A 55,221-nucleotide genomic window follows, 5' to 3' on the forward strand; every position below is an offset into this window, starting at 1 on the left:
GATAACTTACAGGAATATGTTTTTTGAGGTATACGGCGTACCGATTATATATTTACCGTATTTTGCACATCCTACTCCTTCGGCTCCGGCCAGTTCCGGTATATTAATTCCTAGTATAAAAAATGAAGGTTTAGGTATACCTCTATATTATCGAGCAAAGCCTAATATGGATTTTACTTTAACTCCTAGAATTTTCCAAAAATATCAAATTTTTGAACTTGAGGGGCGTTATCGTTTTAATAGTACGGATTCTATAATTTTTGAAGGTAATTACGGTAACTTACCGTATTTTTTAGAAAAAAACAGTCAAAAAATAAAAAATGAAAAAGTTAACGGCTATCATTATGTAACAAGCGGTAATTTTATTAATAAAGAATATGCTTACGGATTTAAATTAGAGCGCACTTCTGATAAAGCATATTTAAAGAACTATTATGATAATTATAGTTCTTATTTAACTTCTAAAGTATTTTTAAATAAAATTCACGATGCTAATTATTTAGTGGTCGAAGCTATAGACCTTCAAGGACTCGGTGCTAATGATAGTAGTGCTACCGATCCTTTAATTCTTCCTAAAATTATTACAAAAAACGTTATTAACTTAAACGATAATGAGACTAGCTATTTTGTTATCGAAAATAATACTTTACTATACAAGGAAAGAATAGGCAAACAGCTTGCTAGGACTTCGTTGCAATTATCTTTTGTCCATAATTTATTAACCCCTTCCGGACAGATTTTTAGTTTTGCTCTGAAAGATAGAGAGGATTTTTATTTTATTCGACATGAGTATCTAAATAAAATTAGAGATCAAAAAACTCTGGCTAGAAACATACCGGAATTTCAAACCGTCTGGCGTTATCCGTTAGCGGGAGTTATTGCTAATAATATTACTTTACTTACCGAACCCATAGCCTCTTTTACGGTGGGGCGAAAATTGCAACGCCGAGATAATCAATTTATTATCATTGATCCTAATAAATATGAATTGTCGGAGAAGAATATATTCTATTCAAATCGTTATAGCGGGATTGATTGTCATGAATTCGGTAATAGATTGAATTATGGACTTAATACTACTATATCTAAATATGAAAATTATTTAGGTTTATTTTTAGGGCAGTCGAAAAATACTAAATATAGTATTGATCAATCCGTTCATAATACCGAAAATGTCGGGAAAATTTCAGCAAGATTTTTAGAGCAATTTGAATTATTTTATAGTTTTAGGAAAGACGAGAATCTGAAACCTATTCGCGATGAAATAGGCAGTAATTTTCAAAATAATAAAATTAATATTGCCGGCAGCTTTATTCAGCTTACAAATCTTAAAAAATATTATAGTATAGAAAATAGAGAACTCTCTAATAATAGAGTAAGGCAATTTTACGGCGATTTAGGGTATCGGTTAACGGAAAATTGGTTAGTCGGTTTCGGCGGACGCGTCGATATATCGACAAAAAAACCGCAATTACTTTCAAGAACTATTAAAGTGACATATTTTAAAGATTGTGTTAGAATTGCTGCAAAAATTTCTTCCGATTATATGGTGGATGCAAGTCGTGGGATAAAAAAAACTACTTCCTCTTGGAGTGTTTCTATCGGTTTAAAAATATTAAATATGTGAGTTTAAAAATATGAAAAAATTATTGTTTATAATTACTGTTTTTTTAACTTTAAATATAGCAAAGGCAGAATTACCGAATATAGTTGCGCTAGTGAATAACGAGCCGATTACTTTAAACGAGTTTCGTGCGCGTAAGAAAATGATTATGGCATTAAATAACGTTGAAAGCGTGAATGCTGCGCAAGATAAGCAGCTTAGCAATTTGGCAATCAAAAGCCTAATTGATGAGGCGCTACTTTTTCAATATACTAAAGATAAAACTATTCCTGAGGAAGAAGTAGAGAATGCTATAAGAACCATTGAAGAGCGTAATAAAATGCCGAAAGGCTACCTTCTGCAATATCTTAAAAGTAGATCGGTCGACACCAATAGTTTTATCTCACAAATTAAAGGCGAATTGGTTAAGATGAATATTTTATCCGGCTTATCGAGATCGATAAATATTAGTAGCAAGGAAATAGACGCGACAATCTTATCGAGTAATATGAAAGATGCCGAAATTTCAATGCAAATTTTTACCGCAAAGGGTAAGGATAATAAAACACTTACGAAAATGTATAATTTAAAAAAGCGTTTAAAAAGATGTGCCGACGTCAAGAAATCTATGTATGAGAATTTTGCTATTATGGAGCCGTTTGACGGAAAACTGAATAGTTTAGACGGAATTTTGCAAACCATTACTAAAGATTTAAATATAGATCAGGCAAGTAGTGTTTTTGAAAGGAACGATAAATTTCAAATAATATTAATATGTAATAAAAAAATCTTAAATGTCAGTGAAGATGAAAATAATTACGTAGTAAATTTTTTAACAAATAAAAAAGTATCACAAAAAGCTCAGAAGTTTTTTGATAATTTACATAAAAAAGCTTACATAAAAATAATGCTACCGTCGTAGACTATGTTACCTTCAATATCCAAACATGCTGCAGCTCATAATATTATCGCTCTTAAAAGATACGGACAAAATTTTATTTTTGATAGCAGCTTGTGTGATAAGATCGTCCGCGTATCCGGTTTTGAAGAAAATGCCTATATTTTAGAAATCGGTCCGGGTACGGCAGGTTTGACTAGATCGATATTGCAGAAAAATCCTAAATCCTTAACCGTCATTGAAACCGATAATAGATGTATCCCGTTACTAGAAGAGATTAGAAAAAGTTACCCTGCTTTGAATATTATCCAAGGGGATGCGCTTAAAATTAATTTAGCTGATTTGTTTATAATCAAATCAGCCTTATCGCAGGGTAACAAAATAACTATTATATCTAATTTACCGTATAATATAGGTACTGAATTAGTTATTAGATGGCTAAAACAGGCGGAATTAATAAATAGCATGACCCTTATGCTGCAAAAAGAAGTCGTAGAAAGGATTTGCGCTTTGCCGAGTACAAAAGCCTACGGCAGATTATCAGTTATCTGTCAATTAATTGCTAAGGCAGAAAAATGTTTTGATGTGGCTCCTGCAGCTTTCTATCCGCCGCCTAAAATATATTCGGGCGTAGTTAAGCTGATGCCTTTGAAAATTTTACTGCCTCTTGATTTAATAAATAAAGTGGAATTAATAACGAGATTAGCATTTTCCGGAAGGCGTAAAATGATTAAGTCGTCTTTGAAGAATCTTACTCCTAAAATTAACGAATTACTTTTAGAATTAAAAATTGACGGTAATTATCGAGCCGAAAATCTCTCACCGCAAAATTATTTAGCTTTAGCGAAATCGGTTTAGTAACGTCAATTTGGAATAAATTTAAGTTTTTGATGTGTATCTGTGTGGATCAGAAATTACCGCAAAAAACTCGTCATTGCGAGACGGCTTTAGCGTTGTTGCGTGGCTATCAGAATCGTCATTGCAACAATGCTTGCAGCGGCTCGCTGACGTTTTATGTATCCACGCGAGCAATGCCTCCTCGCAATGACGATTAGCTACCTAATAATACCTCCCTCCCCAAGTGTGCCAAGAATGCAGAATCAGAAGAAGAGGATGCAATGCTGTATTTGACATGGTGGAAGGTCCACCGGAATCGAGCTGGTATGAGCAGATTCCAAACAACCTTAAGCTGCTGTATTCTAAGGAATATGGTAGTGAGCGTTAAGGAAAAGGCCCGCAAGGGTCATGTGAGATTTATGTAGGTAAACGAAAGTGAATTGCTGTAATTAAGTGTCGAAAGAGGGTTAAGTTCTCTGTCAAAACCTTTGGCTTTTGGGGGCTGAAGGGATAAGTTAGCTAACTGTCATACAATAGTTGAGCTATCGGCGAGCGGCACAGGAGGCAGTACGAACATAAATTAGGGTCAGATATGGAACTTGGGAATCAATAGCACTTTCCAGCTATTGAGGCAGATGCAGTTGTAGTAGTGAAGAAGCTTCTGTAATGGGAGTGGAGCGAAGGGCTGCATGTGGAGCGACATAAAAAAAAAATTAACAACTAAGCTAATTAAAGAAGGATTAATTAATATTATGTCAAAGAGGTACAACATTGCCTCAAATCCACAAAGAGCCGTATGAGGCGAGAGTCTCACGTACGGTTCTGTGAGCACCTCTGGTCAATACAGGGGTGACTCGATCTATTTTACTTCTTCTATTTGCTCGATAGCGTCACTTACTTCAACCTCGATAATTTCCGATTTTGAGGAAACAATTTGATAACGCTCTAGCGCTTGTGGGAGAGTTTTATTGCCGCCTTCAATACCGAGTTTCTGAATATTTTTTACACGCGAAATAAAATTACGATTAAATGAACCGGCAAATTTATCGTAATTAGTAACCATATTTTGTAAATTATTACCGATCTTTTGGGAATAATCAGCTATAGTAGCTATTGAACCTAATAACTTCCTGACTTCTTCTATAATAACCTTATAGTTTTCTGAACGACGATGATCGGTAATTTGAAATCTTGCAAATGATAGCATATTCATAATCCCGCTAGGGCCTACCGGAAATATATTATTTGTCCAAGCTTTTTGTAAGAAATCGGGATCGGCGGCAAGGATTTTCTCTACGGCTTGTTCGGTAGGTAAAAACATTAAAGTTATAATATTATTATAATTTTCTTCTTTACTATGTAGGCTGGCTAAAATATTTTCGGCATAATCTTTATTAGCAAGAGATTTCAAATGGTAATTCATAGTCTTGCTAAGATTTGCCGGATTTTGCTCATCTACTAGAAATTTAGAGGCTTTAGCGTCAATAACCATTAAATTACCGGAAGGAAGGAAAATCAACGCGTCAGGTCTGAGTCGTGCGTTATCTTGCGTTGTTAAGCCGTATTGAATAATGAAATCTAAGTTAGGGCGTAAGCCCGATGATTTCAAAATATTCTCTAATGTAATCTCGGCAAGTAGCCCTGCGCCGATAGGAGAAAGTAGCGACTGTTTAATTAAATCAACAGTTCCTTTTGACTGCTCGATATCTTTATTTAGCGCTCCTACCATCGTAATTAACCGCTCAAACTCGCTATTAAATTTTCCTGAAGCAGTAGCAATATTTTTCTCCGAAAGCTCTCTTGCTGCCGTATTTTCCATTTTATGTATTTCGATTAATTGCTTAGATAAATCTTTACCAAGGTCGAACAAGGCAGCTTTGGCGGATGAAAATGATTCGCTTCTTATTCTCTCAGAATCCTTAATAGTCTGCTCTTGATACTCTATTCTGCAGTTAAGCTGTTCTATCCTCTGCAAATGAGCTATTTTTTCCTGATTCAGTAATTGATTATTATTGTTAATTTCTAGATTTTGATCAGTTAAGAATTGTAGCTGCACTTTCAAGGTTTTAATTTTTATATAAAACAAAATAAATAAACCGAAAAAAGTAAAATAACTAATTATTAAGAGTAATAAGAGATAATGCATATTTTTTTATTTAGTGTTTTATATTAAAAGGGTAAAAATCATTGTCATACCGTGGCTATGACGGTGTTGTTGCATGGCTCTAAAAAAGTGCCGTATGTCATTCCCGCGCAGGCGGGAATCCAGGCTTTACTTTGTCATGCTGAACAAGTTTTGCGCATCTCTTGTAGTAGATCCTGAAATAAATTCAGGATGACTTAAAAGTATTTTTCTGGATTGCCGCGTCGGCATAAATGCCTCCTCGCAATGACGATTCCGGTAGCCATGCAACAACGCCTAGTTTTCACGGGAATGACATAGTACTTCCCTACCAATCTACCCTATCCTCTAGAGGACCCGAAGGCATAGCGGGTTTTAATAATTCAGGGGTTAATATAAATTTTGTTCTTTTGTCGATATTGGTTAAAAAAGAAAGATGATTACTATGAGGTTGTTGTATAACTACATATTTATCCCACTCCGGATATTGCCTATCCAAATTCTCTTGAGGATTTTGGGGACCGTAAACCTCTATGCTACCGAATTGATATTTTTTTAGCGGGAATAATTCATTATCATAGAAGAAATCAAATGGAAATTTATTACGCATATTCCTGTTAGTATATATAAATTTATTATCTTCTTGGTGAAATATAAAAATATCTAAGCAGCTTTTTTTACATATACTGTAAATTTTATTATACTCAATATTATATCCGAGTTTTTCAAACTCCGGTAATATTTTTTGCAGCCTTATTTCATCATCATGCATTATGCCGATATCTAAATCATCATCAAACGGGATTATACCTTGATGCCTTACCGCTCCGAGTAAAGTACCGCTTTCAATCCAATATTCTATTTGATATTTAGTAAGTATTTCATGAGTGTCTTTCATTAATTGGTAAAGATTAAGCGCTGTGGATTCACTAATCGCATAACTTTTTACCTGTTTATCCGTAGGTATGACGTATCGCCAATTATGTTCCCTTACGTAAGTATAATAAGCCCAAAAAGCAAAAATAATAATAATTATCCCTACAAATTTGGTAGGTAAAGTATTTTTACGTCTATTAAATTTTCTATTGATAAACATAATTTATATTTATTTTATAAAATAATGTTAACTACAATTCCACCTTCTTGTAAATAATATTTTATAAATTCTGCTGAGGTTACGCTTTTTAAATCTTCGGTTAAATCAGGCGACAAATTTATACCTTTAACTTCAAGTAATTTAATAGGCGCCTTAATTGAAAGATTTTTTTCGGCTTTAAATTTGCGTACTATATCCAGGATTTCTAATAAACCTTCTGCCTGTTTTGAATCTATAATATAGTTTAAATTATCATATTTCGACCAGTTACCTTTTTCATGTATCGAAGAACCGGTGCTATATAAAAGCTGATAAATTTTCTCGGTAATATGAGGTAAAAAAGGTGCAAATAGCTTTAATAAAACTTGCATTACATGATAAAGTGTTAAGATAGCACTACACTGTCCAGTAGGGTTTTTATTATCTTCGTTATAACTTCTAGCTTTACTAATTTCTAGGTAATTATCACAGAATACCGACCAAAAGAATTTTTCTATTAAATGCATAGCATTTGCATATTCGTAATTCTGCATCTCAATTGTTGCTTGTTTGATTAACTCTATTAGCTTGTTAATCATCCATTTATCTAAATCATGAGTAATTTTTTCGCTTACTTTTAAAAGATCGCTATTTTTATCTTTTTCCTCTAATTTATCAAAATGAATGGAAACGAATTTAGCGGCGTTCCATAGCTTATTAACTAGCCGTTTGCCGTTTTTCATTACGTCTTCGGAATAAGCAGTATCAGCTCCAAGTTTTGAATTTGCCGACCAGTAACGAATCACGTCAGAGCCGTACTGCTCTAACAGCTTTTCAGGTACTAAAACATTGCCTTTGGATTTTGACATTTTACTGCGATCTTCCGCCAAGCACCAACCGCTAACCATAATATTTTTCCACGGCAAAGTATTTTGATGTAAATGCGCTTTTAAAATAGTATAAAATGCCCATGTTCTAATTATTTCATGAGCTTGCGGCCTTAAATCCATCGGGAATAATTTGGCGTGCCTATCTCCGTTAACAGCTAAATTATCAGAAATGCCATGAGTTGAAAGTTGCGGTGAAACCGAGCTTGTCGCCCAGGTATCCATTACGTCGTAATCCGGTTCTACTTCGTGGCTTAAATATCCAAGAGGTAAATCTTTTAAAGGATCAACGGGCAATTGCGAAATATCGGCAAATAAAACTTTTTCTTCTTCACCGGGTTTTTTGGAATACCAAACCGGAAAAGGAACACCGAAATAACGCTGGCGGCTTATACACCAATCGAAGGCTATGGAGTTAATCCAATTCTCTAAACGAATTTTCATATTTTTAGGGTGCCAATTTAATTCATTTGCTCGCTTAAGCAATTCCTCTTTATGGTCTATTGTCCGAACAAACCATTGCGGCACGGTGAGTATTTCAAGAGGTGCGCCGGAACGCTCCGCACATTTTACGGTATGGGTAATATCCACCTGTTTTATAAGTAGATTTTGCTCTTTTAAAATATTAATAATTTTCTCGCGGGCTTCTTTTATTTTCAAGCCGTCTATCTGAATCGAACCATGAGAAAAATCTATAATACCTTTTTTAGTAATAATAATTTTTAAAGGTAGTTTATGAGTTTTCCACCAAGTTATATCGGTTTGATCGCCGAAAGTACAGCACATTACAAGCCCTGTGCCTTTATCTGGTTGTACTAAAGGATCGGCAAGCAAAGGCACTTTAACATCAAAAAGTGGCGTTACGGAAAGTTGACCTGCTAAATGTTTATATCTCTCATCTTCGGGGTGATAAAATACGGCTACGCAAGCAGGTAGTAACTCCGGTCTCGTGGTGGCTATAGTAAGCGGTTCACCCTTTTCAGTTTTGAAGTTAATATAATTCATTTGTGAAGTTTGCTCGATGTCTTCAATATCGGCTTGCGCAAGTGCCGTCCCGTCAACCGGATCCCATAAAATAGGTTGATTATTTCGATAGACTTCGCCTTTTTGTACCAAATCTAAAAAAGACATTTGCGATATTTTTCGAGATAACGGACTAATAGTTTGATATTCTAAATTCCAATCTACCGATAATGCGATTTGATTAAATAAATTTCTAAATTTTTCTTCTTCGCTTTTAACTACCTCCTCGCAAACCTTAATAAATTGTTCACGATCCATGTGAGACGCTTTAATTTTTTTTTGCTTCTCTACTAAACGTTCCGTCGGTAGACCGTTATCGTCAAATCCCATCGGGTAAAAAATATTTTTACCTAGCATACGTTGAAAGCGTACGATAAAATCCGTTTGCGTATAGCTATAAACATGACCGATATGCAGCTGTCCTGAAACGGTCGGCGGCGGAGTGTCTACTACAAACGTTTCTTCTTTAGCTATATTCTCGTCATAAGCATAAATTTGCTTTTCTTGCCAAAATTGTTGTATTTTTTTTTCACTTTCGGAAAAATTATAATTCTTTGGAAATTCTTTCATAATATAGTTATATTGGTGTTAAAATAGTCTGTTGATACTGTCATGCCGAGGTCAAATCAACGTTGTTGCATGGCTCGAATTTTTGCAAAGTGTACGGTGTCATGCCGTGACTTGATCACGGCATCCAGTCTTTTTATTAAAATTTTTTCTGGATACCGTGGTCAAGCCACGGTATGACACCGTACTTGTAATAACCATAATACGGTAAATTATGAGCCATGCAATAACACCCGAATCTCCTCGCAATGATGATTCAATGTAAACAAAAATATATCAACCTTATGCAAATGCCAAACAAATTCTTTCTTACTTTGAAGCTGATGAGGCTAAATAGCCCTACCGGTTATCTATTAGTATTTTTTCCGGCACTTTTTGGGATATTACTTGCTAAGCCTACAATAGTAGAATTAATAAAATTAGTGCCGGTATTTTTCTTGGGTAGCATCATTACAAGAAGTGCAGGCTGTGTAATTAACGATATATTTGACAAGAATTATGACAAACATGTTGCTAGGAGCAAAGAAAGACCTTTAGCAAACGGGTTATTAACCGTTAAAGACGCTTTAATCATACTAATTATATTATTAGTTTGTGCCTTATTGATTTTATTATCATTGAACAGAGCGGCTATATATATCGGTTTTTTTGCCTTTGTGATGATTATATTATATCCGTTAATGAAACGCTTTACTAATTTCCCGCAAGTATTTTTAGGATTAACTTTTAATCTCGGTGTATTAATCGGCTATGCTGCGATATTAGATAAGCTCACTATACAAGCTTTTATTATGTATATAGCATGTTGTAGTTGGACAGTAGGTTATGATACGATTTACGGCTTTATGGATTTGGTCGATGATAAAAAAATAGGCGTAAAGTCTCTTGCAAGATGGTTAGAAAATAAAAATTATAGGCTTTGGCTATATAGTTTTTATATTATTTTTATATTATTATTCATTCTAAGCGCTAATATAGCTAATTATAATATTAATTATATTGCTATTTCGGTTGCTTTAATAATGTTGTTATGGCAAGTGGCAATATTAAATATTAACGATCCCGCTAATTGCCTTGCAATATTTAAAAATAATAATTATGTCGGGTTAATGTTAGTTTTAACTTTTGTGGTTTGAAACTACATTATCCTCTACATCATTCCCTATTCTCGTATGTCATTCTAGCTAAAGGCGGGGCGTTGTTGCATGGCTCGAAGGCGGGAATCCATGGTTACATATCATAATTAGTGTATTAAGGTTAATACAAGTACGATGTCATACCGTGGCTTGACCCACTACGGTACGAACGTTTAAATAAAGAGGTAAAAATTCTGTCATTCCGTGGCTACGACCACGGAATCCAGCTTATAATATCATAAAAAGATTCAAAATAAGTCTAATATGGCTTTATTTTCCTGGATGCCGTGATCAAGTCACGGCATGACACAGCCTTTTTTCAACGTTCGTACAGTAGTGGGCTTGACCACGGTATCCAGAAAAAGCCTTAATAAAAAGACTGGATGCCGTGGTCAAGCCGGCATTGTTGCATGGATTAGAAATTGCCATAAAAAGGGTGTCATTCCCGCGAAAGCGGGAATCTAGAAAATTATAGTCATCCTGAATTTATTTCAGGATCTACTGCAAGAGATGCTGAAACAAGTTCAGCATGACAAAGAAAAGGCTAGATTCCCGCCTTTAGCTAGAATGACATCAAAAATTCGAGCCATGCAACAAAGCTTCCAGTCGCTCGCAATGACGGCTTACGTTTTTGCTCCTTAAGTTGACACCCATACGCCGTTGCCGGAATGACATCGAGAAGGTGGAAATGACACCGTTACAACTTAATATCTACTTCGCCTTATTCTTAGTTTCGTTTGCTTTATCATGAGTATATATAAAATCCTTAATAACCGGTACGATGAACTGCTTAAATTTACTACCGCTAAATACTCCGTAATGCCCCGCTCCTTTCTGCATATGATATTGCTTCATTGAATCCGGAATATTTTGACAAAGTTTTATCGCTGCTTTTGTTTGACCGACGGCTGCGATATCGTCAAGCTCTCCTTCTATCCCAAGTAAAGCACATTTGGTAATATCTTTTAAATTAATATGACGATCTTCGGAAACTAATTTTCCACGAGCTAAAGAAAATTCATGAAATACTTCTTCGATAGTTTGCAAGTAAAACTCTGCCGCCATATCCATAGGGGCTAAATACTCATCATAAAATTTAATAGTATGATCGGCTTTTTTATAATCTCCGTTTAGTAAATTTTGTAATAACTCTAGATGAGAATCTATATGGCGAGATAAATTTAGACTAATAAAACCGGCAAGTTGTAAAAAACCCGGGTAAACTTTCCGACCATGCCCGGGATAGTTAGGCGGAACGGTCATTGTAACTGTTTTACAAAACCACTCTAGGTTTTTGCTTAAAGCAAATTCATCAACTGCTGTCGGATTTTTTCTAGCATCAATCGGACCGCCGATTAAAATCATTGAATTCGGTACATTAGGTTGATTGTCCGACGACATTATACTAATAGCGGCAAGTAACGGTACTGTGGGTTGACAAACTGCCATAGTATGGGTATTAGGTCCAAGAAAATTGATAAACGCAATTGTATAATCGATAAAATCATCCATATCAAAACGTCCGGCTTCTACAGGTACGTAACTTGCATCTGTCCAATCGGTAATATATACATCACAATACGGCAATAATTCCTGTATTGTTGCTCGCAGCAAAGTAGCATGGTGACCGGCCATCGGCGCAATTATTAGCAATTTCGGCATTACTTGCTTACAGTCTATTTTATAAAAATGTTTTAATTCACAAAACGTTTTTTTTAAAATAACTTTTTCGTCAATTCCATAAGTTACGTTATCAATAATAGTTTCGGTAATATTAAATTTGGGTTTTTCGTATTTTCGGAGCATCCGTTCGGAAAGGGTCAGGTAAGCATGCATAATTCTTGCATAACCGTTATCTTTTAACGATTCATCTTCAAAGGCTTCTTTTAAAATTTTTATACCTAAATGAGTCGGAGCCATTTGCGCCCTAAGTCCTTCTAACATGTAATACATATAATTGGTATTAAGTTCACAATTATCCATATTTTTCCCCAAATAATAATTAATTTTATTTTAACATTAAAAAATTCTTATAGCATTAATTTTAGACTTTACTATTTATATTTTTATAATTAAGTGGTAATATAGTCAATGTAATTCTTGTATGGATCGAATTTTTGATGTCATTCCCGTAAAGCATTGTTGTGTGGATAGGTTAAAGCGTGTTTTATGTCATTCCCACGCAGGCGGGAATCCAGAAAAAAGCTTAAAAAAATAGTAGAATCATATAATAAATTCTACTATTGATTTGTTTAAAGGATTTCTGGATTCCCGCCTGCGCGGGAATGACATCGAACTACAAAAGTAATATCATGAATTAACTATAATAATATAAAATTTAGGATTATTTTTGAGATGAATAAAAAGACCATTGCGTTAGTCGGTAGACCGAATGTCGGGAAATCAACGCTCTTTAACCGTTTAAGTATCAGGAAAAAAGCTGTTGTTCACGATCAGCCAGGTGTTACAAGAGATAGAAAATATGCGAGTGCCGGGATTGCTTCTTTAGAATTCACCGTAATTGATACGCCGGGGCTTGAAGAGGTAAAATATGAAATGGGGCAGCCTTTAAGTGAGCGTTTAATGGAGCAGACAACTAAAGCGATTGTTGAATCGGATATAATATGTTTTATGGTCGACGGCAAAAGCGGCGTGCTGCCCGATGATAAATTACTTGCTCATTTTGTTAGAAAATATAATAAACCGACTATATTGATAATAAATAAATGTGAAGGGCGTTTTGATTTTGCTAAAGAATATTATCAACTCGGTTTTGATAATATGGTAGTTATTTCGGCTGAACACGGTGTCGGGATGGCGGATTTATACGATGCGATAGTTGAAGGAATCGCTAATAATGATTCTCAAGATAATTCTCCGAGCGAAAAAATTAGTGACCCTATAAAAGCCGATTATATTCAAATAGTGGTAAGCGGTAGACCAAATGCCGGAAAATCTACTTTCATTAATGCTCTTATTAACGATGAAAGATTATTAACCGGTCCTGAAGCCGGATTGACTCGCGAATCAATTGAAATTGATTGGCAATATAAAGGAAATAAAATAAAATTAATAGATACTGCGGGTTTGCGTAAAAAATCTACTATCAACGAATCGCTGGAAAAATTATCTGCCTCGGATGCTATTAATAGCATCAAATTTGCTAATACGGTGATTTTAATGATTGATGCCTTAGCTCCATTAAAGCAGCAAGATTTAAATATTGCAAGTTATGTTGCATCGGAAGGAAGAAGTATTGTTATAGTAGTAAATAAATGGGACTTAGTTAAGGAGTCTGAAAAAGAGAAATTTAAAGAAGAATTTGATTATCAAGTAAGTACTAACTTACCGCAAATTAAAGGCGTGCCGATAATATTTATTTCGGCTATTAACAAAAAAAATATAGAGCAAGTGCTAGACGCTTGCGTTAATATTTACAATATCTGGAATAAGAAAATAGCGACTAGCAAATTAAACGAGTGGCTTGGTTTTACCACCGAGGAGCATCCTCTGCCTCTGCAAAAAGGCGGTAGGCGTGTTCGGGTAAAATATATGACGCAAATAAAAACCCGCCCGCCGACTTTTAAATTATTTTCTAATAATCCGGAAAAAGTTACTGATAGCTATACAAAATATTTGGTAAATAATTTACGTGATGCTTTTGAGCTGCCCGGTATTCCTATTAGATTTATTTATGTTAAAACTAAGAATCCGTATGTAACTTAATGGGGGTTGACTGATTGTTTAGAGGTCATTTCCGCAGAGGCGGGAAGGTATTGTCGGTGGATAGGTTAAAGCATGTTCGATGTCATTCCCGCGAAAGCGGGAATCCAGAAAAAATACTTTTAAGTCATCCTGAATTTATTTCAGGATATTTATAATAGATGCTGAAACAAGTTCAACATGACAAGAATGGATTCCCGCTTTCGCGGGAATGACATCGAAAATTCGAGCCATGCAACAACGCCGGCTTGATCACGGCATGACAGACTACTTAGAATTTTCATTCCTAGCTTCCTGTATTCTTGTTTCTTTTAAAGAATCCACTAATGAAATATTTTTTTTATTGCGAGATTTTACTAAGGCTTGAAATTCTTTAATTTTATCTTTTAAAGAAATTAATTTTAAGTCATTTTCTAATATTAACATCATTCTAATTTTTTAAAATTATTTTTTATCAGTATATTTCACAACTTATTATATGTTTCATCTATATAATGCTTCACTATTCGTAAAATTTTAGCTTCTAGGCTGAGGTTTTTAGCTGCCCATTTTTTTATCCAAGGCTCGGCTAGCTGCCACATATTAACGTTCTCATCTAGCTGTTGTCCGATTCCTTCAACCATGACTAAAGTTTTTTGTAATAGCAATAGCTGCGGTTGTACCTCCATACCGAAATCCTCGGTTATTTTAAATAAATGTGCAAGCAACTTACCGACAGAAATATTTTTAGTAGCCATACCGACGATAGGTTCGGTAACTGCCCTACAGCTTTGGGCAAATAAATTTAAGTCGGTATTTTTAGGAATATAACCGGCTCTTAAATGTATTTTGGCGACTAATTTATAATCACGGTTTAAAAAACCGAAAAGGCTTTCGGCAACAGCTAAGCGATCAAATTCCGAGAGCCTGCCCATAATGCCGAAATCGAGCAACACTATTTTACCTTGCGCAGTTACTAAAATATTTCCGGGATGCAAATCGGCGTGAAAAAAGCCGTCCCTATATGCTTGATTAAAAAACATTACGGCAAATTTCCTAGCAATAAGTGAAAGGTCTAACTCCGCTGCCGTTAATTGATGAGTTTCATATATAGAAATGCCCTCGATCCATTCCGTGGTTAAGATATTTTTAGACGTAAATTGCCAGTATATTTTTGGGATGCATATATCAAGATCATCACGGAAATTATCGGCAAGCTCCGAAGCGGCAGCGGCTTCTAAGCGCAAATCAAGCTCATATTTCATGGTTTCCCGAAATTTCTCTATGACGGCTAGAGGTTTCAGCCTTTTTACTTTAGTAAATTTAGAGGCTAATTTAGCAAGGAAATATAGTAATTTAATATCTCGGTTATATTTTCGATGAATATCAGGGCGTAAAATCTTTATTGCGACAAATTCACCGGTTATTAATTGAGCTTTATGGACTTGAGAGATTGAAGCGGCGGCAATGGGCGTGTCTTGGAAGTTCAGGAATAGAGTGTCTAGGGGCGTATACTCGGATACATAATCGTCATTGCGAGGAGCGAAGCGACGTGGCAATCTAGGAAAAAAATAGTAAAAAATATTATGGAATTTATTATTTTTCTGGATTGCTACGTCGGCACTTTGTGCCTCCTCGCAATGACGAGTAAATGATTTATATATTAGCTCCTTTGCTATTTTACTATCAAAGGGCGGTAATTTATCTTGCAGAGATTTTAAGTATTTCGTTACGTCTAACCCGACTAAATCGGGTCTTGTAGAAAGTGTTTGACCGAATTTGATATAGATAGGTCCGAGCTGTTCTAAACAGTTAGTTAGACGCTTGCCGAAATCTTGAGAAGGTTTTTTTATTAAAGATAGAGGGGAGAATATTAGCGTCAAAATATAGCCGATAATTTTAATACATAGCGGTACTTTAATATCACCTGCGTCAAGTAAAATTTGCTCTTTGCTAATACTTCTCAGAATATGTAATAAATTAAAAAATATATTCATAATTTATAAGCACTATGGATGGCAACAACACCGTTAGTAAGATTTTTATATCGTACTTCCTCAAAACCGGCATTTTGGATCATTATTTTAAAATCATCTTGCGAAGGAAATAGCTTAATACTTTCAACTAGATACTGATAAGCCTCTTGATTGTTAGTAATAATTTGCCCGATTTTCGGAATAATATTGAAAGAATAAAATTCATAGAAATTTTTGAAATAACCTTCTTCTAGTTTAGAAAATTCAAGGCATAAGAATTTTCCCATCGGCTTCAAAACGCGATGGGCTTCCTTTAAGGCTTTATCGATATTTGGGATGTTTCTAATACCGAAAGCAATAGTATAATAATCAAAACTATTATCCGGAAAAGGCAAGTTTTCGGCGTTGGCTAGCACGTAATCAAGATTTTGCAAAAAATTAAGGTTGATTGCGCGTTTTTTAGCCTTATCAAGCATTTCCTGATTTATATCGCAGAGAGTCATAGAAAGCTCAGCTGCTTGAGTTTTAGCCTTTTTCACAATTTTTAAAGCAACGTCACCGCTGCCGCTAGCAACATCTAGTATATTTGAGTTTAAATTGGGAATTTGTCTAATAAACTCATCTTTCCATAGGCGATGCATTCCACCGCTCATTAAGTCATTCATTAAATCGTATTTATCTGCTACGCCCGTGAAAATATTATTTACTAAATGCTGTTTATCGGTCAAATTAACTTTTTTAAAGCCAAAATTTGTCTGGTTCATATTATTTAAGTATATTATATTGAGATGGAAAGTTATTACGATGTCACTCCGTGGCTTGACCGCGGAGTCCAGAAAAATAAGTACTGGATGCCGTGGTCAAGCCACGGCATGACAAGTATATTTAAAAATACTTAAAAACTATATAAAATGCCAGAACTTCCTGAAGTAGAAACGTTAAAAAACTCTCTTGAGCAAAAGCTCCTAGGTCTTGCTATAAAGAATATAGAGCTAAAAAGAAATAATTTGCGTTATATATTATCCTCAATGCTGGCTAAAGAAATTTTACATACAAATATTGTGACCGTTAGGCGGCGTGCTAAATATCTTATTATTGATTTAAATAACGGTTATTCTCTTATAATTCATCTCGGTATGAGTGGACGCTTCACGCTGCAACCGCCTGATTACCAAACCAAAAAACACGATCATGTAATTTTTGACCTTACTAGTAACGAGAAATTAATCTTTAACGATGCTAGGCGTTTTGGGATGATTTATAGTTATGAAACCAAATTTTTAGAAGAAAAGTTTTTTTATAATTTAGCTATCGAGCCTTTGTCCGATTTACTAACTACCGAATATTTAAAGAGTAAACTCGCTACTCGCAAAATACCGATAAAAAATTTATTAATGGATAATAAAATTATCGTCGGAGTGGGTAATATTTACGCCTCCGAAAGCCTGTTTTTAGCTAAAATCCATCCGAGTAAATTAGGTGCGGATTTAACGATTGAGGAAATAACTAAGCTAATTACCGCAATTAAAAATGTGTTATCGAAGGCGATTGCAGCAGGCGGTACCACTCTTAAAGATTTTGTCAGCGGTGATAATAGCCCGGGATATTTTAAACAGCAACTTACGGTTTATAATAGAGAAAACGAAAAATGCTTAGATTGTAATGGGATAATCATTAAATTAAAGCAATCAGGTAGAAGTAGTTTTTACTGTTCGTTATGCCAAAAGTAATAAATATGTTATGGCTTGAAGGTATTATTGTGTGAATAGGTTAAAGCATGCTCTATGTCATTCCCGCGAAAGCGGGAATGACATCAATACAATTTTCAAAAACTACTACTTGACATTTAAATTATTATTATTTATAAGCCATTCCTATTAGTTTTTCAATTAATAGTTGTCTTAATATGAAAATAAAACCCGTTATTATGGCAGGTGGTCAAGGTGCAAGATTATGGCCGCTATCACTCCCAATCAAGCCAAAGCAGTTTTTAAAAACTCCCTTAGAGCTAAGTTTATTGCAAAAAACTTTAATTAGAAATAAATCATTTGGTACACCATTAGTAATAACAGGTGAACGGTATGAATTTATAACTAAGGAACAAGCCGTAGAAATCAATACAGAAATAGAATTAATTACCGAACCGCTAACAAAAAATACTGCTATGTGTGCAGTTATTACGGCTCTAGCTGCAAAAAATAACGGTTTTGATACTGTAATATTACTGCCTTCCGATCATTATATATCGGATGAAGAGAAATATTTAACAACTATTAATAAGGCTTTAAGTTACGTAGAAAAATGGGGGATTTGTACTATCGGTATTCCCATCGACCGACCGAATATTGAATATGGCTATATAAAAGCAGAGACTAGTATTACCGAAAATATTTATCAAACTAATCATTTTATTGAAAAACCTTCTTTAGAGCAGCTTCAAAATTATATACAAAACGGTAAGTATTTTTGGAATTCGGGAATTTTTATTTATAATATTGATTTTTTATTAAATCATGTGTATAAACTCCGACCTGATTTATGGGATATAGCGCAAAATGCGTTAAACTCAGCTACAAAAAACGCAAATACTATAAAGCTAGATTTAGAAATTTATAGTAAAGCTAATGCCGTTTCTATAGACAAGGCCATAATAGAGCATATTCCCGAAATGATTATGATAAAAGCAAATTTTGCCTGGAGTGATCTTGGAACTTGGCATTCTTTATGGCAGATAAAGCAAAAAGATATTACCGATAATTATTGCGAAGGAAATGTCGTAATCGGTGATACGACAAATTCTTATATTAGCTCCGATAATAAACTAACTATGGTAGTAGGTCTTGATAATATAATTGTTATCAATACTAAAAATGCTCTTTTAGTAGCGGATAAATCAAAAGCCGCCGAAATAAAACAGCTTGTGATGCAAATAGAAGAATATAGGTCCTAATAATATTTATATTGATTAATGAATTTTTACTAATACAAGTAAATAGCTAAGGGTATTTTAATTAAAGAGAAGCGTTGTTGCATGGCTCAAATTTTTAATGTCATTCCCGCGCAGGCGGGAATCCAGAAAAATTTATAGTCATCCTGAATTTATTTCAGGATCTACTAAAAGAGATGCCGCAAACTTGTTCAGCCTGACAAAGACAAAAAAACATGGATTCCCGCCTGTGCGGGAATGACATATTGACGCTTTTATCGAGCTATAAAACAATCCCTTATTCAGCTTAATCCGAAGTTTTAATTGCCCAGAATGCCGCTAAAGCTATTACGGTTATATATATCCCGACGGATAAGGAGTTATTTGTTACATGCCAAAGCATTAAACAAATCGCAGGAGTTAGGCGGCCGATCAGCGAAGAGCCGATACTACTACCGATACCTACTAACATATATTTATCGGATGTTTTAAATAAATTGTTTAACCAGCAATTTAGTGGGCATAAAAATGTTACTCCTAAAATTACAATCCATATTCGGACAAAGTTAACATACCATAAAGAAGCATTATTAAGAAATAGCCATAAAGGAATTATAGTTAAAATCATGACCGTAAGAGTATAACTCAGTATTTTTATATAAGGTAATTTTTCTACTAAACGTCCGATTATCGGTATCATTACCATATCAAAAATCAATAGCCCCGTATTAAAAGCCATCATTGTCTCAAGAGATATATTAGTAATTAGCGGAATAAAGCTATTCATAAATACAAAAGGCATGATATAAGTTAAGTAAGAGAAACCTACTACGAGACTAACTCGTGAAATATTTAGTTTGTTATTCCATAGCACGATTAAATCACGTGCAGCGTCATTCAGAAAACTTGTTTGAAGAATAAATGTCTCAACGTCATTGCGAGGAGATGCGTAGCATCGACGTGGCAATCTAGGAAAGAAATAATATAAAATTTTACAAAATTTATTATTTTTCTGGATTGCCACGCTGCTTGCAGCAGCTCGCAATGACGGTGTTTTTTGCAACGGTTTTGATCCATGCAACAATGCCTTATGGGAATGACATAGAGGAGCACCGGAATGACATCTAATATCCTCACTCTTCCTTAGAAAATAACCTACAAGCGCCGTAACCCCGCCGAATATAAAACACACTCGCCAATATTTATTATAATCTACATCTAAAACTATAGTGCTGATAAATGAAGCAAGAATAATACCGACCATAGTAGAGGTCTCATAAAGGTAAGAAGCTTTAAGTGCTTTTCTTTCTTCTTTATTCTCTAAAATATATAATTTTGCAATAGCACATTCACCCTCGGAATATATACCTTGCAATATTCTAAGCACAACTAATAACATTGGAGCGAGCCAGCCTATTTGTGCATGAGATGGTATCAAACCTATCAAAGCAGTAGTTAAAGCAACGCCAATTAGAGAATGTGACAAAGCAAAAAAACCGCCGTATTTTTTAGCAATAACCCCGAAAAAATACGAACCGATAGGACGTGTAAATAAAGAGGTAGCAAGAACGCTATAGGTAAGTATCAAGGCGATGACTTGATCATGATTTGGAAAAAAAATACCGGCAAGCAAAGGTGCAAGAAAACCGTAAAGTGCGGTATCGAAATGATCCATCGCATTACCGATTAGGATGGAAAAATCCCTTTTGCTTAAATTGCTCATATATTAATAATTTAAAATTTATAATGAATTATAAGTATGTAATCTTCCTTGTAAATATTTTTTTAAGAGATATTATTGTTATAAATGATGTGTTATTTCTCGATGTCATTCCTAGCTCAGTATTACCTGTGTGGATCAGGTGTCATTCCTGCGAAAGCAGGAATCCAGAAAATAATCTTAGTATTGGTACATATTTGATAAAAATAAGCATATAAAAACTTGTTTTTATATGCTTTACTGGATTCCCGCATACGCGGGAATGACATAGAGAAATAGCACATCATGTATTAAGTTTTAAAAAGGAGTGCTTAATGAATAATTTAAAACAAGGAACATTTATCACTTTTGAAGGGGGCGAAGGAATAGGAAAATCAACCCAATGTCAAATGCTCTATGAATATTTAAAATCACAAAATATCCCCGTTATTTTAACTCGTGAAGTCGGTGGTACTGCAGTTGCTGAAAAAATGCGTGAAATTCTAGTGCATGAGGAATTACTGCCAATGTCGGAGTTATTACAAGTTATGGCAGCTCGCTATGATCATATCCATAAAAAAATTCTGCCTAGCCTTCAGGAAGGTTATACGGTTATTTGTGATAGATTTATAGACTCTACCGCTTGTTATCAAGGACAATATTCAGAGATAGGAGTGAATTTGGTCTATGATCTGCATAAATCTTTAATGGCAGGTCTTATGCCTAATAGTACATTTTTTATAGACGTCAAACCGGAAATTGCTATAGAGAGAATGACTAAACGGGACTTTAATAATAAATTTGATAAAAGGCATTTAGATTTTCATCAAAATATTTATAATGGCTTTAAAGAGTTGGCACAAAAATTCCCAGAGCGGATAATAACTATTGATGCCTCAAATCTTGATACCCAAGCAATACATGAAATGATAATAAATAACTTAGTTAATTTAAAGAGTTGTCATACCGTGGCTTGACCCACTACTGTACGAACGTTGAAAAAAGGCTGTGTCATGCCGTGACTTGATCACGGCATCCAGGAAAATAAAGCCATATTAGACTTATTTTAGAATCTTTTTATGATATTATAAGCTGGATTCCGTGGTCGTAGCCACGGAATGACAGAATTTTTACCTCTTTATTTAAACGTTCGTACAGTAGTGGGCTTGACCACGGTATCCAGAAAATTTTTATAAAAGCCTGGACCCCGTGATCAAGTCATGGGGTGACATTCTCTAACTCTTCATCTATTAGGCAATAAGATACTATGAACAATACCTATTATATTACCACCCCTATATATTACGTTAACGACGTGCCGCATATCGGGCATGCTTATACCAGCGTTGCAAGCGACGTGATTGCTCGTTTTATGCGACTTAGCGGCAAGGAGGTAAGGTTTTTAACCGGTACCGATGAACACGGGCAGAAGGTAGAAAAAGCGGCATTAAATAAAAATATCGATCCGCAAATATTTACCGATCAGACCTCGGCAAGTTTCCGTAACCTTATGGAATCAATGAATATTTCTAATGATGATTTTATTAGAACGACGGAAACAAGGCATAAAGAAGCGGTTGCTATTTTTTGGCAAAAGCTACTGGCGAACGGTACTATTTACGAAGGCTTTTATGAAGGTTGGTATGCCGTACGAGACGAAGCTTTTTACGATGAATCGGAATTAACAAGTGAAGGGCTAGCTCCAACAGGTGCGCCGGTTGAGTGGGTCAAAGAACCGAGTTATTTTTTTAATCTGTCAAAATGGCAAGATAAGCTACTTGCGTTTTATGAAGCAAATCCTGATTTTATTAGACCGATAACTAGGCGCAACGAGGTGATCAGCTTCGTTAAATCCGGTCTGCATGATTTATCAGTTTCACGTACTAGTTTTAATTGGGGGATTAAAGTCCCAAATGACAAAAAGCATGTAATTTATGTCTGGCTCGATGCATTAGTTAACTATATTTCTGCTTTAGGCTATCCGGACGAGAGCGGTAAATACGGTAAATTTTGGCCGGCTAATTTGCATGTGGTCGGTAAGGATATTGTCCGTTTTCATGCCGTTTATTGGCCGGCTTTTTTAATGGCGGCAGATGCGCCTTTACCTCAGTCTGTTATGGCTCACGGCTGGTGGACTAATGAAGGACAGAAAATTTCTAAGTCACTAGGTAATGTTATCGATCCGTTTGAACTAGTAAAAGAGTTCGGTGTTGATCAAGTTCGCTATTTCTTGATGCGAGAAGTTACTTTCGGCTCGGACGGTAATTATTCTAGAGCAAGTTTAATTAGTAGAATTAATAGTGAGCTATCGAACAAAATAGGTAACTTAATGCAAAGGACTTTAGCTTTTGTTTATAAAAATAATGAGGCTCATGTGCCTTTGATTGAGCAGAATATAATCGATCTGCTATATAAGTCGCCGCTTTTAGAAACAGCAAGTAAAATTGCCGTGCAGAATCTAGAGCTAATGGAAAATCTTGAAATTAATAAAATACTCGAAAATATTCTTAATTTAACTGAAGAAGCAAATATTTATATAGATAAAGAAGCCCCTTGGAATTTAAAGAAAACCGATCCGATAAAAATGTTGGAAGTGTTATATACTCTTCTAGAGTCTTTACGTTATATTGTTATCATGCTCCAGCCTTTTACGCCTGCGGCGGCAAATAAAATGCTCGATCAGTTAGGGGTAGCGAAAGAAGAGCGGAGTTTTAAACATTTAAGCCGTGAATATGCTGTAACGCCTTCCGCAAATATTTTAGAGCCTAGTGTGGTGTTTCCAAGAGTCCTAGCTGTCATTCCTGCGAAAGCAGGAATCCAGAAAAAAAGCGAAATTATTTGAGCTTTTAGTATTAAAAATTCAGTATATGTTACTTTTTAGTGACTGGATTCCTGCGATCAACGGAATGACAGTGTACCAACTCTTTATTTACTCGAAGTATAATATGTTAATAGATTCCCATTGTCATCTTAATTTACTTACCAAAGATACAGATTTAGATTCTGTCATTCAAAGAGCTATGGCAAACGGTGTGCAGTATATGCAAGCTATCTGCACTAAACTAGAAGATTTGCCTGATATTTTGCAGATAGCAGAGAAATATAAAAATGTTTTTGCGAGCGTTGGCGTACATCCCTGTGAAGTAAAACAAACCGTATCGGTTGAGGAAATTATTAAGCTTTCTCATCACCCTAAAATTATCGGAATCGGCGAAACCGGTCTTGATTATTATCATACGCCTTATGATAAACAGCAGCAAAAAGATTTGTTTGTACAACATATATATGCGGCAAGCGTAACAAAATTACCGATTATCGTTCATACAAGAGATGCGGAAGAGGATACGATTGATATCCTAACTAGTGAAATGAAAAATGATAATTTTCCCGGGTTAATACATTGCTTTACTTCCTCTAAAGATTTAGCAAAAAAAATGTTAGATATCGGTTTATATATTTCAATGTCAGGGATTATAACGTTTAAAAATGCAACAGATTTGCAAGAGATAGTTAAGTATGTCCCACTTGAAAGATTATTAATTGAAACAGATTCGCCTTATTTAGCCCCTACCCCGATGCGTGGCAAGCAAAACGAGCCGGCTTTTGTTAGATATGTTGCCGAAAAAGTCGCCGAACTAAAAGGCATAACTAGCATAGAAGTAGCAAATGCTACTACTCATAACTTCAAAAAATTATTTTCTAAATTTGGGAAATATGTGAACGATAATCTATAAGATCACTAAGATTAGTAATTTAAAATTGAAATTTTTAAAATAAAGTGTAAAATTAATATAATATTTTAACTTATTTTAATAATCTAAATTGAGAACTAAATTATGAAAATTTATTATAAGGATGAAATAATTGATTTTCTTAAAAATCATGAAAATCAAAAATTTACTCCTAATGAACTTGCTAAGTGGTTTGTAGAGAATTATCCTGAAGAAGCTGAACAAAAAGCAAATGCAAGTAAAAATAAGAAAATGCTTGAAGCAAACACACCAGAAGAAAAACATAAAGTTGTTATAGGAATTTATGCCGGAGAAATCAGCAGCAGTAAACTTTCCGGTGTACTGAAACATGAACCTAATATTCAAGTAATTCTTAAACCAAAAATAAGGTTTTATTATACACAAAATCCTGATGCTCAAATAAATAATCAGCCATCAACAAATCATAAAACTAAAACAAATAAAGAGAAAGAAATAACTGAAGAACAGGTTAGCAATGTCCTTGGGATATATCTTCAAGACAAACTAAAAATTCGTAATATGCAAATTAAGCATAATACTTCGTCAAATAAGCGAGGAAGTAAGGGTAATAATATATGGTTGCATCCGGATCGGGTAGGAATGCAAGAATTAAATAATAAATGGGATAGTGTAATAAAGGAATGTGCAAAATATTTAGCAGGACAGCAGGCTAAGCTTTGGTCTTTTGAAATAAAAACAACAATTACACGCGGTAATTTACGAGAATCTTTTTTCCAAGCCTTATCAAATTCATCATGGGCACATTACGGCTATTTGGTTGCTTCTAAATTAGCAGAAGATAATCCTGATACTAGGCATGAACTTGAAATGTTATGTACTAGGCATGGTATAGGCTTTATTTTAATAGATATGAAAAACCCTGAAAATAGTAAGATATCAATTCCTGCTAAAGAAAGAGCTGAAATAGATTGGAATATGGCTAATAGGTTAGCAGAAGAGAACAAAGATTTTAAAGGATACCTAGATATTGTCTCACAATTTCATAGAAAAACTAGCAATTTTGATTCTAATTTTGAATGGTTCACTACTAATAAGAAATCTAAATAACGGAAAGTAAAGAATAAATAATAAAGATGCTGATTTATAGCATTTTTTATTATTTTTCTGGATACCGTGGACAAGCCCTCTACTGTATGAACGTTGTGATAATGTCATTCCTGCTTTCGCAGGAATGACATAAGGGGCAGTAGGAATTACATACTGCTACGGTAAATATTTTACTAATATATAAGCCGGAATAAAGCAAAAGGCTGCTACTGTAAAAAAGCACGGCCAGCCTAGATAAGTAGCACTAAGCCCGGATATGCCGCCTAAAATTATAGGGGTAATAGAAGCGATAGAAGTTAATATTGCAATTTGCGTTATACAATATTTTTGAGTGCAGCATTTTAATTGATAAGAAAAAAATGGAGCAAGTGTTAAACCCATAGTAAATTGTTGAAGAAAAACTACTATATATAATGCTATAAGATCCTTAGCGTAATAATAAAGAAATAAAAAAGATAGAGCGGATAAAGCATGACAAACTAATACTTTTCTAAATATCAATCGATAATCATATTTGCGGCACAAATATCCTCCTAAGAACCCCCCGAAAGTAGCAGCGCATAAGCCTAAAGCTTTATAGCCGAATGCGAGTTCTGTTTTTGAATAACCGATATCTAAATAAAACATGTTAGGCATAACGGAAAGAAAGCTGTCCTGTAGGCGATAGAGCAACATAAAACTAACGATCAAAAGCCATTTAGGTTTTTTGATAAAATCGTAAAAAGCAGACAAAAATTTAGATTGATTTCGGAGAGTATTAACATGATTAACATTGAAAGGATAAAATATTATTAAGAATAATGGCGGTAAACATGAAATTGCCATAATTCGATAAATACTTTCCCAAGAGATTATAGTCGATAAATATAAGGCACCGGAGCCGGCAACTAATATACCGATTCTAAACCCTGTTGTACAAGCGGCTTCGCTTAAACCCCAGTTTTCACTACTAACAAGTAATATTTGAGACGAATGAACAAGTGTTTGATAAATAGAAGAAAAAAATCCTAAAATTATTAAGGACAGAGCAAATAATACAGAATTATTATCAGGTTTGAAAAATGTTAAGGCGTATAAACATATGATACAACCAAGCAATGAAAGGATTAAACAGTATTTATATCCTTGAGACTGAGGATTTGAAAAACTTATTTTCTCAAGTAACGGACCCCATAAAAATTTAAATATATGAAAGACATTTACTAAACTAAAAAGTCCGATAGTTATTTTACTGAATCCCGATTCTCGGAGCCAAAATGATAGTGTAGAGCCGCTAAGTAGAAAAAATAATCCGGAAGGAAAGATTATTATTAAGATAAATAAAATACTAAAAGCAGGTTTTAGTTTTAAAAAAATAGAATTTATGAATTTAACCCTCTTTGTTGTTTATTATATGGTGTTTTCGTAGGTTAAGTTTTCGATGTCATTTTCTCGCTTCTTATGTCATTCCCGCGAAGGTGAGAATCTAGACTTTTCTTTGTCATGCTGAACAAGTTTTGCGCATCTCTTGTAGTAGATCCTGAAATAAATTCAGGACGACTTATTATAATTATTTTCTAGATTCCCGCCTGCGCAGGAATGACATCGAAAATTCGAGCCATGCAACAACGCCTGAAAACGGGAAAGTATTGTTGCGTGGATACCGGTATCGTCATTGCGAGCCGCTGTAAGCGGCGCGGCAATCCGGAAAATAATAAATTTCATAGCATTTTTTGCTATTTTTTTTCTAGATTGCCACGTCGGCATAAATGCCTCCTCGTAATGACGATGCTTTTTGCAATGAATTTGATCCACGCAACAACACCTTCTCGCAAGCACAAAACTATCCTTATGATGCTTTGCTACTTTTGTTACTATTATTAAAAGTTCTTTTGCGAGGATTGTCAAAAGCAGCTGCTCCCCTTGGCGAGTTATTCCTTGCTTGGTTATTCCTTGGATTACTTCTTGAGTTATTATCCTCTCTTCTATTGTTAGTATTAAACGGTTTTCTGCGGCTATTTTTCCCCATAAGTTCACTACGTGCCGTAGATTCCCCTTGATTTATCAAACGATCAATTGCTTTCCATTTCATGGTATCGTCAGGAGAGATAAATGATAACGCATTACCCGTTGCCCCGGCTCTACCGGTTCTACCTATTCTATGTAAATAATCCTCCGGACACATCGGTAAATCATAGTTAATAACGTGCTGGGTATGAGGTATATCAAGCCCGCGAGCCGCAACGTCCGTTGCTACCATTATTCTATGACGTGACTGGCGAAACGATAAAATTACTCGTTCACGTTGGCGTTGGCTTAAATCTCCGTGAATCGCTTCCGCTTTATGATTTTCAGATTTTAACATCTTTGCAAGCTGATCTGCCGAACGTTTTGTTTTAACAAAAATAATTATTGAACCGTTACGAGTGTCTAGCTGTTTTGTAAGTTCACTAAATTTCTCTCTATCTGATATCTTTAAAGATTCTTGTTTTATTTCCGGAGCTGCCTTATTAGCTGAGCCTACGGTAATACGAATAGGATTATTTAAATATTTTTGAGATAAACTAATAATGTGTTTCGGCATAGTGGCAGAAAACATTAATACTTGCCTTTTTTCAGGAAGGTATTTATTAATTTCTTCTAGCTGTTCTTTCATCCCCATATCAAGCATTCTGTCCATTTCATCAAGTACTACTATACCGATATTACTTAGTTTTAAGGTTCCACGAGTTAAGTGGTCGATAATTCTTCCCGGCGTTCCGATAACTATTTTAGGGTTATTTTTTAGCTGCATAAATTGCGGAGGCATAGGCTCACCGCCGATTAAAACTGCGCTACTCATTTTTAATTGCGTCGTTACGCTTTTTAAAGCATTGCATATTTGACTTGCAAGTTCTCTTGTCGGGACAAGCACCAAAGCAGTAGATTTAGTATTGATAAAAGAATTGATAATAGGTAGTAAATAAGCAAGGGTTTTCCCTGAACCTGTTTGACTGGAAGCAAGAATATCCGCTCCTTCCATCGCAAGCGGTATTGCTTGTTTTTGAATTTCGGTCGGGATAGTAATATTTATTTTTTCGAGTGATGTAATTAGTTCATCAGGTAAATTAAAATTTTTCATTATATATAAATCCAATATTAGTTTTGTTATTTATAGTCAATTTCTTCGGACTTTAAGACAACATTATCTTATTATCCGATTTTTTTAGAATCGACTATATGATTAAGTTTAGAATATGCACATTATACTGCCCATCTTTCAAAAATTATTTTTTTATTTTATCAGATGAGTTACGCGTTCACATATTATTTGTACGTTCCGCTCACTCATTCAGCAAAATTAAAATCTAATTCTTGAAATATAAGTAGTATATTAAATTATTATAATAAAATAGCTTCTATCTAGGTACATCGTCATTCAGAAAGCTTGATACAAGCGAATTTTTCGGCATTCGCCTGTGCTCACGTACTTTAGGTAGCTTAGCTCTTCCTCAAATTCATCTTGTCTGAAGCTTTCTGAATTTAGCTGTATAGTTTGGCTTATTAAGGTCCATATAGCAAATTTCATGAGTTTTGCTTGTGTTCAATATAGCTTAGCTCACTCTAAAATTTAACATCTATGCCTTAATAATCTTGTTATACATTACCGTTGCTTGCTTATTTTTATAAGTTTGACTTAAGGCAACTAGTACTAAATCAAGTTACTTTTATCATAACTTCAAAAAGACCTATATAATCTGTGAGAATAAGCTACATAATTTATTTAATAATGTACTGCTTGCCTTGCAAGAATTGTTTTTTCATTTTATCGGAGATCCGCGTCCTCACCTATTAAATATAGGCTGCGGGCGTTCACTCTTCAAAATAAAGTCCAATTCTTGAAATACTTTACGTACACTTAAATAAGCTTAAGTTTTCAGCTTCAGAGCATAGTAAAAACTTATTCTTGAAAACTAAATTGGTATATTATGTATAAAAACAAAATATTTTTATCTTGATGAAAATGACAAGGCTATCCAAAACTTAAGGTTTTATTAACGCTAGTTTTGGATAACTGCTTTTGGTATTTAAGTATGTTTATATTGTTTTTAAATTAACAGCGGAAACTTTCCCTTTGTTATCTTCGAGATCATAACTCACACTTTGTCCTTCATTAAGATTACGAATCCCTGCCTCTTCAACAGCCGAGATATGGACGAACACATCTTTACTACCGTCATCCGGTTGAATGAACCCATAACCTTTTGTTGAATTAAACCATTTAACTTTACCTGTAGACATAAAAACCTTTATTAAGATAGAAATTGCTTAGCTGAATTTAACTTTAAAACTTTAAGCGAGATTAGTCCTACTATCAATTGATAACCGGATTTCATACCGTTAAAGATATATTGCACAAACTCATTATGCAATAACTACCTCATATTGCGCTACTTGTCAATAATATGCAAAAGAAAGTTTTACTTTCAGACGTTAATTTATCATATTATTACTATTTTGTCACTATTAAAGTTAAATTTATAAAAGTACTTGCATTTTTATATTTTTTTTATTAGTCTGTCACCTTGAATTAAATACGGTATACTATATAGAGTATACTGTATATCGTCTTGCCCGCGTGATGGAATGGTAGACATAACGGACTTAAAATCCGTGGGGTGCAAACCCTTGCCGGTTCAAGTCCGGCCGCGGGTACCATTCCTCGATTTTGTATTATATATAATTAAAAGATTAGCTATAATTTGGTTTAATATAACTAATAATATGACGCTACTTTTAACTGCTTCTCTTATTATGCGAACCTAATTAATTATTCTTACATTAATTATATTTATTTATATGTTTATTCAAACTGAAAATACTCCCAATCCAAATGCAATAAAATTTTTCCCCGGATTACGGGTTAGTCCCGATCAACCGATATTTTTTAGTGATTTGCTTGAGGTAAAGGGCAAAAGTAAATTAGCCGAATTATTATTTAGTATCGCTAATGTGAAATCGGTATTTTTCGGCAGCGATTTTATTACTATTACTAAGCAAGATGGAGGTAATTGGCAGGTTTTAAAACCTGAAATTTTAATGATTATTATGGATCATTTTGTTGCCGGTTTTCCGGTATTTGAGGAATCAAATTTACCTACAGATCACGCTGATAAATATAATACCGAAAATCTTTCCGAAATTGAAAAACAAATTATAGAAATTATTGAAACGAGAGTTCGTCCGTCGGTTGCCATGGACGGCGGTGATATAGTTTATAAAGGATTTGAAAACGGTATAGTGAAATTAGAACTTCACGGATCATGTGCCGGTTGTCCGAGTTCTTCTATTACTTTAAAAAACGGTATCGAATCAATGCTAAAGCATTTTGTTCCGGAAGTCGAAGCGGTTGAGGCGGTGGAAGAGGATTAATATAAGCGAATTTAGGATAAGTTTTTAAAAATCTTATTTTATTTTTCTTCTGCGCTATTAACTAGCTCATCGGATCGCTAAATAACGTAATGTAACTTAACATCTTTAGGAGTATAAACGACAATAGGTAATTGCTGTTATACCTTAAAAAGGTTTCATCGCCTAACATTGAATAATCAAGGTTAAAGACGGCTTCATCCTTAATTATGAAATTAAAATTAACAGCGAGTTTAGTTAAACTTAAACGCAATCATTCCTTCACAGAATCTACTACTCTTTATTACACAACATCTTACAAAGACAAGCTATAAGGAAGCGATTTAATGTAATTCTCCATAAACTCCCAATCCGGTTTACCTTGAGGAGTTGCCGGTAGTTTGATTCTAGCTTTACTTATAATATTTTTTCCATACTTCTTACCAAAAGAGTACCTATATCTTTCTAAATCAAGTACCGTTACAATAAACATTGCATTATATTTATTCAAATTCTCGCTGTATCCAATTGTTAAAGTTGTTGATCCAATAAAATCCGTTGGTTGGTATAGTGTATGTCCCACCGAACCTTGCCCATCTCCAATAAAGACTATTGCATTTCCTATTGATAATAACTCTTTAACAAACTTAACTCTATTCATTACTCCATTATCTTTTTTTTTCGCTCCAATATAAAATATATCATCTCCATCCGTGAGTAATAAAGAGGCATTTTTACATTTTGCTTTTTCTATTTTAGAAAATAAATTATTAATTTCAAAAAAAAGCCAATTTTCTGTATTTAATAATGTAATATTTGTATTATTAAAAGGCTTATCAGTTGCGGTTTGTATATAACAATTGGAAAATAAAAAACTAATATAATCTCTAATAGTCTGTATAAAATGATTGTCTTTTAAACTCGAATAATCGGTTTCCATATAAGCTTCAGCACACCATTCATCTTCCGCTGTAATAATTTTAGTAATACTTAGACCGGCTAAATTTTCTTTATTAAGATATTTTTCAAGCCAAACTTTTTTAATATTTTTAAATTTATTTTCTCTATCAATTCTACCGCTGTTTTTTGTGTTAAGGAATCCGTCATCTTTAAAATATCCAAAAAAAGTTTTTTTGTTAGCTGAATGAGGATTATGAGCTTTAAACACCAATATACATGAATTAACAGCAATCGGATTAAAAAGATCATCAGGCATCGAAAATACAGCTTCTAAAGTATGTTTTTCAAGTAACCTCTTTTTAACTTCTAAAACCTTTTTGTTATTTGAAACAACTGTAGACATTTGGCAAATTGCAGCACAAATTCCATCTTTTACTAAGCATTCTAAAGTATTTTCTATAAATTCTAATTGTTCGTCTGCATTCCCGTCTTGATAAGGTGGATTTAAAAAACCTTTTGTTGGTTTATGTTTTTTAATTATTTCCTTATTTTTTTCATCAAAACAATTTCCATATAAAATATGACTTTTTCCGTCCCCCCTCATCATCATATTTGAACAAGCATGAGAAAACATATCAGCTCTTTTCTCAATTCCAATTAATTGATTTGATTTAATATTTTTTTGTTTGTCTATATCATTTCCTGCTTTTTTAACCATATAGTTCATTGCAGAAACTAAAAATCCCGCTGTTCCACAGCAAGGGTCAAAAACAACGTCATTAACATTTAACTCAGCTATATCACAAAAAAAATCTGTAATATGAGAAGGGGTTAATACAAGACCGGTCTTCTTATCACTCCCGGCGTATCTTATAAATTGAGTATAAAATTTACCTAGTACGTCAAATCCACTTTCATTTATATGAGGTAAAATATCTTGATTAATCGATAAAATAAAATCCCTTAGTAATGTATTAACCTCATCTTTTTTAATTTTTTTATTATAAATTAAATCTGAATTAAAATCGCTATTGTTACTAAATTTTGAGTACTCTGATATTATAATTTCCCTTCTTTCCGGCTCTAAACTATTTCTCTTTAAAACACTCTCGCAAGCTAAAAGTAAAGCAGAAATTAATTCTTTGTTTGAAGTATAATATTTATAACTATTTAAAAAAGGGGGGTGTTGTAATGCTACCAAGATGGCACTAATTAAAGTACATCTTTCAACTTCAGGAATCGAATAATTATGCAAAAATTCATTATATTTTATCGCTTTAGCAGTTAACTCTTCTTCTTTAAAAGGTTTGGATTGCTCTTTAATAATATTTTCAATTTCTGCCGATTTTAAAAATATTTTATCCGGAATATTTTTGTAAGTATAGTGTTTTTTTAACCACAAGAAGGTTGAAATTTTTTTGTCGCGCTCGCTTTCTCCACTAACGGCAATTGCTGTAATATTAAACTCTTTACTCAAATAAGAAGCATATAACAAAGCTCCATCAACTGCATAATCTTTGTATTTTGTTCTATCTTTACTTTCATGATAAATTGTAGTTGCTTTGCATTCTATAAGAATTAAATTATCAGGATTGTTTTTAAAAGAGATAATAAATTCAGGTTTACCAACACCATATCCACTTTTTGAAGCGTTTTGTAAGAGTTTATTTATTTGGGGATTTTGTGATTTTTGTTCTTCTACTAAAATATTTTGGTCATCGTAATAACCTTTTTCTCGCAAAAGATTTCTAACGATATTTTCAGTAATACGTTCATTTAGCATAAAATACTCTGCTTCACCAATAAATTACACATATAACTTAATGTCCTTGTTATTCATAGCAAGCTTTTCATCATTGGGTAATTTAGTAATTTTTCTTCTAAATAATCTATTAATAGTGCAAGTTCTATGAAGGTTTCTAAAATTATGAACATATTCTTAAATCAATCCCTCTTCTTTCTTAAAAAAGCCGGTATATCGTGAATATCCGATTCCGGTTTAGTCTCTTGATCATCGGTTGAGGTAACTACAATATTCTTAGACCGTTCCTGTGTTTGGGAATTTGGGGTTTTTAAAGAATTCCACATTCTGCCGAATAGTGAAGGTTTTGGGCGGTCTTCTACCGGTTTATTTGCAGTATTTACCGGCAAGATTTGTGAGCTTTCACTTAAATTTTGATTTAAAGAATCGATTATTTCTGCTTCTTCGGTATTATAGTGGTTAAAGTCAGGTATTTCCTCTATCTCTATCGATGGTGAAATATTTTCAGCCTCTTTATCTCCTTGAGTCCGGGAAACAGATTCTGCTGTAAAAGGTTTATGAGTTATTATTTTATCGGCATCAATGCCGGTTGCCACAACCGACACTCTAATAAGTCCGCTTAACTCCGGATTAAAGGTCGAGCCGAAAATAATATTTGCTTCCAGATTATCAACTTCCTCCCTAATTCTATTAGCTGCGTTATCAACCTCAAATAAAGTCATATCCGTGCCGCCCGTAATATTAATTAATACTCCTTTCGCACCGCACATTGAACTGTGATCAAGTAAAGGATTTGAGATTGCCGCTTCTGCCGCTTTAACTGCTCTATCCTCGCCGCTTGCTTCTCCTGTTCCCATCATTGCTTTGCCCATTTCACTCATTATGGCTCTAATATCGGCAAAATCAAGATTGATAAGTCCCGGCATGATCATTAAATCGGTAACGCCTCGTACGCCGGCATGCAATACGTCATCCGCCATTTTGAAAGCGTCGGAAAATGTCGTTTGCTCATTGGCAATACGGAATAAATTTTGATTAGGTATAACAATTAAAGTATCGACAAATTGCTGTAATTCTTGAATTCCTTGTTCGGCGGTTCTCATTCGATGCCCCCCTTCAAAATGAAAAGGTTTGGTGACTATACCGACGGTAAGTATTCCTAGTTCCTTAGCAATTCTGGCTACTACGGGAGAAGCACCGGTACCGGTCCCCCCTCCCATGCCTGCTGTTATAAAAACCATATTACAGCCTTCTAAACGTCTTCTAATTTCTTCTTCCGATTCTTCTGCCGCCAAAGCGCCGACCGTAGGAGAAGCACCAGCACCGAGACCGCGAGTAGTAGAGACTCCTAGCTGAATTTTATCATCGCATAAAGAGTGTTCTAGGGATTGAGCATCAGTATTAGCTACTACAAAAATTGCGCCTTGTAGCTTATCGTTGATCATATTATTTACTGCATTGCTGCCGGCGCCGCCTACGCCGAAAACCGTGATAACCGGTTTAAGTACTATATTTTCCGGTGCCTTAATGCTTAGAGTCATAATTATTTTATCCAATGAATATTTACTATTTGCGCTAATTATAATAAAGATTTAGAAATTTCCATAGCCTTTTGTAAAAATATTTTTTTCAAGGTCAGTTAATATTCCCCTTAAAGATCGGTACACCGTTATCATTGCATGCTCTAATTAAAGCTTTGTCTTTAGTTGCCATAACTAGTCCCGTGTGCATTGCAGTTAATAAATAAGTTGCATCATATGAAGTAAGATTGTTGCTTCTTGCAGCTTGTGTAATTTCATGTATGGAAAAATTAAAATTCGATATGTCAATAGGTAGAGAATTTAAAAATTCTAAAATTCTAACTGTATCGGCTGTATTAATTCTATTACGTTTCTCAGCTATAAGTATTGCATTACTTACTTCAAGTTTCCATAGAGGGGGTACTATGGCTCTAAATTTATTACAATAATCTAATGTAAACTCTGAATATTTATTACGTTCATCATAAAAGAACCATGAGACGGTTATGGAGCAATCTGCTACAAATGACTTAGAATTCACCATTTTCTACCTTCGTTAATTAGCTCTTTAATAGTATAAGGAGCCAATGTTTTGCCTTTGCTGAACTCTCTTATTTGCTCTACTATATTTTCTATTTTAGGTCTTTCTTCTGCTATAGGTATAAGCTTAGCAACCGGTGTGTTATGTTTGCAGATGGTAATTTGTTCGCCGTCTTGTACACGTTGTATAAGATTAGAAAAATGAGTTTTTGCTTCAAATAAATTTATTTGATTAGATAAATGTTGTTTCATATATGTAATACCGTAAAATGAACTAGTTTAATACTAGTCTATTTTTTTAAAACTGTCCAACCATATTTTCGGCTACTACTATTTTATCAAACTCCTCTTCCGATAATAAATTTAATTCTAGTGCCGCTTGTTTTAATGTTATCCCTTGCTTATAAGCTTCTTTAGCAATTTTTGCTGCATTATCATAACCGATATGAGGATTAAGAGCGGTCACCAGCATAAGGGATTGCTCACGTAAATTATTAATCCGTTCTATGTTAGGCTCAAGTCCCTTTATACAATGCGAGACAAAGCTATTGACGCTATCTGCTAATAATTCGATAGATTGCAAGATATTATATATTATAACCGGTTTGAAAACATTAAGTTCAAGATGACCGTTTGAGCCGGCAATCGTTACGGTTACGTGATTACCCATTACTTGGCAGCACACCATTGTTAAAGCTTCGACTTGTGTTGGGTTAACTTTACCGGGCATGATAGAGGAACCGGGTTCATTTTCCGGTAGATGTAGCTCACCGAAGCCGCATCTTGGACCGGAGCCGAGCAGTCTTATATCATTGGCTATTTTCATTAAGCTCACTGCTATAGTATTAAGTGTACCAGAAAATTCTACTAACGCATCATGAGCAGCTAGTGCTTCAAATTTGTTAGGAGCGGTTTTAAAAGGATATTTAGTATATTCGGCTACTTTCTCGGCAAATTTTATATCAAATCCTTCGCGAGAGTTAATACCCGTGCCGACGGCCGTCCCGCCTTGTGCAAGCAAATAAACTTTTTTAAGCGCGTCTTCTATTCGCTCTAATGCATAAGCGATTTGAGTAATATAGCCGGAAAATTCTTGCTTTAAGGTTATAGGAGTAGCATCTTGTAGGTGGGTGCGTCCTATTTTAATTATGTTTTGCCAATTTTGTGATTTATCTTGCAAATTAGTTAGTAAATTTGTAAGCGCCGGGATTAACTGCTCTTTCGTTGCAAGCACGGTTGCTATATGCATAGCGGTTGGGAAAGAATCATTTGACGATTGCCCTTTATTGACGTGGTCGTTAGGATGTACAGGGGATTTGCCGCCTTTCTTGCCGGTTAATTCTTCGTTAGCAATAGCGGCGATTACCTCGTTCATATTCATATTTGTTTGCGTACCCGATCCGGTTTGCCATACTAGTAACGGAAAATTATCGCTAAATTCACCGTTTAAAATTCTATCTACGGCTTTATCTATTGCTTTTGCTATGTTAGGTTCAAGTTCACCGAATTCTTGATTGACCGTTGCAGCACATTTTTTTAAAATTGCTAAGGAATGAATTAAAATCAAGGGCATTTTCTGCTTGCCTATCTTAAAATTTTCTAAAGATCTTTGAGTTTGCGCCCCCCAATAAAATTGATCGTCTATTTTAACTTCACCGAATGAATCTGTTTCCGTTTTATAATTTTTCATATGTAATGTATAATTTAATTTTCTCGTGAAAATGATCACTTATTACTTCTAACCCTAGTTCCTTACATAATTTTGCAAAACTATAATATAATTTATCCTTTAAGGAAGAAGTTGCTAAGTTATTAGAAATAAAAGCTAAAGTGTTATCTAGCATAATATCATGGTTAAAATTATAAAATTTCTGCCATTGGTGGATGTCTGGGGCGGTAGATAAATCATTGCTCGGATAGGCTACATTTTCAATTATTGCCTTACCTCGATAGATATCAAACGTTACTTCATTAATTAAATTTTTGTTTTTTAAATTATTAATTATATCATCAAGAAATTTACCTAGTATTGCCTTGGAGAGTATTGTGTTAGTAATTTCTTTTTCTTTTAACTCTTTTATAAACTTATCTAACTGCTTCTCAAAATTTTCAATAATTTTTTTATTTCGTTCTATATTTTTTAGCATGACGCGCTCTTATTTAATTTATTATAAAAAGTTATAGCGTCATTCAGAAAGCTTGATACAAGCGAATTTCTCAGAACTCGTCTGTGCTCACGTACCTTTGACTGCTTGCGCAGACTCGTCTTTAAATTCATCTTGTCTAAAGCTTTCTGAATTTAGCTGTATGAGTTTGTTCAAAGCTGTATTTTACACCCAATTATAATATAATACTTAAATAAGCTATTTAAGTATTATATTATAGTAGACTACTCTTTCCCTGTTAAGTAAATAAAAAATGAATAAAACATAATATTTAATTTACTTAGGATGTTTTGTATATAACAAATGAAAAATTATAGAAGCGGCATTGGATACGTTAAGGCTTTCTACCTTATTGGAAATAGGTATTTTTACTAGATGGTCGCATGTTTCTCTAACTAACCTTCTCATTCCTTTGTCTTCCGAGCCGAGTACGACGACGATTTTATCCGAAAATAAATTATCGTTAAAAGAATTACTTCCTGCTGAGTCAAGCCCGATAATCCAGAAACCTTGTTTTTTAAGATATTCCATAGACATACGTAAATTAGTAACTTTTATAACTTGTACTAGCTCCAAAGTACCTGAAGCCGCTTTAGCAATCGTCGCGTTTTCATCCGGAGCGTTATCTGCCGGTAATATTACGGTATTAATTTCAAAGGCGGCTGCGCTACGAATAATTGCGCCGATATTTTGAGGGTCGGTTACCTGATCAAGAATTGCAATTCTACAATTCGGATTATTGACGTCGATATCTTCGATATTATTAGAAAAAATAGTCTTAACTTTAGCTACTATTCCTTGATGAATATGACTCGGTTCTAAAAGTTTAGATAAAAAATCGTTAGTAATAATTTTATAAGGGTAGGGGCTTATTAATTCCTTGTTAGCATTAAAAATATCAGAGGTACAAAAGATGCTTTCAATTTGACGTTTTGGATTTCTAAGAGCTGAATATACAGGGTGTTTGCCGTAAAGATAATAAAAATTTTTAGAGTTATGCCCTTTATTTCGCATGTTATTAAAAACCTAGAGTAATTTGTTCTTGACACAAACTACTATTTATTATAGAAACTTACAACTAAATAAACGTGCTAGCTGCTGTTTGTTTATTTGATGATTCGGCAAAAGATTTTATTAAATCCTATACTAATTTCTATTGTACTTTACAGTGAATTAGTCTATTTAATACAGTAGTCTTTGTAGGAGGGGTGGCCGAGTGGTCAATGGCAGCAGACTGTAAATCTGCCCGCGTAAGCGTACGAAGGTTCAAATCCTTCTCCCTCCACCACACTAAATGGTTCGGAGAAGCATGCGGGTGTAGTTCAATGGTAGAACTCCAGCCTTCCAAGCTGGTCGCGTGGGTTCGATTCCCATCACCCGCTCCAAATATTTAGTAATAAAGTTTGTGAAGATTTAGCAAAATAAATAATATGCGCTTTAAAAAATCAGTTTGTATTAAACCTAAAAAATTGTAGAGAGTAAATAATATGGCAAAAGCAAAGTTTGAAAGAAACAAACCACATGTTAATATAGGTACTATCGGTCACGTAGATCACGGTAAAACTTCTTTAACGGCGGCAATAACAATAGTGCTTTCCAAAGAAGGTGGAGCAAAGGCAACAGCTTACGATCAAATCGATGCGGCTCCTGAAGAGAAGGAGAGAGGTATAACAATCTCTACTGCACATGTGGAATATGAAACTAAAGCTAGGCACTATGCTCACGTTGATTGTCCGGGACATGCCGACTATGTAAAAAACATGATAACGGGTGCGGCTCAAATGGATGGAGCAATACTTGTTGTTTCTGCCGCTGACGGTCCGATGCCTCAAACCAGAGAGCATATATTACTAGCTAAGCAGGTAGGTGTTCCGGCTATGGTCGTCTTTTTAAATAAAGTAGATATGGTTGATGATCCTGAGTTGCTAGAGTTAGTTGAAATGGAAGTAAGAGAATTGTTATCAAAATACGGTTTTCCCGGTGATGATATACCTTTTGTTAAGGGTTCTGCGCTTCAAGCGTTAGAAGGTAAGCCTGAAGGAGAGAAGGCTATTCATGAATTAATGGATGCCGTAGATAGTTATATTCCTCAACCGAAAAGAGAAACTGAAAAGCCGTTCTTAATGCCGATAGAAGATGTATTTTCTATCTCCGGAAGAGGTACTGTTGTAACCGGTAGGATTGAAACCGGCGTGGTAAAAGTCAGTGATTCTATAGAAATCGTCGGTATGAAAGAAACTCAAACTAGTACTTGTACCGGTGTTGAAATGTTTAGAAAGCTTCTTGATAGCGGAGAAGCAGGGGATAATGTCGGTATATTACTACGCGGTACGAAAAGAGAGGAAGTTCAAAGAGGGCAAGTACTGGCGAAGCCCGGTAGTATAACTCCGCATGATGAATTTGAAGCCGAAGTATATGTGCTTACCAAAGATGAAGGTGGGCGTCATACTCCGTTTACTAATAATTATCGTCCACAATTCTATTTTAGAACAACGGATGTTACCGGTACAATAGAATTGCCGGCTGATAAGCAGATGGTTATGCCCGGTGATAATGCTAATTTTAAAGTTAAGTTAATTGCCCCAATTGCTATGCAGGAAGGACTGAAATTCTCCATTCGGGAAGGCGGTAAGACGGTTGGAGCAGGTGTTGTATCAAAAATTATAAAATAACTTGTTTTATAAATGCCTATTATCTTGTATAATGGGCATTTATTATTTTGAGATATATTTAAGGATGTACTGCTCGTATTTTGAGAATTAGATTTTATTTTGAGGGGTGAGTGTACGGAGCGTACACTTAAGTAACGTGAGTACACGAATCCTTGATAAAAAGACTTCTTGAAAGATGAGCAGTATATTTTGAATAGTCTTGCTGTTTGTAACAAAGGTTTACTAAATGAAAAATAGTCAAAAAATTAAGATTCGTTTAAAGTCATTTGATCATCGTATTCTTGATCAAGCTACGAAAGAAATAGTCGGCGCTGTTAAAAGAACCGGAGCTGATGTTAGCGGTCCTATCCCTCTACCTAGAATGATTGAAAGATTTACCGTAAATAGATCTCCTCACGTACATATAAAGTCAAGGGAACAATTCGAGATCAGAACTCAAAAAAGATTGCTTATTATAAGCTATCCAACGCCGCAAACCGTTGATGCTTTAAAGAAAGTTGATTTGCCTGCCGGTATTGACGTTGAGATAAAATTAGAGAGTGGGGAGTAATGAGAACTGGTATAATTGCCCAAAAAATTGGTATGACTTCAGTGTTTAATGAAAAAGGAGAGAGGGTTACTCTTACTCTAGTAAAGGTTGATAATTGTCAGGTTATAGGACATAAAACTACAGAAAAACATGGATATAATGCTATAGTTATCGGGATAAAAGATAAAAAAATATCAAGGGTAACTAAGCCGATGAAGCAGATATTTGCTAACGCTAAAGTATCGCCTAAGGTGAAATTAAAAGAATTTAGGGTGTCTGAAGATAATTTTATCGATATCACTACTAATTTAGAAGTGGATCATTTTACCGCCGGTCAATTTGTTGACGTATCTAGTACTACTATAGGTAAAGGTTTTGCCGGTAGTATGAAAAGACATAATTTTAGAGGGCTTGAGGCTTCTCACGGTGTGTCGATATCCCATCGTTCTCACGGTTCTACCGGAGGAAGGCAGGATCCGGGTAAAGTTTTTAAGAATAAGAAGATGGCCGGACATATGGGATGTCAAAAAGTTACTATTCAAAATCTAAAAATATTCGGGGTTGATAAAGAGCGCGGGGTTATTATGATTAAAGGTAGCATTCCGGGTTCTAAAGGTTCTTATCTTTGCATTAAAGATGCAATAAAAAAGGCCTCAATAACGATATAATAAATTTAAGAGAATAGTTAAAAAATTGCTGTGTTAATTGGTAAACACAGTGTTGATCGATTTTACCTCGTCATTGCGAGCGACTAAAGGCGTTGCTGCATGGATCGAATTTTTGGTGTCATACCGTGGCTCGTCCACGGTATCCAGTCTTTTATTAAGGTTTTTCTGGATACCGTGGACGAGCCACGGTATGACACCGTACTTGTAATAACTATAGTACGATAATTATGATCCACGCAACAATGCCTACTCGCAATGACGATTAACATTGCACATGAGCATTGTTTACGGCATTGTTGCATGGCTTGTTTTACATTTTGTGTATTCCCTCGAAAGAGAGAATCTACTTAACAATATAACAAAATTAGTAAGTTAGATAGCAGCTTTCGCTGATATGACACCAAAAATTCGAGCCATGCAACAAGGTCATTATTTACTCACAATTACGGCTCTAGAGTATAGAAGATTATATAGGTTAAACAAATATGAAGACTAAAATATTAAATCTTGCCAATGAAGAGATTGGGGAGATTAGTTTAGATAAAGATATATTTGCTTTGGAGTTCATCAGAGAAGATATTATAAAGCTTGTTGTTGATTGGCAGCGAGTTAAGGCAATGTCCGGTACTCACCAAACTAAAACGGTATCAGGGGTATCCGGTACTACAAAAAAACCGTTTAAGCAAAAAGGTACGGGTAACGCAAGACAAGGTTCGCTGCGGTCTGCCCAAATGCGCGGCGGTGGAGTAGCTCATGGTCCGGTATCAAGAAGTCATGCAACAAAATTGCCTAAAAAAGTTAGAAAACTTGGGTTAATGCATGCTTTATCAGGAAAATTAGCGGAGGGGAAATTATTAGTAATAAATTCTTTAAAGCTAGATGAGCCTAAAACTTCTATTCTTGCAAATATATTAAGTAAATTTCAAGGAAAAAGCTTTTTTGTAATTGATGGAAATGAGGTTGATGTTAATTTTTCCTTAGCTGCAAAAAATATTCATAATACAATAGTGGTTCCGCAAATAGGAGCGAATGTTTACGATATAATACGTCATGAATATGTGTTGATATCACAAGAGGCAGTTGATGTTTTAGAAAAGAGGTTAAAATGAATTTTTATAAACATTACGATTTGATTAGAAGACCGGTTATAACCGAAAAAACTACCGCCCTTTCTGAACAAAATAAATTTACTTTTTATGTAGATCAGCTTGCTAAAAAAATCTCTGTTAAAAAAGCCATTGAAGAAATATTTAAAGTAAAAGTTAAAAAAGTTAATATTTTAAATGTGAAAGGTAAGAAGAAAAGATTTAAAGGGATTAACGGATGTCAATCCGATAGGAAGAAAGCTATCGTGACATTAGAAAAAGATCATACTATTGATTTTACCGGAGGAATTAAATAAATGGCTTTAAAGAAATTTAACCCGATTACTCCTTCACTTAGAGAGTTAATACAAGTTGATAAAACTAGTCTTTGGAAAGGCAAACCTTTTAAACCTTTAACTAAAGGGTTAACTAAAACGGGCGGGAGAAATAATCAAGGTAGAATTACGTCGTGGCATAGAGGCGGCGGGCATAAAAAATTATATCGTATTATTGATTTTAAAAGAAATAAACTAGATGTATTTGCGATTGTTGAAAGAATAGAGTATGATCCGAATCGTACTGCCTTCATTGCTTTAATTAAATTTGAAGACGGCGAACATGCGTATATTTTAGCACCGCAAAAATTAGCCATAGGCGATAAAATTATATCTAGCAAAGAGGCTGATATTAAAATCGGCAACTGTCTGCCTTTAAGATTTATTCCGGTTGGAACTACTTTACATAATGTTGAAATGAAGGTAGGAAAAGGCGGTCAAATTGCAAGGTCGGCCGGTACTTCGGTAGATTTGGTGGGTAAAGATTCAGGATATGCTCAAATTAAGCTTAGATCGGGGGAATTTAGATTAGTACCTTTAGATTGTAAAGCTACTATAGGCGTTGTTTCTAACTCGGATCAAAAAAATATTAATTTAGGGAAAGCCGGTAGAAATAGATGGCTAGGATGGAGACCTCACGTTAGAGGTGTAGCTATGAACCCGGTTGATCATCCGCATGGCGGCGGTGAAGGTAAAACTTCCGGAGGGCGTCATCCCGTTACTCCTTGGGGATTCCCGACTAAAGGTAAAAAGACTCGTAAAAATAAATCTACCTCGAAGTTTATTATCAAGAAAAGAAAATAATTAAAATTAAAATTAGGTGTTAATTATGGCGCGTTCAGTTTGGAAAGGGCCTTTTGTAGACGGTTATTTGATAAAAAAAGTACATAAGTTAATGGAATCCGGTAAATCGGAAATGATTAAAACTTGGTCCAGAAGGTCAACTATTTTGCCTTTTTTTGTTGGTTTTACCTTTTCCGTGCATAACGGAAATAAGTTTATACCGGTTTCCGTAAGTGAAGAAATGGTTGGCAGAAAATTAGGAGAATTTGCGCCGACTAGAACATTTTACGGTCATGGAGCAGATAAAAAAGTTAAAAGAAAATAAATTATATGGCACAAGTAAGTAAAAATTTTGCTACGGCAAAAGCTAAATCTATTAGAGTTAGTCCCAGAAAGTTAAATTTAGTTGCAGCTTCTATTAGAAATATGAAAGTCGCACAAGCATTAGTGCAGTTAACTTTCTCACCGAAACGAATTGCACATGATGTAAAAAATTGTTTACATTCAGCAATTGCTAATGCTGAAAATAATTTAGGTCTAGATATAGATAGATTAGTTATTACGAGTGTTACGGTCGGTAAAGCTTTAGTGATGAAAAGAGTTATGCCGAGAGCTAAAGGGAGAGCGGCTCGAATTAATAAGTTTTTTAGTAATCTCTATATCACCGTTACAGAAAAAGAGGAGAATTAAAATGGGACAAAAAATTTGCCCACATGGTTTTAGAGTTGGACCGACATTAATTAAAGGATGGGATTCAGTATTATATGCTGAAAAACATTACAAAACTCTTTTTATACAAGATTTTAGGATTAGGGAATTAATAAATAAAAATTGTAATCAAGCTCAAATTAGTAGGATACTTATTGAAAGGCCTTCTAATAAAAGTATTATAATTAATATCTATGCAAAAAAACCGAATATTATTATCGGTAAAAGCGGTAGTGATATTGATAAATTAAAAAAGACTGTAGAAAAAATGGCTTCTTTGAAAGAAGTTTATATTAATATTCATGAAGTAAGAAAATCTAATATCGATGCTCCAATAGTTGCGCAAAATATTGCTTCGCAACTTGAAAAAAGAGTTTCTTTTAGGAAAGCAATGAAAACAGCTATTCAAGCTTCTTTTAAACAAGGGGGGCTTGGTATAAGAGTTAGTTGTTCGGGGCGTCTCGGCGGCGCTGAAATTGCTAGAACGGAATGGTATAGAGAGGGGAGGGTTCCTTTGCATACTTTAAGGGCTGATATTGATTATGCCACAGCCGAAGCTATAACTACTTATGGAGTTATAGGGGTAAAGGTTTGGATTTACAAAGGTGAGTACACCGAAAATAAAAAATATAACTAATTTTAAAGTACAAGAATGTTAGCTCCGAAAAAACAAAAATTTAGAAAGGCTCATAAGGGAAGAGTTTCCTCAAAAGCAAAATCAGGTACCATGCTTGCTTTTGGCTCTTTTGGATTAAAGTCTATAGACGGTTGGCGAGTGACCGCACGACAAATAGAAGCGGCAAGGAAAGCGGCAACTAGATGTATGAAAAGACAAGGTAGATTATGGATAAAAATCTTTCCCGATTTACCTGTTTCTAAAAAACCGGCTGAGGTTAGAATGGGTAAAGGTAAAGGTTCTCCGGAATTTTTTGCAGTAAGAGTTTCTCCCGGGAGAATTATGTTTGAAATTGAAGGAGTAGAAGATAATATAGCTCTTAGAGCTTTAGAGCTTGCCAGTGCTAAACTACCGGTAAGAACAAAGATAGTGAGGCGTTATGACTGATTTAAAATCCTTAAAAAAAGAAGTAGTTCATAAAACTATAGAAGAGCTTAATAAAAATCTTATTTTTTTTAAAAAAGAATTGTTTAATTTGAGATTTCAGCAGACTTTAGGGGAATTAAAAAATACAAGTAGATTTTCTTTTGTTAAAAAATCAATAGCACGTATTAATACCGAGTTAACCAAAAGATCTGAGAGTGAGGAATATTAAAATGCCAAAAAGAGTCTTACAGGGCGTTGTAGTTAGTTCAAAGGCTGATAAAACTATTACCGTAAAAGTAGAACGTAAATTTAAACATCCTATTTATAAGAAATTCGTAAAAGTATCTAAAAAATATGCTGCTCACGATCCTGAAAATAAGTTTCAAGACGGAGATAAAGTTAATATAATAGAAAGTCGTCCTATTTCAAAAACCAAAACATGGATAGTATTAAATGAGGAGTATAGTAAAAGCAGTTGAATTTACATATAAGATGTAAGGAGTGAAGCCTAATTTAATTAGGATAGCGACGAGCAACGATGTAAACAAGTTTAAGTCATTTTACTATAAAGGCTTTTAGCCTTTGACTTTATCGAATAGATTGTTTATTTTGTGTTTTGTAAAAAGTATATAAGTGGAAGTAATTTATGATTCAGATGCAAAGCATCTTAGATGTTGCGGATAATTCTGGTGCTAAGAAAGTTATGTGTATTAAAGTTTTGGGAGGTTCTCATCATATGATAGCTAAACTTGGGGATGTTATAGTAGTTTCAATTAAGGAAGCTATGCCCGGCGGTAAAGTTAAAAAAGGTGATGTATATAAAGGATTAATAGTTAGAACCAGAACGGGTGTTAGAAGAATCGACGGCAATACAATAAAATTTGATAAAAATGCAATAGTACTTCTAAATAAGCAGGGTGAACCTATAGGTACTAGAGTTTTTGGACCGGTAACTAGAGAACTTAGAGCTAAAAAATTTGTTAGAATAATGTCACTTGCAGAGGAAGTATTATAAATGATTAAGTTAAAAGTTAAAAAAGGTGATGAAGTTGTGGTTATTACCGGCAAATACAAAGGGAAAAAGGGTAAGATATTAAAAGTTTTTCCTGAAGATAATAAAATTATCGTTTCCGGTGTAAATTTGGTAAAAAAACATACCAAACCAAGCCAAGTAAGTGAAGGAGGAATAATAACTAAGGAATTGCCTATACATATCTCGAATGTTGCTCATATCGATCCTAAAAGCGGTGAATCTACAAAAATAGGTTTTAAAATTTTAGAGGACGGTTCTAAAGTTAGAGTAGCAAAAAAATCAGGAGAGATTATCGGCAAGGAAGGTAAATAATGTTATTAAGGTTTAAAGAGTTATATACTCAAGAAATTATAAAAGATTTGCAAAAAGAATTTTCTTATAAGAATAAGCATGAAATACCGGAAATTAAAAAAATCGTTATAAATATGGGAGTAGGAGAGGCGGTAGCCGACTCTAAAGTAATTAATAATGTTGTTAATGATTTAACATTGATTTCCGGACAGAAGCCTATTGTAACTTTAGCAAGAAAATCTATAGCAACCTTTAAACTTCGCGAAGGAATGAAGATAGGTTGTAAAGTAACTTTACGCAAAGACAGAATGTATGATTTTCTAGAAAGGTTGGTCATTGTGGCGCTGCCTCGTGTTAAGGAGTTTCGAGGCTTTTCTTATAAAAGTTTTGACGGTAAAGGAAATTTTACTTTCGGATTAAAAGAACAAATAGTCTTCCCCGAAATTAATTACGATAAAATTGATGTAATAAGGGGTATGGATATTACAATTGTTACCACGGCTAAAAACGATAAAGAAGGTAAATTGTTACTTTCCGGGTTTAATTTACCTTTTTATAATTAATTTTTAGGATATATAGATGGCAAAGTTAAGTTCTATAAAAAAAAATGAAAGAAGAAAAAAAATTTCGCAAAGCTTATATAATAAGCGTACAAAATTAAAGAATAAAATTTATGATAAAAATATTTCATTAGAAGAGCGTTTTTCCTTGGTAATGACGCTTGCTCAATTACCGAGAAATTCAGCTGCTATTAGAGTAAGAAATAGATGCGAATTAACCGGAAGACCAAGAGGCGTAAGCCAAAAGTTCGGCATCTCAAGAAATATGTTAAGAGTTTTAGCCGGTAAAGGGTTAGTTCCCGGGTTAATTAAAGCGAGTTGGTAAGAATTAAGGGGTATATCATATGTCAATGACTGATAATGTAGCGGATATGTTAACTAGAATTAGAAATGCTTATAAAAGTAAATTAATGAGCGTTTCTTTTCCTAGTTCTAAAATGAAATGTGCAATTTTAGATGTATTGCAAAAAGAAGGTTATATAAAAGAATATAAAGTTCTCCAAGAAAATAATATTAGTCATGTCGAGGTAGATTTAAAATATTCTATCAAAGGCGAGGCCTCTATACGTGAAGTTCATAAGGTTTCAACGCCAGGAAGAAGAGTATATTCAGCAATCAAAGATTTGAAAGGATATTATAATAATATGGGAATTTATATTCTTTCTACTTCTCATGGAATAATGTCGGATAGAGAAGCTCATATTCAAAATGTCGGCGGTGAAGTAATTTGTAAAGTGTTTTAAGGTAAAAAAATGTCACGTGTTGGGAAGTTACCGATTATTATACCGGAAGGGGTAAAAATTGGCTTAAACGGTTTAGAAGTAAATATATCCGGACCTAAAGGTAAATTATCAAAAGCTTTTAAAGGCAGTATAGAAATTTTATTAGAAGATAATAAAATTTTAGTAAAACCGTTAGCTCAAAATAAAAATGCCCGTTCTATGTGGGGTACCGCAAGAAGTATAATATCTAGCATGGTTAAAGGGGTAAAGGAAGGCTTTAAATTAGAGCTTGAAATTAACGGCGTCGGTTATAGGGCTATGGTAAAGGGAGAATATTTAAATTTAATGCTTGCCAAAAGCCATAACACAAAAATTGAAATACCTAAAGATATTAAAGTTGATGTTCCTAAACAAAATGTGATTATTTTGGAAGGGACGGATAAAGAAAAATTAGGTCAGTTTGCATCAATTATTATAAAGCAAAGACCGCCTGAACCTTATAAAGGTAAAGGAATTAAATTTAAAGGTCAGTATATACCACGGAAAGAAGGCAAGAAAAATTAAAATTTAAGAGTTAAATATGCATAGCGCGAAACTTAAGTTTGAAAGAAGACAAAGTAGAGTAAGATATAAGATAGCCAAGCTATCTAATAGACATAGATTATCTATTTTTAAATCCGGAAGACATATATATGCTCAGTTAATTGATGATTCAAAAGCGATAACTATTGCTTCGGCTTCAACTTTAGACGAAAAAATTAAAAAATTAAAAAAGTCTAATTGTAATGTAGACAATGCCGTTAAAATTGGTGAATTAATAGCTGAAAAAGCTATTTTGAAAGGAATAGAGGAAGTCGTATTTGATAGAGGGGGGTATAAATACCACGGTGTTATCAAAGCTCTCGCTGATGCGGCACGGAAAAAATTAAGATTTTAGATTAAGGTTATTATAAATGTCTAAAGGTAAAAAAAACGAAGAAGCTTTAAGCGAAACTGTAGTTGATATAAATAGAGTTACTAAAGTAGTTAAAGGCGGACGAAGATTTTCTTTTGCTGCATGTGTAGTTGCAGGAGATCGAGCAGGTAAAGTAGGCTATGGTCACGGTAAAGCAAAAGAAGTGACTGAAGCAAGAGGAAAAGCGACTCAAGAAGCTAGGAAAAAATTGACTAAGATTCCTCTTTATCAAAATAGAACAATTCACCACGATGTTGTGGGAAAAAGTGGAGCCGCTAAAGTAATTTTAAGAAGAGCTAAAGCAGGTACCGGAGTTATTGCAGGCGGTGCTATGAGAGCAATATTTGACTCTTTAGGAGTTCATGATATTGTTGCTAAATCATTAGGTTCTAGTAATGTATACGCAATGATTGCGGCAACATTTGATGCATTAAGTAAACTTTCTTCGCCAAAAACTATTGGATTACGAAGAGACAAAAAAATAAATGAAGTATCGGTCAAAGCTACTGATCTTCAAGTTAGTGAATAATATCGCATTATAAATAATAATATTAAATAATATTTTAGGTTTTTTAAAAGCTTGAGGTGTATTAAGGAACTATGAGTAATAAAAAAGAAAAAAAATTAGCTGATATACAATTAAAGGTTACTCAAGTTAAAAGTAGCATAGGTCGTAAATATGATCAGAAGCAAACGTTAATTGGACTCGGTCTAAATAAAATCGGTAGAGTTGTTATTCTCGATGCTACTAATTCAATTAAAGGTATGCTTAAAAAAGTTGAGCATTTGTTAAAAATAGAAAATATCAAGTAGAGTTTCAAAATGAAATTAAACGAATTATATAATAATTTTGGTTCTAAAAAAAATAGAAAAAGAGTCGGACGAGGCATTGGAAGCGGAAAAGGTAAAACTTGCGGCAGAGGTGTAAAAGGACAAAAATCTAGGTCTGGAGTGGCAATAAAAGGTTTTGAAGGCGGTCAGACACCTATAATAAAAAGATTGCCGAAAAGAGGATTTAATTCTTTATCTCCTAAAAAATATAATGTTGTAAATATTTATGATATCGAAGCTCTATTATTGGCCGGGCGTTTAAATGGGGCTGAAATAATTACTAAAGAAAAATTGGTAGAGGTCGGGTTAATTAAAAATAGTAACTTATTAGTTAAATTATTATCGGTTAGTACTGATGGTTTTGCCGTCCCTTTATCATTTAAGTTAGATGCTTATTCTTCTAAAACCAAAGAATTGATTGAAAAAACCGGTGGGCAAATATTGTAACTTATGAATTTACATTCTTCCAAAAAGACCGGCAATGATCTTATTAATCGTATTATTTTTACTATTTTAGTTCTTATAATATGTAGGTTTGGATCATTTATACCTATAGCGGGTATTGATTCGGTTGCTTTAAATAGTGTTGCCGAGCAGAATCAATCCGGTATACTCGGCATGTTTAATATGTTGTCAGGCGGTTCTTTAGGCAGGATGTCTATTTTTGCTTTAGCGGTTATGCCTTATATAACTGCGTCAATTATTATTCAATTAATGTCGGTAGCTTATAAACCTTTGGAAAATTTAAAAAAGGAAGGTGAAGCCGGAAAAAGAAAAGTTAATCAGTTATCAAGATATTTAACAGTTTTGCTAGCGTCTTTTCAAGCTTATGGGGTGGCTATAAGTTTGGAATCGATAGTAACAAATACCGGACCGGTAGTGATTATCCCCGGTCTTTTCTTCAAGGTTACCACAGTAATTACCTTAGCTGTCGGGACAATGTTTTTAATGTGGCTTGGTGAACAAATTACGCTTCGTGGGATAGGAAACGGCACTTCTTTAATTATATTTATAGGTATAGTTTCAGGCGTGCCTAGTGCTATTATTAGTATGTTTGAATTATCTCGTAAAGGAGCTTTATCGCCGTTAGTGGGGATAACTGTTTGCGTAGGGGTAGTCATTTTAATAGCTATAATAATTTTTTTCGAGAAGGCTCAAAGAAAATTATTAGTGCAATATCCTAAACGGCAAGTAGGAAATAAGATTTACGGCGGGGAAGCAACTCATATGCCGCTTAAACTTAATACGGCAGGTGTAATCCCGCCGATATTTGCTAGTTCAATTTTATTATTTCCTGCGACACTTGCAAATTTCTCTACTAATAATTCAGAAATTATGGGGAGATTGACATATTATTTGGGTCACGGAAAGCCTATCTACATTTTGTTGTATGTCGCTTTAATAATGTTTTTTAGTTTTTTTTATACGGCAATAGTATTTAACTCTGAAGAAACAGCCAATAATTTAAGAAAATACGGTGCTTATCTTCCGGGTAAAAGACCCGGAAAAAACACGGCAGAATATTTTGATTATATACTTACTAGGCTTACGGTTATAGGGGGGATATATTTAAGTTTAATATGTGTGATTCCTGAATTATTAATGAATAAATATGTTGTATCACTTTCTTTGGGAGGGACAAGTTTTTTAATTGTAGTTAATGTAGTGCTTGATACATTCACCCAAATTCAAACTTACTTATTTAGTAGTAGATACGAAGGGTTAATGAAAAAGGTAAAATTAAAAAATTAAAAATGAGTTAGAAGTGATAATAGTTCTTATAGGTCCGCCTGGAGCCGGAAAAGGAACTCAGGGGAAAAAGTTAGCTGAAAAAAGTCATTTACCTCATGTGTCTGTCGGCGATATATTTAGAACAATTATTATGTCCTCAAGTGAGGAGAGTAGGTTAATTAATAATTATATAAAGCAAGGAAAACTTATTCCTAATAAAATAGTAAATGGAATAGTTGAGAAATTTTTATCGTCGGATAAATATAAAAACGGTTATATATTAGATGGATATCCTCGTAATCTAGAACAAGCTGAATTTTTTAAAACTATTAGCAATCAAAAAATAAAAATTATTTACTTTGATATTTCCGATGAAATATTAATTAAAAGAATTTTAGGTAGATATAATTGCGAAAATTGCGGCAAGATATATAATAATTATTTCTTAAAACCTAAAGTTGAAAATATTTGCGATGCTTGTGGCTCAAGCGTGTTTGTTTATAGGAAAGATGATAGTGAAGAAATTATAAAAAAAAGAATAGAAGAGTATAAAATTGAAACTTCTCCCTTAGTAAATTATTATAAAGATAATTGTGAGTTTTATACGATAAATGCAAGTAAAAAAGAAGAAGAAATAGAAAGTGATTTATATAAAATACTAAAAATAAATTGACTTTATAAAAGATTTTTATATTATTTTTTTAGTTGTTAGTGAAATTTTGGAGATTATTTGTGGCAAGAATTGCGAGCGTTAACATTCCCGATAATAAGCGTTTAGTGATAAGTTTAACGTATATTTACGGTCTTGGAAATACTATTGCCAAGGAAATTTGTGATAAAACAAAGATACCGGAAAGTAAAAAAGTTAAAGATCTTAATGATCAGGAACTTATTAGTTTACGTAATGTTATTGAAAAAGAATATAAAGTTGAAGGTGATTTAAGACGAGAGGTTAACCTTAACATTAAAAAGAAAAAAGATATAAGGTGTTTTCAAGGGCTTAGGCATATACGCAAATTGCCGGTTCGGGGGCAAAATACTCATTCTAATGCTCGTACGAGAAAAGGAAAAGCTGTGGCGATTGCCGGTAAGAAAAAAGCCGTAAAATAATAGAGTAGAGTATAAAGATGAGTCAAACTAAAGTTAAGAAAAAAAAGAAGACTATTACCCTTGGTGTTGTGCATATACAAGCAACATTTAATAATACTATCATTACGTTTACCGATGTCCAAGGTAATGCGATATCTTCATCATCCGCAGGAAGAAACGGATTTAAAGGTGCTAGAAAAGCGACTCCTTACGCCGCTCAGATAACTGCAGATAAAGCTTCCGAAGAAGCAAAAGAATACGGGCTTAAAACTGTTTCTATTAGAATTCAAGGACCTGGCGCTCAACGTGAATCAGCGATGCGTGCAGTATTTGGACAAAATTTTGTAATTACATCAATTCTAGATGTTTCAGCCATTGCACATAATGGAGTAAGGGCGCCAAAAAGAAGAAGAGTATAAGGAAGACATAGATATAGGTATAGAATGTTATCGCTAAGTAAAAATTGGAACTCTTTAATAAAGCCGCATAAGGTAGCTTATCAAAGCTCTCCTGAAACTGACAATATCGCAAAAATTATAGTCGAACCATTAGAAAGAAGCTTTGGTTTAACATTAGGTAATGCTATGAGAAGGGTTTTACTTTCTTCTCTACAAGGAGCAGCCGTAACGTCTATAAAAATTCCCGGAGTAGTGCATGAATTTTCTTCTGTTCCCGGGATAAAAGAAGACTTAGTTGAAATAGTTTTAAATATTAAATCTATAGCAATAAAAATGCATGTTGCAGATAAAAAAATTGTTAAGTTAAAAGCTTCAGGACCTTGTGTAGTAACTGCCGGAATGATCGAAACCGGTCATGATGTAGAGATATTAAATCCGGAACATGTAATTTGTAACTTGGCTAAAGGTAAGCAGCTTGAAATGGAGTTAACTTGTAGAATAGGAAAAGGATACGTGCCTAGTACAAGTAATAGTGAAAATAACTTACCTATCGGGGAAATTGCTATAGATGCTTTATTTAGTCCGGTAAAAAGAGTTACCTATAAGGTTGAAAATACTAGGGTTGGTCAGGTTACCGATTATGATAAATTAATTATGATGGTGGAAACTAACGGAGATGTCTCTCCGGAAATGGCTATCGGTTTAGCTGCCCGTATTTTACAAGAACAATTACAACCGTTTATTTCTTTTGAAGAACAAGAGGAAGATAAGCAAGATAAAACAGAATCCTTGCCTTTCTCTCCTTATTTACTTAAAAAAGTTGATGAATTGGAGTTATCTGTTCGATCTGCGAATTGTTTAAGGAATGAAAATATAGTTTATCTTGGGGATCTTGTTAAAAAAACTGAAGCTGAAATGCTAAGAACTCCAAATTTTGGCAGAAAATCTTTAAATGAAATTAAAGAGATATTAGCAAAATTCAGTTTAAAATTCGGTATGGATTTGCCTGACTGGCCACCGGAAAATATACAAGAATTATCTAAGCGTTACGAAGATTTCTATTAATTTAAGGATATATAAAAAAGATGCGACATAAAATTAAAGGTAGAAAGCTTAATAGAACTAGTAGCCATAGGCAAGCAATGTTTGCTAATATGGCTGTAGCGCTTGTTATGCATGAGCAAATACAAACAACGCTGCCGAAAGCTAAGGAATTAAGACCTTATGTGGAAGCTTTAGTAACTAAGGCTAGAAATACTAATTTAGCAACCAGAAGAAGTGTATTAGCTAAGATAAAAGATAAGGTCGCGGTAGAAAAGCTAATTAATGTCTTGGGAAAAAGATATAGTAATAGACCCGGTGGCTATACTAGAATAATAAAAGCCGGTTTTCGTTACGGTGATTTAGCTCCTCTAGCGTATATTGAATTTGTTGATAGGGATGTGAATGCTAAAGGCAGCACAAATCATAATATTGATACTCAAAAAGATATTAAAAATAAGTAATAAATCTGTATAAGGGAAAATAATGGCTAATCATTCTTCAGCAAAAAAAGCTGCAAGGCAAACCATAAAAAAAACGTTGGTTAATAAAAAAAGATCAAGTGCAATAAAGACTTATATTAAAAAAGTTTTGCACGAAATTAATAATGGATCAAAAGATAATGCTAATCTTGCTTTGATTACAGCCCAATCTAAAATAATGAAAGGGGTGAAGAAAAATATTATTAAATTGAATACCGCCTCACGAAAAATTAGTCAATTATCTCAAAGAATTAAACAAATGGCTAAAGAAGAAGTATAATCTCCTAATTGCTTTTTTTTAAGTATTTATTAGCTAAATTAAAGCTAATAAAATTTTAAAAAAATAAATTATTACTTATTTTTTTGTTTATATTGTTGTCGATTATTCTTTAATTTAAGAATTTATTTATTTAGCTCATTTATTAAGTTGTTGAAAATTTAATTCTCAAAATTTAGCTTGATTATTTTCCAAAATTAGTGCATATTTTGCTTGCAGAATGTGGGCGATTAGCTCAGTTGGTAGAGTATCTCGTTTACACCGAGAGTGTCGGCAGTTCGAGTCTGTCATCGCCCACCATTAATATAAAAAATTTTAGTGTTTAGGTTTAGCTATATGAAAAGTTATTTAAAAAAAACTTTATTTGTTTTCGCGGGGCTTCTATTCATAGGTGGAGGTTTCCTTTTCGGTCAACCGGGAAAAGTTGATGCAACTTCTAAAGAAGAAAAGAAAAAATTTGGTAA

Annotated in this window: 66 protein-coding genes, 4 tRNA genes and 2 pseudogenes (2 of these 72 only partly in view); 51 read left to right on the plus strand and 21 right to left on the minus strand. The window is 34.1% G+C overall.

Annotated features, from left to right (window positions below; translation table 11 throughout):
• The 4 genes in view from AAGD64_RS01735 to AAGD64_RS01750 are tightly spaced (at most 44 nt apart) and all read left to right on the plus strand, a layout consistent with a single transcriptional unit that may run on beyond the window.
• Nucleotides 1-1,627 carry the 3' portion of an LPS-assembly protein LptD gene (locus AAGD64_RS01735; RefSeq protein ID WP_341793631.1) on the plus strand. 509 nt of this gene lie to the left of the window's left edge, so only the last 1,627 of its 2,136 coding nucleotides appear in the window; the start codon falls outside the window, past its left edge; the stop codon is at nucleotides 1,625-1,627.
• Between the two features lie 10 nt (nucleotides 1,628-1,637).
• Nucleotides 1,638-2,525: a SurA N-terminal domain-containing protein gene (locus AAGD64_RS01740; protein ID WP_341793632.1), complete on the plus strand. Its 888-nt coding sequence runs from the start codon at nucleotides 1,638-1,640 to the stop codon at nucleotides 2,523-2,525.
• A gap of 3 nt (nucleotides 2,526-2,528) precedes the next feature.
• Nucleotides 2,529-3,359, plus strand: coding sequence for a 16S rRNA (adenine(1518)-N(6)/adenine(1519)-N(6))-dimethyltransferase RsmA (gene rsmA / locus AAGD64_RS01745; RefSeq protein ID WP_341793633.1), 831 nt, complete (start codon nucleotides 2,529-2,531; stop codon nucleotides 3,357-3,359).
• Nucleotides 3,360-3,403: 44 nt separating this feature from the next.
• Nucleotides 3,404-3,556 (plus strand): hypothetical protein, encoded by a 153-nt coding sequence (locus AAGD64_RS01750; protein ID WP_341793634.1) that lies wholly within the window; start codon nucleotides 3,404-3,406, stop codon nucleotides 3,554-3,556.
• Nucleotides 3,557-4,197: 641 nt separating this feature from the next.
• Here AAGD64_RS01750 and AAGD64_RS01755 read toward each other — a convergent pair.
• From AAGD64_RS01755 to AAGD64_RS01765, 3 genes are all read right to left on the minus strand, one after another.
• The gene (locus AAGD64_RS01755; RefSeq protein WP_341793635.1) at nucleotides 4,198-5,484 is read right to left on the minus strand and encodes a DNA recombination protein RmuC; all 1,287 of its coding nucleotides are present in this window, start codon (nucleotides 5,482-5,484) and stop codon (nucleotides 4,198-4,200) included.
• A 304-nt stretch (nucleotides 5,485-5,788) separates the two neighbouring features.
• Nucleotides 5,789-6,556, minus strand: coding sequence for a LicD family protein (locus AAGD64_RS01760; protein WP_341793636.1), 768 nt, complete (start codon nucleotides 6,554-6,556; stop codon nucleotides 5,789-5,791).
• A gap of 14 nt (nucleotides 6,557-6,570) precedes the next feature.
• Complete coding sequence (locus tag AAGD64_RS01765; RefSeq protein ID WP_341793637.1) at nucleotides 6,571-9,015, minus strand: valine--tRNA ligase; 2,445 nt, start codon at nucleotides 9,013-9,015, stop codon at nucleotides 6,571-6,573.
• A gap of 281 nt (nucleotides 9,016-9,296) precedes the next feature.
• On the opposite strand from AAGD64_RS01765, the gene ubiA reads away from it, so the two are divergent.
• The 3 genes from ubiA to AAGD64_RS01780 all read left to right on the plus strand — a co-directional run bounded on the left by ubiA (nucleotide 9,297) and on the right by AAGD64_RS01780 (nucleotide 10,790).
• Nucleotides 9,297-10,148, plus strand: coding sequence for a 4-hydroxybenzoate octaprenyltransferase (gene ubiA, locus AAGD64_RS01770; protein ID WP_341793638.1), 852 nt, complete (start codon nucleotides 9,297-9,299; stop codon nucleotides 10,146-10,148).
• Nucleotides 10,149-10,451: 303 nt separating this feature from the next.
• Nucleotides 10,452-10,613 (plus strand): hypothetical protein, encoded by a 162-nt coding sequence (locus AAGD64_RS01775; protein ID WP_341793639.1) that lies wholly within the window; start codon nucleotides 10,452-10,454, stop codon nucleotides 10,611-10,613.
• Between the two features lie 45 nt (nucleotides 10,614-10,658).
• On the plus strand, nucleotides 10,659-10,790 hold the full coding sequence (locus AAGD64_RS01780; protein WP_341793640.1) for a hypothetical protein: 132 nt from the start codon (nucleotides 10,659-10,661) through the stop codon (nucleotides 10,788-10,790).
• Between the two features lie 69 nt (nucleotides 10,791-10,859).
• Here AAGD64_RS01780 and AAGD64_RS01785 read toward each other — a convergent pair whose 3' ends face one another.
• Nucleotides 10,860-12,131 carry a polyhydroxyalkanoate depolymerase gene (locus AAGD64_RS01785; protein WP_341793641.1) on the minus strand — a complete coding sequence of 424 codons (1,272 nt, stop codon included), beginning with the start codon at nucleotides 12,129-12,131 and terminating at the stop codon, nucleotides 10,860-10,862.
• Between the two features lie 372 nt (nucleotides 12,132-12,503).
• Here AAGD64_RS01785 and der point away from each other — a divergent pair, with 372 nt between their 5' ends.
• Nucleotides 12,504-13,874, plus strand: coding sequence for a ribosome biogenesis GTPase Der (gene der, locus AAGD64_RS01790; protein ID WP_253308044.1), 1,371 nt, complete (start codon nucleotides 12,504-12,506; stop codon nucleotides 13,872-13,874).
• A gap of 229 nt (nucleotides 13,875-14,103) precedes the next feature.
• Nucleotides 14,104-14,238 (plus strand): hypothetical protein, encoded by a 135-nt coding sequence (locus tag AAGD64_RS01795; RefSeq protein ID WP_341793642.1) that lies wholly within the window; start codon nucleotides 14,104-14,106, stop codon nucleotides 14,236-14,238.
• A 97-nt stretch (nucleotides 14,239-14,335) separates the two neighbouring features.
• Here AAGD64_RS01795 and ubiB read toward each other — a convergent pair whose 3' ends face one another.
• Together ubiB and ubiE are read right to left on the minus strand one after the other, a co-directional pair.
• Entirely contained in the window at nucleotides 14,336-15,847 is a 1,512-nt protein-coding gene (gene ubiB / locus AAGD64_RS01800) for a 2-polyprenylphenol 6-hydroxylase (RefSeq protein ID WP_410526078.1), read from the minus strand.
• A complete protein-coding gene (gene ubiE, locus AAGD64_RS01805; protein ID WP_341793643.1) occupies nucleotides 15,844-16,590 on the minus strand; it encodes a bifunctional demethylmenaquinone methyltransferase/2-methoxy-6-polyprenyl-1,4-benzoquinol methylase UbiE in 747 nt (248 codons plus the stop codon). Before ubiE ends, ubiB begins: the two co-directional genes overlap by 4 nt.
• A gap of 147 nt (nucleotides 16,591-16,737) precedes the next feature.
• Here ubiE and mutM point away from each other — a divergent pair, with 147 nt between their 5' ends.
• From mutM to AAGD64_RS01820, 3 genes are all read left to right on the plus strand, one after another.
• On the plus strand, nucleotides 16,738-17,556 hold the full coding sequence (gene mutM, locus AAGD64_RS01810) for a bifunctional DNA-formamidopyrimidine glycosylase/DNA-(apurinic or apyrimidinic site) lyase (protein WP_341793644.1): 819 nt from the start codon (nucleotides 16,738-16,740) through the stop codon (nucleotides 17,554-17,556).
• Nucleotides 17,557-17,732: 176 nt separating this feature from the next.
• Nucleotides 17,733-18,776, plus strand: coding sequence for a mannose-1-phosphate guanylyltransferase (locus AAGD64_RS01815; RefSeq protein ID WP_341793645.1), 1,044 nt, complete (start codon nucleotides 17,733-17,735; stop codon nucleotides 18,774-18,776).
• 97 nt (nucleotides 18,777-18,873) lie between these two features.
• Nucleotides 18,874-19,014, plus strand: a complete 141-nt coding sequence (locus tag AAGD64_RS01820; protein WP_341793646.1) for a hypothetical protein — start codon at nucleotides 18,874-18,876, stop codon at nucleotides 19,012-19,014.
• Nucleotides 19,015-19,071: 57 nt separating this feature from the next.
• Here the strand turns inward: AAGD64_RS01820 and AAGD64_RS01825 are convergent.
• Nucleotides 19,072-20,475, minus strand: a pseudogene (locus tag AAGD64_RS01825) (MFS transporter); the annotation flags it as partial.
• A gap of 122 nt (nucleotides 20,476-20,597) precedes the next feature.
• A complete protein-coding gene (locus AAGD64_RS01830; protein WP_341793648.1) occupies nucleotides 20,598-20,759 on the minus strand; it encodes a hypothetical protein in 162 nt (53 codons plus the stop codon).
• 27 nt (nucleotides 20,760-20,786) lie between these two features.
• Here AAGD64_RS01830 and tmk point away from each other — a divergent pair, with 27 nt between their 5' ends.
• The 4 genes from tmk (at nucleotide 20,787) to AAGD64_RS01850 (ending at nucleotide 25,271) form a co-directional block, all read left to right on the plus strand.
• On the plus strand, nucleotides 20,787-21,428 hold the full coding sequence (gene tmk / locus AAGD64_RS01835; protein WP_341793649.1) for a dTMP kinase: 642 nt from the start codon (nucleotides 20,787-20,789) through the stop codon (nucleotides 21,426-21,428).
• Between the two features lie 290 nt (nucleotides 21,429-21,718).
• A complete protein-coding gene (metG, locus tag AAGD64_RS01840; protein ID WP_341793650.1) occupies nucleotides 21,719-23,293 on the plus strand; it encodes a methionine--tRNA ligase in 1,575 nt (524 codons plus the stop codon).
• A gap of 103 nt (nucleotides 23,294-23,396) precedes the next feature.
• Nucleotides 23,397-24,185 carry a TatD family hydrolase gene (locus tag AAGD64_RS01845; protein WP_341793651.1) on the plus strand — a complete coding sequence of 263 codons (789 nt, stop codon included), beginning with the start codon at nucleotides 23,397-23,399 and terminating at the stop codon, nucleotides 24,183-24,185.
• Nucleotides 24,186-24,287: 102 nt separating this feature from the next.
• The gene (locus tag AAGD64_RS01850; RefSeq protein ID WP_341793652.1) at nucleotides 24,288-25,271 is read left to right on the plus strand and encodes a hypothetical protein; all 984 of its coding nucleotides are present in this window, start codon (nucleotides 24,288-24,290) and stop codon (nucleotides 25,269-25,271) included.
• A 156-nt stretch (nucleotides 25,272-25,427) separates the two neighbouring features.
• Here the strand turns inward: AAGD64_RS01850 and AAGD64_RS01855 are convergent, their stop codons facing one another.
• The 4 genes from AAGD64_RS01855 to AAGD64_RS01870 all read right to left on the minus strand — a co-directional run bounded on the left by AAGD64_RS01855 (nucleotide 25,428) and on the right by AAGD64_RS01870 (nucleotide 29,531).
• Nucleotides 25,428-26,636 carry an MFS transporter gene (locus AAGD64_RS01855; protein WP_341794219.1) on the minus strand — a complete coding sequence of 403 codons (1,209 nt, stop codon included), beginning with the start codon at nucleotides 26,634-26,636 and terminating at the stop codon, nucleotides 25,428-25,430.
• 165 nt (nucleotides 26,637-26,801) lie between these two features.
• A complete protein-coding gene (locus tag AAGD64_RS01860) occupies nucleotides 26,802-27,065 on the minus strand; it encodes a hypothetical protein (RefSeq protein WP_341793653.1) in 264 nt (87 codons plus the stop codon).
• A 34-nt stretch (nucleotides 27,066-27,099) separates the two neighbouring features.
• Nucleotides 27,100-28,371 (minus strand): DEAD/DEAH box helicase, encoded by a 1,272-nt coding sequence (locus AAGD64_RS01865; protein WP_253308033.1) that lies wholly within the window; start codon nucleotides 28,369-28,371, stop codon nucleotides 27,100-27,102.
• Between the two features lie 956 nt (nucleotides 28,372-29,327).
• Nucleotides 29,328-29,531, minus strand: a complete 204-nt coding sequence (locus AAGD64_RS01870; RefSeq protein WP_253308032.1) for a cold-shock protein — start codon at nucleotides 29,529-29,531, stop codon at nucleotides 29,328-29,330.
• A gap of 331 nt (nucleotides 29,532-29,862) precedes the next feature.
• On the opposite strand from AAGD64_RS01870, the gene AAGD64_RS01875 reads away from it, so the two are divergent.
• Together AAGD64_RS01875 and AAGD64_RS01880 are read left to right on the plus strand one after the other, a co-directional pair.
• Nucleotides 29,863-29,948 (plus strand) — tRNA-Leu (locus AAGD64_RS01875).
• A gap of 141 nt (nucleotides 29,949-30,089) precedes the next feature.
• Nucleotides 30,090-30,662, plus strand: coding sequence for a NifU family protein (locus AAGD64_RS01880; protein ID WP_341793654.1), 573 nt, complete (start codon nucleotides 30,090-30,092; stop codon nucleotides 30,660-30,662).
• Nucleotides 30,663-30,954: 292 nt separating this feature from the next.
• Here the strand turns inward: AAGD64_RS01880 and AAGD64_RS01885 are convergent, their stop codons facing one another.
• The 8 genes and pseudogenes from AAGD64_RS01885 to rlmB all read right to left on the minus strand — a co-directional run bounded on the left by AAGD64_RS01885 (nucleotide 30,955) and on the right by rlmB (nucleotide 38,539).
• Nucleotides 30,955-33,321 carry an N-6 DNA methylase gene (locus AAGD64_RS01885; RefSeq protein WP_341793655.1) on the minus strand — a complete coding sequence of 789 codons (2,367 nt, stop codon included), beginning with the start codon at nucleotides 33,319-33,321 and terminating at the stop codon, nucleotides 30,955-30,957.
• Between the two features lie 161 nt (nucleotides 33,322-33,482).
• On the minus strand, nucleotides 33,483-34,841 hold the full coding sequence (gene ftsZ, locus AAGD64_RS01890) for a cell division protein FtsZ (RefSeq protein ID WP_341793656.1): 1,359 nt from the start codon (nucleotides 34,839-34,841) through the stop codon (nucleotides 33,483-33,485).
• Between the two features lie 94 nt (nucleotides 34,842-34,935).
• Nucleotides 34,936-35,364, minus strand: a complete 429-nt coding sequence (locus tag AAGD64_RS01895; RefSeq protein WP_341793657.1) for a type II toxin-antitoxin system VapC family toxin — start codon at nucleotides 35,362-35,364, stop codon at nucleotides 34,936-34,938.
• Nucleotides 35,358-35,612 carry a type II toxin-antitoxin system Phd/YefM family antitoxin gene (locus AAGD64_RS01900; RefSeq protein ID WP_341793658.1) on the minus strand — a complete coding sequence of 85 codons (255 nt, stop codon included), beginning with the start codon at nucleotides 35,610-35,612 and terminating at the stop codon, nucleotides 35,358-35,360. Before AAGD64_RS01900 ends, AAGD64_RS01895 begins: the two co-directional genes overlap by 7 nt.
• Before the next feature lie 46 nt (nucleotides 35,613-35,658).
• The gene (gene fumC, locus AAGD64_RS01905; RefSeq protein WP_341793659.1) at nucleotides 35,659-37,050 is read right to left on the minus strand and encodes a class II fumarate hydratase; all 1,392 of its coding nucleotides are present in this window, start codon (nucleotides 37,048-37,050) and stop codon (nucleotides 35,659-35,661) included.
• Nucleotides 37,037-37,507 (minus strand): hypothetical protein, encoded by a 471-nt coding sequence (locus tag AAGD64_RS01910; protein WP_253308025.1) that lies wholly within the window; start codon nucleotides 37,505-37,507, stop codon nucleotides 37,037-37,039. The genes fumC and AAGD64_RS01910 overlap by 14 nt, the downstream gene beginning before the upstream one ends.
• A gap of 32 nt (nucleotides 37,508-37,539) precedes the next feature.
• A pseudogene (locus AAGD64_RS10550) lies at nucleotides 37,540-37,681 on the minus strand (palindromic element RPE3 domain-containing protein); the annotation flags it as partial.
• Nucleotides 37,682-37,801: 120 nt separating this feature from the next.
• A complete protein-coding gene (gene rlmB / locus AAGD64_RS01920) occupies nucleotides 37,802-38,539 on the minus strand; it encodes a 23S rRNA (guanosine(2251)-2'-O)-methyltransferase RlmB (RefSeq protein ID WP_341793660.1) in 738 nt (245 codons plus the stop codon).
• Nucleotides 38,540-38,727: 188 nt separating this feature from the next.
• Here rlmB and AAGD64_RS01925 point away from each other — a divergent pair.
• The 5 genes from AAGD64_RS01925 (at nucleotide 38,728) to rplC (ending at nucleotide 41,394) form a co-directional block, all read left to right on the plus strand.
• A tRNA-Tyr gene (locus AAGD64_RS01925) sits at nucleotides 38,728-38,813 on the plus strand.
• Between the two features lie 23 nt (nucleotides 38,814-38,836).
• A tRNA-Gly gene (locus AAGD64_RS01930) sits at nucleotides 38,837-38,910 on the plus strand.
• 102 nt (nucleotides 38,911-39,012) lie between these two features.
• Entirely contained in the window at nucleotides 39,013-40,197 is a 1,185-nt protein-coding gene (gene tuf / locus AAGD64_RS01935) for an elongation factor Tu (protein ID WP_253308023.1), read from the plus strand.
• 226 nt (nucleotides 40,198-40,423) lie between these two features.
• The gene (gene rpsJ, locus AAGD64_RS01940) at nucleotides 40,424-40,747 is read left to right on the plus strand and encodes a 30S ribosomal protein S10 (RefSeq protein ID WP_341789527.1); all 324 of its coding nucleotides are present in this window, start codon (nucleotides 40,424-40,426) and stop codon (nucleotides 40,745-40,747) included.
• Entirely contained in the window at nucleotides 40,747-41,394 is a 648-nt protein-coding gene (gene rplC / locus AAGD64_RS01945) for a 50S ribosomal protein L3 (protein ID WP_341793661.1), read from the plus strand. The genes rpsJ and rplC overlap by 1 nt, the downstream gene beginning before the upstream one ends.
• A gap of 83 nt (nucleotides 41,395-41,477) precedes the next feature.
• Here rplC and AAGD64_RS01950 read toward each other — a convergent pair whose 3' ends face one another.
• Nucleotides 41,478-41,696: a hypothetical protein gene (locus AAGD64_RS01950; protein WP_341793662.1), complete on the minus strand. Its 219-nt coding sequence runs from the start codon at nucleotides 41,694-41,696 to the stop codon at nucleotides 41,478-41,480.
• Nucleotides 41,697-41,879: 183 nt separating this feature from the next.
• On the opposite strand from AAGD64_RS01950, the gene rplD reads away from it, so the two are divergent.
• From rplD to AAGD64_RS02090, 28 genes are all read left to right on the plus strand, one after another.
• Complete coding sequence (gene rplD / locus AAGD64_RS01955; RefSeq protein WP_253308020.1) at nucleotides 41,880-42,503, plus strand: 50S ribosomal protein L4; 624 nt, start codon at nucleotides 41,880-41,882, stop codon at nucleotides 42,501-42,503.
• Complete coding sequence (gene rplW / locus AAGD64_RS01960) at nucleotides 42,500-42,796, plus strand: 50S ribosomal protein L23 (RefSeq protein WP_341793663.1); 297 nt, start codon at nucleotides 42,500-42,502, stop codon at nucleotides 42,794-42,796. The genes rplD and rplW overlap by 4 nt, the downstream gene beginning before the upstream one ends.
• Nucleotides 42,797-43,618: a 50S ribosomal protein L2 gene (rplB, locus tag AAGD64_RS01965; RefSeq protein ID WP_253308018.1), complete on the plus strand. Its 822-nt coding sequence runs from the start codon at nucleotides 42,797-42,799 to the stop codon at nucleotides 43,616-43,618.
• Between the two features lie 25 nt (nucleotides 43,619-43,643).
• Entirely contained in the window at nucleotides 43,644-43,922 is a 279-nt protein-coding gene (rpsS, locus tag AAGD64_RS01970) for a 30S ribosomal protein S19 (RefSeq protein WP_253308017.1), read from the plus strand.
• Nucleotides 43,923-43,927: 5 nt separating this feature from the next.
• Nucleotides 43,928-44,287, plus strand: a complete 360-nt coding sequence (gene rplV / locus AAGD64_RS01975; protein WP_341793664.1) for a 50S ribosomal protein L22 — start codon at nucleotides 43,928-43,930, stop codon at nucleotides 44,285-44,287.
• A gap of 1 nt (nucleotide 44,288) precedes the next feature.
• A complete protein-coding gene (gene rpsC / locus AAGD64_RS01980) occupies nucleotides 44,289-44,942 on the plus strand; it encodes a 30S ribosomal protein S3 (protein WP_341793665.1) in 654 nt (217 codons plus the stop codon).
• A 15-nt stretch (nucleotides 44,943-44,957) separates the two neighbouring features.
• The gene (gene rplP / locus AAGD64_RS01985) at nucleotides 44,958-45,368 is read left to right on the plus strand and encodes a 50S ribosomal protein L16 (protein WP_253308014.1); all 411 of its coding nucleotides are present in this window, start codon (nucleotides 44,958-44,960) and stop codon (nucleotides 45,366-45,368) included.
• Nucleotides 45,361-45,576, plus strand: a complete 216-nt coding sequence (gene rpmC, locus AAGD64_RS01990; RefSeq protein WP_253308013.1) for a 50S ribosomal protein L29 — start codon at nucleotides 45,361-45,363, stop codon at nucleotides 45,574-45,576. Before rplP ends, rpmC begins: the two co-directional genes overlap by 8 nt.
• 1 nt (nucleotide 45,577) lies before the next feature.
• Complete coding sequence (gene rpsQ / locus AAGD64_RS01995) at nucleotides 45,578-45,826, plus strand: 30S ribosomal protein S17 (RefSeq protein WP_253308012.1); 249 nt, start codon at nucleotides 45,578-45,580, stop codon at nucleotides 45,824-45,826.
• A 167-nt stretch (nucleotides 45,827-45,993) separates the two neighbouring features.
• Nucleotides 45,994-46,362, plus strand: coding sequence for a 50S ribosomal protein L14 (gene rplN / locus AAGD64_RS02000; protein WP_253308011.1), 369 nt, complete (start codon nucleotides 45,994-45,996; stop codon nucleotides 46,360-46,362).
• On the plus strand, nucleotides 46,363-46,692 hold the full coding sequence (gene rplX / locus AAGD64_RS02005) for a 50S ribosomal protein L24 (protein ID WP_341793666.1): 330 nt from the start codon (nucleotides 46,363-46,365) through the stop codon (nucleotides 46,690-46,692). It abuts the gene before it with no gap.
• Nucleotides 46,692-47,234 carry a 50S ribosomal protein L5 gene (gene rplE, locus AAGD64_RS02010; RefSeq protein WP_253308009.1) on the plus strand — a complete coding sequence of 181 codons (543 nt, stop codon included), beginning with the start codon at nucleotides 46,692-46,694 and terminating at the stop codon, nucleotides 47,232-47,234. The genes rplX and rplE overlap by 1 nt, the downstream gene beginning before the upstream one ends.
• A gap of 16 nt (nucleotides 47,235-47,250) precedes the next feature.
• Entirely contained in the window at nucleotides 47,251-47,556 is a 306-nt protein-coding gene (gene rpsN / locus AAGD64_RS02015; RefSeq protein WP_253308008.1) for a 30S ribosomal protein S14, read from the plus strand.
• A gap of 19 nt (nucleotides 47,557-47,575) precedes the next feature.
• Nucleotides 47,576-47,974, plus strand: coding sequence for a 30S ribosomal protein S8 (rpsH, locus tag AAGD64_RS02020; protein ID WP_253308007.1), 399 nt, complete (start codon nucleotides 47,576-47,578; stop codon nucleotides 47,972-47,974).
• Between the two features lie 9 nt (nucleotides 47,975-47,983).
• Nucleotides 47,984-48,517 carry a 50S ribosomal protein L6 gene (gene rplF / locus AAGD64_RS02025; RefSeq protein ID WP_253308006.1) on the plus strand — a complete coding sequence of 178 codons (534 nt, stop codon included), beginning with the start codon at nucleotides 47,984-47,986 and terminating at the stop codon, nucleotides 48,515-48,517.
• A 16-nt stretch (nucleotides 48,518-48,533) separates the two neighbouring features.
• The gene (rplR, locus tag AAGD64_RS02030; protein ID WP_341793667.1) at nucleotides 48,534-48,890 is read left to right on the plus strand and encodes a 50S ribosomal protein L18; all 357 of its coding nucleotides are present in this window, start codon (nucleotides 48,534-48,536) and stop codon (nucleotides 48,888-48,890) included.
• A gap of 16 nt (nucleotides 48,891-48,906) precedes the next feature.
• Nucleotides 48,907-49,437, plus strand: coding sequence for a 30S ribosomal protein S5 (rpsE, locus tag AAGD64_RS02035; protein ID WP_253308004.1), 531 nt, complete (start codon nucleotides 48,907-48,909; stop codon nucleotides 49,435-49,437).
• A 71-nt stretch (nucleotides 49,438-49,508) separates the two neighbouring features.
• Nucleotides 49,509-49,721, plus strand: a complete 213-nt coding sequence (gene rpmD / locus AAGD64_RS02040) for a 50S ribosomal protein L30 (RefSeq protein WP_341793668.1) — start codon at nucleotides 49,509-49,511, stop codon at nucleotides 49,719-49,721.
• 9 nt (nucleotides 49,722-49,730) lie between these two features.
• Entirely contained in the window at nucleotides 49,731-50,186 is a 456-nt protein-coding gene (rplO, locus tag AAGD64_RS02045; protein ID WP_253308002.1) for a 50S ribosomal protein L15, read from the plus strand.
• Between the two features lie 3 nt (nucleotides 50,187-50,189).
• Nucleotides 50,190-51,491, plus strand: coding sequence for a preprotein translocase subunit SecY (gene secY, locus AAGD64_RS02050; RefSeq protein WP_253308001.1), 1,302 nt, complete (start codon nucleotides 50,190-50,192; stop codon nucleotides 51,489-51,491).
• Nucleotides 51,492-51,504: 13 nt separating this feature from the next.
• A complete protein-coding gene (locus tag AAGD64_RS02055; protein WP_253308000.1) occupies nucleotides 51,505-52,143 on the plus strand; it encodes an adenylate kinase in 639 nt (212 codons plus the stop codon).
• Nucleotides 52,144-52,202: 59 nt separating this feature from the next.
• Nucleotides 52,203-52,580 carry a 30S ribosomal protein S13 gene (rpsM, locus tag AAGD64_RS02060; protein WP_253307999.1) on the plus strand — a complete coding sequence of 126 codons (378 nt, stop codon included), beginning with the start codon at nucleotides 52,203-52,205 and terminating at the stop codon, nucleotides 52,578-52,580.
• 17 nt (nucleotides 52,581-52,597) lie between these two features.
• A complete protein-coding gene (rpsK, locus tag AAGD64_RS02065; RefSeq protein ID WP_253307998.1) occupies nucleotides 52,598-52,978 on the plus strand; it encodes a 30S ribosomal protein S11 in 381 nt (126 codons plus the stop codon).
• A gap of 24 nt (nucleotides 52,979-53,002) precedes the next feature.
• Entirely contained in the window at nucleotides 53,003-54,022 is a 1,020-nt protein-coding gene (locus AAGD64_RS02070) for a DNA-directed RNA polymerase subunit alpha (protein ID WP_341793669.1), read from the plus strand.
• Nucleotides 54,023-54,042: 20 nt separating this feature from the next.
• A complete protein-coding gene (rplQ, locus tag AAGD64_RS02075) occupies nucleotides 54,043-54,462 on the plus strand; it encodes a 50S ribosomal protein L17 (RefSeq protein WP_253307996.1) in 420 nt (139 codons plus the stop codon).
• 22 nt (nucleotides 54,463-54,484) lie between these two features.
• Nucleotides 54,485-54,760, plus strand: a complete 276-nt coding sequence (gene rpsT / locus AAGD64_RS02080; RefSeq protein ID WP_253307995.1) for a 30S ribosomal protein S20 — start codon at nucleotides 54,485-54,487, stop codon at nucleotides 54,758-54,760.
• A gap of 221 nt (nucleotides 54,761-54,981) precedes the next feature.
• Nucleotides 54,982-55,057 (plus strand) — tRNA-Val (locus tag AAGD64_RS02085).
• 36 nt (nucleotides 55,058-55,093) lie between these two features.
• On the plus strand, nucleotides 55,094-55,221 hold the 5' portion of the coding sequence (locus tag AAGD64_RS02090; protein WP_253307994.1) for an invasion associated locus B family protein. 415 nt of this gene lie beyond the right edge of the window; 128 of the gene's 543 nt are visible here — the first part of the coding sequence; the start codon lies at nucleotides 55,094-55,096; its stop codon lies beyond the right edge, outside the window.

This window comes from Rickettsia endosymbiont of Ceutorhynchus obstrictus (genome assembly GCF_964026565.1).
GTDB lineage: Bacteria > Pseudomonadota > Alphaproteobacteria > Rickettsiales > Rickettsiaceae > Rickettsia.

Coding starts and splice junctions, on each gene's coding strand:
- rpsT (WP_253307995.1), top strand. CDS start 54,485: ATGGCTAATCATTCTTCAGCAAAAAAAGCTGCAAGGCAAACCATAAAA.
- ubiA (WP_341793638.1), top strand. CDS start 9,297: ATGCAAATGCCAAACAAATTCTTTCTTACTTTGAAGCTGATGAGGCTA.
- mutM (WP_341793644.1), top strand. CDS start 16,738: ATGCCAGAACTTCCTGAAGTAGAAACGTTAAAAAACTCTCTTGAGCAA.
- rpsK (WP_253307998.1), top strand. CDS start 52,598: ATGAGTCAAACTAAAGTTAAGAAAAAAAAGAAGACTATTACCCTTGGT.
- AAGD64_RS01785 (WP_341793641.1), bottom strand. CDS start 12,131: ATGGATAATTGTGAACTTAATACCAATTATATGTATTACATGTTAGAA.
- der (WP_253308044.1), top strand. CDS start 12,504: ATGAATAAAAAGACCATTGCGTTAGTCGGTAGACCGAATGTCGGGAAA.
- tuf (WP_253308023.1), top strand. CDS start 39,013: ATGGCAAAAGCAAAGTTTGAAAGAAACAAACCACATGTTAATATAGGT.
- fumC (WP_341793659.1), bottom strand. CDS start 37,050: ATGAAAAATTATAAAACGGAAACAGATTCATTCGGTGAAGTTAAAATA.
- rplB (WP_253308018.1), top strand. CDS start 42,797: ATGGCTTTAAAGAAATTTAACCCGATTACTCCTTCACTTAGAGAGTTA.
- rpsE (WP_253308004.1), top strand. CDS start 48,907: ATGTCTAAAGGTAAAAAAAACGAAGAAGCTTTAAGCGAAACTGTAGTT.
- rpmD (WP_341793668.1), top strand. CDS start 49,509: ATGAGTAATAAAAAAGAAAAAAAATTAGCTGATATACAATTAAAGGTT.
- AAGD64_RS01775 (WP_341793639.1), top strand. CDS start 10,452: ATGACACAGCCTTTTTTCAACGTTCGTACAGTAGTGGGCTTGACCACG.
- AAGD64_RS01870 (WP_253308032.1), bottom strand. CDS start 29,531: ATGTCTACAGGTAAAGTTAAATGGTTTAATTCAACAAAAGGTTATGGG.
- secY (WP_253308001.1), top strand. CDS start 50,190: ATGAATTTACATTCTTCCAAAAAGACCGGCAATGATCTTATTAATCGT.
- rpsQ (WP_253308012.1), top strand. CDS start 45,578: ATGCCAAAAAGAGTCTTACAGGGCGTTGTAGTTAGTTCAAAGGCTGAT.
- rplF (WP_253308006.1), top strand. CDS start 47,984: ATGTCACGTGTTGGGAAGTTACCGATTATTATACCGGAAGGGGTAAAA.
- ubiB (WP_410526078.1), bottom strand. CDS start 15,847: ATGAATATATTTTTTAATTTATTACATATTCTGAGAAGTATTAGCAAA.
- AAGD64_RS01900 (WP_341793658.1), bottom strand. CDS start 35,612: ATGAAACAACATTTATCTAATCAAATAAATTTATTTGAAGCAAAAACT.
- AAGD64_RS01885 (WP_341793655.1), bottom strand. CDS start 33,321: ATGCTAAATGAACGTATTACTGAAAATATCGTTAGAAATCTTTTGCGA.
- AAGD64_RS01780 (WP_341793640.1), top strand. CDS start 10,659: ATGCTGAAACAAGTTCAGCATGACAAAGAAAAGGCTAGATTCCCGCCT.
- AAGD64_RS01755 (WP_341793635.1), bottom strand. CDS start 5,484: ATGCATTATCTCTTATTACTCTTAATAATTAGTTATTTTACTTTTTTC.
- AAGD64_RS01865 (WP_253308033.1), bottom strand. CDS start 28,371: ATGAAAAATTTTAATTTACCTGATGAACTAATTACATCACTCGAAAAA.
- rplE (WP_253308009.1), top strand. CDS start 46,692: ATGTTATTAAGGTTTAAAGAGTTATATACTCAAGAAATTATAAAAGAT.
- rpmC (WP_253308013.1), top strand. CDS start 45,361: ATGACTGATTTAAAATCCTTAAAAAAAGAAGTAGTTCATAAAACTATA.
- rpsH (WP_253308007.1), top strand. CDS start 47,576: ATGTCAATGACTGATAATGTAGCGGATATGTTAACTAGAATTAGAAAT.
- AAGD64_RS01950 (WP_341793662.1), bottom strand. CDS start 41,696: ATGCAACAATGCCGTAAACAATGCTCATGTGCAATGTTAATCGTCATT.
- rplQ (WP_253307996.1), top strand. CDS start 54,043: ATGCGACATAAAATTAAAGGTAGAAAGCTTAATAGAACTAGTAGCCAT.
- rpsS (WP_253308017.1), top strand. CDS start 43,644: ATGGCGCGTTCAGTTTGGAAAGGGCCTTTTGTAGACGGTTATTTGATA.
- AAGD64_RS01880 (WP_341793654.1), top strand. CDS start 30,090: ATGTTTATTCAAACTGAAAATACTCCCAATCCAAATGCAATAAAATTT.
- rplW (WP_341793663.1), top strand. CDS start 42,500: ATGAATTTTTATAAACATTACGATTTGATTAGAAGACCGGTTATAACC.
- rsmA (WP_341793633.1), top strand. CDS start 2,529: ATGTTACCTTCAATATCCAAACATGCTGCAGCTCATAATATTATCGCT.
- ftsZ (WP_341793656.1), bottom strand. CDS start 34,841: ATGACTCTAAGCATTAAGGCACCGGAAAATATAGTACTTAAACCGGTT.
- rpsN (WP_253308008.1), top strand. CDS start 47,251: ATGGCAAAGTTAAGTTCTATAAAAAAAAATGAAAGAAGAAAAAAAATT.
- AAGD64_RS01830 (WP_341793648.1), bottom strand. CDS start 20,759: ATGATGTGCTATTTCTCTATGTCATTCCCGCGTATGCGGGAATCCAGT.
- AAGD64_RS01845 (WP_341793651.1), top strand. CDS start 23,397: ATGTTAATAGATTCCCATTGTCATCTTAATTTACTTACCAAAGATACA.
- AAGD64_RS02070 (WP_341793669.1), top strand. CDS start 53,003: ATGTTATCGCTAAGTAAAAATTGGAACTCTTTAATAAAGCCGCATAAG.
- AAGD64_RS01740 (WP_341793632.1), top strand. CDS start 1,638: ATGAAAAAATTATTGTTTATAATTACTGTTTTTTTAACTTTAAATATA.
- rplC (WP_341793661.1), top strand. CDS start 40,747: ATGAGAACTGGTATAATTGCCCAAAAAATTGGTATGACTTCAGTGTTT.
- AAGD64_RS01815 (WP_341793645.1), top strand. CDS start 17,733: ATGAAAATAAAACCCGTTATTATGGCAGGTGGTCAAGGTGCAAGATTA.
- rplO (WP_253308002.1), top strand. CDS start 49,731: ATGAAATTAAACGAATTATATAATAATTTTGGTTCTAAAAAAAATAGA.
- rplP (WP_253308014.1), top strand. CDS start 44,958: ATGTTAGCTCCGAAAAAACAAAAATTTAGAAAGGCTCATAAGGGAAGA.
- AAGD64_RS01895 (WP_341793657.1), bottom strand. CDS start 35,364: ATGGTGAATTCTAAGTCATTTGTAGCAGATTGCTCCATAACCGTCTCA.
- tmk (WP_341793649.1), top strand. CDS start 20,787: ATGAATAATTTAAAACAAGGAACATTTATCACTTTTGAAGGGGGCGAA.
- AAGD64_RS01795 (WP_341793642.1), top strand. CDS start 14,104: ATGCAACAACGCCGGCTTGATCACGGCATGACAGACTACTTAGAATTT.
- AAGD64_RS01765 (WP_341793637.1), bottom strand. CDS start 9,015: ATGAAAGAATTTCCAAAGAATTATAATTTTTCCGAAAGTGAAAAAAAA.
- AAGD64_RS01850 (WP_341793652.1), top strand. CDS start 24,288: ATGAAAATTTATTATAAGGATGAAATAATTGATTTTCTTAAAAATCAT.
- rplX (WP_341793666.1), top strand. CDS start 46,363: ATGATTAAGTTAAAAGTTAAAAAAGGTGATGAAGTTGTGGTTATTACC.
- rplN (WP_253308011.1), top strand. CDS start 45,994: ATGATTCAGATGCAAAGCATCTTAGATGTTGCGGATAATTCTGGTGCT.
- rplV (WP_341793664.1), top strand. CDS start 43,928: ATGGCACAAGTAAGTAAAAATTTTGCTACGGCAAAAGCTAAATCTATT.
- rlmB (WP_341793660.1), bottom strand. CDS start 38,539: ATGCGAAATAAAGGGCATAACTCTAAAAATTTTTATTATCTTTACGGC.
- rplD (WP_253308020.1), top strand. CDS start 41,880: ATGAAGACTAAAATATTAAATCTTGCCAATGAAGAGATTGGGGAGATT.
- ubiE (WP_341793643.1), bottom strand. CDS start 16,590: ATGAACCAGACAAATTTTGGCTTTAAAAAAGTTAATTTGACCGATAAA.
- rpsJ (WP_341789527.1), top strand. CDS start 40,424: ATGAAAAATAGTCAAAAAATTAAGATTCGTTTAAAGTCATTTGATCAT.
- AAGD64_RS01820 (WP_341793646.1), top strand. CDS start 18,874: ATGTCATTCCCGCGCAGGCGGGAATCCAGAAAAATTTATAGTCATCCT.
- rplR (WP_341793667.1), top strand. CDS start 48,534: ATGCATAGCGCGAAACTTAAGTTTGAAAGAAGACAAAGTAGAGTAAGA.
- metG (WP_341793650.1), top strand. CDS start 21,719: ATGAACAATACCTATTATATTACCACCCCTATATATTACGTTAACGAC.
- AAGD64_RS01760 (WP_341793636.1), bottom strand. CDS start 6,556: ATGTTTATCAATAGAAAATTTAATAGACGTAAAAATACTTTACCTACC.
- AAGD64_RS01910 (WP_253308025.1), bottom strand. CDS start 37,507: ATGCTAAAAAATATAGAACGAAATAAAAAAATTATTGAAAATTTTGAG.
- rpsC (WP_341793665.1), top strand. CDS start 44,289: ATGGGACAAAAAATTTGCCCACATGGTTTTAGAGTTGGACCGACATTA.